50 protein-coding genes (1 of these 50 only partly in view) are annotated in these 56,837 nt (G+C 68.5%); 18 read left to right on the forward strand and 32 right to left on the reverse strand.

What is annotated here, in order from left to right; all coding sequences use genetic code 11:
* The 7 genes from ACW18A_RS02235 to ACW18A_RS02265 all read right to left on the reverse strand — a co-directional run.
* On the reverse strand, nt 1-643 hold the 5' portion of the coding sequence (locus ACW18A_RS02235) for a DUF979 domain-containing protein (protein ID WP_492023193.1). Its footprint begins 323 nt before the window's first position; only the first 643 of its 966 coding nucleotides appear in the window; its start codon is at nt 641-643; its stop codon lies off the left edge, out of view.
* Complete coding sequence (locus tag ACW18A_RS02240) at nt 640-1,365, reverse strand: DUF969 domain-containing protein (RefSeq protein WP_492023194.1); 726 nt, start codon at nt 1,363-1,365, stop codon at nt 640-642. The genes ACW18A_RS02235 and ACW18A_RS02240 overlap by 4 nt, the downstream gene beginning before the upstream one ends.
* A gap of 216 nt (nt 1,366-1,581) precedes the next feature.
* Nucleotides 1,582-5,256: a hydantoinase B/oxoprolinase family protein gene (locus ACW18A_RS02245; protein ID WP_492023195.1), complete on the reverse strand. Its 3,675-nt coding sequence runs from the start codon at nt 5,254-5,256 to the stop codon at nt 1,582-1,584.
* Nucleotides 5,253-6,212, reverse strand: coding sequence for a DUF6999 family protein (locus tag ACW18A_RS02250; protein ID WP_492023196.1), 960 nt, complete (start codon nt 6,210-6,212; stop codon nt 5,253-5,255). The genes ACW18A_RS02245 and ACW18A_RS02250 overlap by 4 nt, the downstream gene beginning before the upstream one ends.
* Nucleotides 6,209-6,904: an iron-containing redox enzyme family protein gene (locus tag ACW18A_RS02255; RefSeq protein ID WP_492023197.1), complete on the reverse strand. Its 696-nt coding sequence runs from the start codon at nt 6,902-6,904 to the stop codon at nt 6,209-6,211. The genes ACW18A_RS02250 and ACW18A_RS02255 overlap by 4 nt, the downstream gene beginning before the upstream one ends.
* Nucleotides 6,904-8,046 (reverse strand): beta-ketoacyl-ACP synthase III, encoded by a 1,143-nt coding sequence (locus tag ACW18A_RS02260; RefSeq protein WP_492023198.1) that lies wholly within the window; start codon nt 8,044-8,046, stop codon nt 6,904-6,906. The genes ACW18A_RS02255 and ACW18A_RS02260 overlap by 1 nt, the downstream gene beginning before the upstream one ends.
* Nucleotides 8,047-8,106: 60 nt before the next feature.
* A complete protein-coding gene (locus ACW18A_RS02265) occupies nt 8,107-9,258 on the reverse strand; it encodes an acyltransferase family protein (RefSeq protein WP_492023199.1) in 1,152 nt (383 codons plus the stop codon).
* A gap of 91 nt (nt 9,259-9,349) precedes the next feature.
* Between ACW18A_RS02265 and ACW18A_RS02270 the strand changes: the two genes are divergently transcribed.
* The 7 genes from ACW18A_RS02270 to ACW18A_RS02300 all read left to right on the forward strand — a co-directional run bounded on the left by ACW18A_RS02270 (nt 9,350) and on the right by ACW18A_RS02300 (nt 19,733).
* On the forward strand, nt 9,350-11,158 hold the full coding sequence (locus ACW18A_RS02270; RefSeq protein WP_492023200.1) for a hypothetical protein: 1,809 nt from the start codon (nt 9,350-9,352) through the stop codon (nt 11,156-11,158).
* Between the two features lie 218 nt (nt 11,159-11,376).
* The gene (fliQ, locus tag ACW18A_RS02275; RefSeq protein ID WP_492023201.1) at nt 11,377-11,640 is read left to right on the forward strand and encodes a flagellar biosynthesis protein FliQ; all 264 of its coding nucleotides are present in this window, start codon (nt 11,377-11,379) and stop codon (nt 11,638-11,640) included.
* A gap of 9 nt (nt 11,641-11,649) precedes the next feature.
* Nucleotides 11,650-12,423 carry a flagellar biosynthetic protein FliR gene (gene fliR, locus ACW18A_RS02280; RefSeq protein ID WP_492023202.1) on the forward strand — a complete coding sequence of 258 codons (774 nt, stop codon included), beginning with the start codon at nt 11,650-11,652 and terminating at the stop codon, nt 12,421-12,423.
* Nucleotides 12,416-13,486 (forward strand): flagellar biosynthesis protein FlhB, encoded by a 1,071-nt coding sequence (gene flhB, locus ACW18A_RS02285; RefSeq protein WP_492023203.1) that lies wholly within the window; start codon nt 12,416-12,418, stop codon nt 13,484-13,486. The genes fliR and flhB overlap by 8 nt, the downstream gene beginning before the upstream one ends.
* A gap of 41 nt (nt 13,487-13,527) precedes the next feature.
* Complete coding sequence (cckA, locus tag ACW18A_RS02290; RefSeq protein ID WP_492023204.1) at nt 13,528-15,588, forward strand: cell cycle histidine kinase CckA; 2,061 nt, start codon at nt 13,528-13,530, stop codon at nt 15,586-15,588.
* A 276-nt stretch (nt 15,589-15,864) separates the two neighbouring features.
* Nucleotides 15,865-17,694: a M61 family metallopeptidase gene (locus ACW18A_RS02295; RefSeq protein WP_492023205.1), complete on the forward strand. Its 1,830-nt coding sequence runs from the start codon at nt 15,865-15,867 to the stop codon at nt 17,692-17,694.
* 257 nt (nt 17,695-17,951) lie between these two features.
* Nucleotides 17,952-19,733 (forward strand): DUF885 domain-containing protein, encoded by a 1,782-nt coding sequence (locus tag ACW18A_RS02300; RefSeq protein ID WP_492023206.1) that lies wholly within the window; start codon nt 17,952-17,954, stop codon nt 19,731-19,733.
* A gap of 114 nt (nt 19,734-19,847) precedes the next feature.
* On the opposite strand, the gene ACW18A_RS02305 is transcribed toward ACW18A_RS02300, so the two are convergent.
* Nucleotides 19,848-20,798: a LysR substrate-binding domain-containing protein gene (locus ACW18A_RS02305; RefSeq protein WP_492023207.1), complete on the reverse strand. Its 951-nt coding sequence runs from the start codon at nt 20,796-20,798 to the stop codon at nt 19,848-19,850.
* A gap of 351 nt (nt 20,799-21,149) precedes the next feature.
* On the opposite strand from ACW18A_RS02305, the gene ACW18A_RS02310 reads away from it, so the two are divergent.
* Nucleotides 21,150-22,976 carry a DUF885 domain-containing protein gene (locus tag ACW18A_RS02310; RefSeq protein ID WP_492023208.1) on the forward strand — a complete coding sequence of 609 codons (1,827 nt, stop codon included), beginning with the start codon at nt 21,150-21,152 and terminating at the stop codon, nt 22,974-22,976.
* 22 nt (nt 22,977-22,998) lie between these two features.
* On the forward strand, nt 22,999-24,795 hold the full coding sequence (locus tag ACW18A_RS02315) for a DUF885 domain-containing protein (protein WP_492023209.1): 1,797 nt from the start codon (nt 22,999-23,001) through the stop codon (nt 24,793-24,795).
* Between the two features lie 41 nt (nt 24,796-24,836).
* Here ACW18A_RS02315 and ACW18A_RS02320 read toward each other — a convergent pair whose 3' ends face one another.
* Both ACW18A_RS02320 and ACW18A_RS02325 read right to left on the reverse strand, forming a co-directional pair.
* A complete protein-coding gene (locus ACW18A_RS02320) occupies nt 24,837-25,937 on the reverse strand; it encodes a DUF1176 domain-containing protein (RefSeq protein ID WP_492023210.1) in 1,101 nt (366 codons plus the stop codon).
* 24 nt (nt 25,938-25,961) lie between these two features.
* Nucleotides 25,962-26,114: a hypervirulence associated TUDOR domain-containing protein gene (locus ACW18A_RS02325; protein ID WP_492023211.1), complete on the reverse strand. Its 153-nt coding sequence runs from the start codon at nt 26,112-26,114 to the stop codon at nt 25,962-25,964.
* 262 nt (nt 26,115-26,376) lie between these two features.
* Here ACW18A_RS02325 and ACW18A_RS02330 point away from each other — a divergent pair, with 262 nt between their 5' ends.
* From ACW18A_RS02330 to ACW18A_RS02340, 3 genes are all read left to right on the forward strand, one after another.
* Complete coding sequence (locus tag ACW18A_RS02330; protein ID WP_492023212.1) at nt 26,377-27,597, forward strand: NADP-dependent isocitrate dehydrogenase; 1,221 nt, start codon at nt 26,377-26,379, stop codon at nt 27,595-27,597.
* 116 nt (nt 27,598-27,713) lie between these two features.
* The gene (locus ACW18A_RS02335) at nt 27,714-28,310 is read left to right on the forward strand and encodes a DUF2939 domain-containing protein (RefSeq protein WP_492023213.1); all 597 of its coding nucleotides are present in this window, start codon (nt 27,714-27,716) and stop codon (nt 28,308-28,310) included.
* The gene (locus ACW18A_RS02340) at nt 28,307-28,888 is read left to right on the forward strand and encodes a DUF2939 domain-containing protein (protein WP_492023214.1); all 582 of its coding nucleotides are present in this window, start codon (nt 28,307-28,309) and stop codon (nt 28,886-28,888) included. Before ACW18A_RS02335 ends, ACW18A_RS02340 begins: the two co-directional genes overlap by 4 nt.
* Nucleotides 28,889-28,996: 108 nt before the next feature.
* On the opposite strand, the gene ACW18A_RS02345 is transcribed toward ACW18A_RS02340, so the two are convergent.
* From ACW18A_RS02345 to ACW18A_RS02355, 3 genes are all read right to left on the reverse strand, one after another.
* Nucleotides 28,997-30,781 carry a DUF885 domain-containing protein gene (locus ACW18A_RS02345; RefSeq protein WP_492023215.1) on the reverse strand — a complete coding sequence of 595 codons (1,785 nt, stop codon included), beginning with the start codon at nt 30,779-30,781 and terminating at the stop codon, nt 28,997-28,999.
* A 249-nt stretch (nt 30,782-31,030) separates the two neighbouring features.
* Nucleotides 31,031-33,700, reverse strand: a complete 2,670-nt coding sequence (alaS, locus tag ACW18A_RS02350; protein ID WP_492023216.1) for an alanine--tRNA ligase — start codon at nt 33,698-33,700, stop codon at nt 31,031-31,033.
* A gap of 91 nt (nt 33,701-33,791) precedes the next feature.
* Nucleotides 33,792-33,992 carry a hypothetical protein gene (locus ACW18A_RS02355; protein ID WP_492023217.1) on the reverse strand — a complete coding sequence of 67 codons (201 nt, stop codon included), beginning with the start codon at nt 33,990-33,992 and terminating at the stop codon, nt 33,792-33,794.
* Nucleotides 33,993-34,095: 103 nt separating this feature from the next.
* Between ACW18A_RS02355 and ACW18A_RS02360 the strand changes: the two genes are divergently transcribed.
* Nucleotides 34,096-34,449 carry a thiol-disulfide oxidoreductase DCC family protein gene (locus tag ACW18A_RS02360; RefSeq protein ID WP_492023218.1) on the forward strand — a complete coding sequence of 118 codons (354 nt, stop codon included), beginning with the start codon at nt 34,096-34,098 and terminating at the stop codon, nt 34,447-34,449.
* A 313-nt stretch (nt 34,450-34,762) separates the two neighbouring features.
* On the opposite strand, the gene recA is transcribed toward ACW18A_RS02360, so the two are convergent.
* The 8 genes from recA to chpT form a co-directional block, all read right to left on the reverse strand.
* A complete protein-coding gene (gene recA / locus ACW18A_RS02365) occupies nt 34,763-35,845 on the reverse strand; it encodes a recombinase RecA (protein WP_492023219.1) in 1,083 nt (360 codons plus the stop codon).
* A 176-nt stretch (nt 35,846-36,021) separates the two neighbouring features.
* On the reverse strand, nt 36,022-36,837 hold the full coding sequence (locus ACW18A_RS02370; protein ID WP_492023220.1) for a DUF4344 domain-containing metallopeptidase: 816 nt from the start codon (nt 36,835-36,837) through the stop codon (nt 36,022-36,024).
* A gap of 84 nt (nt 36,838-36,921) precedes the next feature.
* Entirely contained in the window at nt 36,922-37,698 is a 777-nt protein-coding gene (locus ACW18A_RS02375; protein ID WP_492023221.1) for a DUF1223 domain-containing protein, read from the reverse strand.
* Nucleotides 37,699-37,766: 68 nt separating this feature from the next.
* Entirely contained in the window at nt 37,767-38,459 is a 693-nt protein-coding gene (locus tag ACW18A_RS02380) for a methyltransferase domain-containing protein (protein WP_492023222.1), read from the reverse strand.
* 59 nt (nt 38,460-38,518) lie between these two features.
* Nucleotides 38,519-40,402: a M28 family peptidase gene (locus ACW18A_RS02385; RefSeq protein WP_492023223.1), complete on the reverse strand. Its 1,884-nt coding sequence runs from the start codon at nt 40,400-40,402 to the stop codon at nt 38,519-38,521.
* A gap of 62 nt (nt 40,403-40,464) precedes the next feature.
* Nucleotides 40,465-41,280 carry a CheR family methyltransferase gene (locus tag ACW18A_RS02390; protein ID WP_492023224.1) on the reverse strand — a complete coding sequence of 272 codons (816 nt, stop codon included), beginning with the start codon at nt 41,278-41,280 and terminating at the stop codon, nt 40,465-40,467.
* A 31-nt stretch (nt 41,281-41,311) separates the two neighbouring features.
* The gene (locus ACW18A_RS02395) at nt 41,312-41,677 is read right to left on the reverse strand and encodes a response regulator (RefSeq protein WP_492024316.1); all 366 of its coding nucleotides are present in this window, start codon (nt 41,675-41,677) and stop codon (nt 41,312-41,314) included.
* A gap of 94 nt (nt 41,678-41,771) precedes the next feature.
* Complete coding sequence (gene chpT / locus ACW18A_RS02400) at nt 41,772-42,452, reverse strand: histidine phosphotransferase ChpT (protein ID WP_492023225.1); 681 nt, start codon at nt 42,450-42,452, stop codon at nt 41,772-41,774.
* 96 nt (nt 42,453-42,548) lie between these two features.
* Between chpT and cysQ the strand changes: the two genes are divergently transcribed.
* A complete protein-coding gene (gene cysQ / locus ACW18A_RS02405; protein ID WP_492023226.1) occupies nt 42,549-43,331 on the forward strand; it encodes a 3'(2'),5'-bisphosphate nucleotidase CysQ in 783 nt (260 codons plus the stop codon).
* A gap of 7 nt (nt 43,332-43,338) precedes the next feature.
* On the opposite strand, the gene ACW18A_RS02410 is transcribed toward cysQ, so the two are convergent.
* The 3 genes from ACW18A_RS02410 to ACW18A_RS02420 form a co-directional block, all read right to left on the reverse strand.
* Nucleotides 43,339-43,707 carry a DUF6768 family protein gene (locus ACW18A_RS02410; RefSeq protein ID WP_492023227.1) on the reverse strand — a complete coding sequence of 123 codons (369 nt, stop codon included), beginning with the start codon at nt 43,705-43,707 and terminating at the stop codon, nt 43,339-43,341.
* Nucleotides 43,694-44,278, reverse strand: coding sequence for an RNA polymerase sigma factor (locus ACW18A_RS02415; protein ID WP_492023228.1), 585 nt, complete (start codon nt 44,276-44,278; stop codon nt 43,694-43,696). The genes ACW18A_RS02410 and ACW18A_RS02415 overlap by 14 nt, the downstream gene beginning before the upstream one ends.
* A gap of 71 nt (nt 44,279-44,349) precedes the next feature.
* Nucleotides 44,350-45,600 (reverse strand): hypothetical protein, encoded by a 1,251-nt coding sequence (locus tag ACW18A_RS02420; protein WP_492024317.1) that lies wholly within the window; start codon nt 45,598-45,600, stop codon nt 44,350-44,352.
* 160 nt (nt 45,601-45,760) lie between these two features.
* Between ACW18A_RS02420 and ACW18A_RS02425 the strand changes: the two genes are divergently transcribed.
* Nucleotides 45,761-46,858: an alkene reductase gene (locus tag ACW18A_RS02425; protein ID WP_492023229.1), complete on the forward strand. Its 1,098-nt coding sequence runs from the start codon at nt 45,761-45,763 to the stop codon at nt 46,856-46,858.
* Nucleotides 46,859-46,862: 4 nt separating this feature from the next.
* Here ACW18A_RS02425 and yczR read toward each other — a convergent pair whose 3' ends face one another.
* Entirely contained in the window at nt 46,863-48,299 is a 1,437-nt protein-coding gene (yczR, locus tag ACW18A_RS02430) for a MocR-like transcription factor YczR (protein ID WP_492023230.1), read from the reverse strand.
* 59 nt (nt 48,300-48,358) lie between these two features.
* Between yczR and yczE the strand changes: the two genes are divergently transcribed.
* Nucleotides 48,359-48,970, forward strand: a complete 612-nt coding sequence (gene yczE / locus ACW18A_RS02435; RefSeq protein WP_492023231.1) for a membrane protein YczE — start codon at nt 48,359-48,361, stop codon at nt 48,968-48,970.
* Here yczE and ACW18A_RS02440 read toward each other — a convergent pair.
* The 4 genes from ACW18A_RS02440 to ACW18A_RS02455 all read right to left on the reverse strand — a co-directional run bounded on the left by ACW18A_RS02440 (nt 48,967) and on the right by ACW18A_RS02455 (nt 52,324).
* Nucleotides 48,967-49,641: a hypothetical protein gene (locus ACW18A_RS02440; RefSeq protein WP_492023232.1), complete on the reverse strand. Its 675-nt coding sequence runs from the start codon at nt 49,639-49,641 to the stop codon at nt 48,967-48,969. The genes yczE and ACW18A_RS02440 overlap by 4 nt on opposite strands.
* Nucleotides 49,642-49,752: 111 nt before the next feature.
* Nucleotides 49,753-51,384 (reverse strand): peptide chain release factor 3, encoded by a 1,632-nt coding sequence (locus tag ACW18A_RS02445; RefSeq protein WP_492023233.1) that lies wholly within the window; start codon nt 51,382-51,384, stop codon nt 49,753-49,755.
* Between the two features lie 121 nt (nt 51,385-51,505).
* Nucleotides 51,506-51,886, reverse strand: coding sequence for a hypothetical protein (locus tag ACW18A_RS02450; RefSeq protein WP_492023234.1), 381 nt, complete (start codon nt 51,884-51,886; stop codon nt 51,506-51,508).
* Nucleotides 51,887-51,997: 111 nt separating this feature from the next.
* Nucleotides 51,998-52,324, reverse strand: coding sequence for a DUF1491 family protein (locus ACW18A_RS02455; protein WP_492023235.1), 327 nt, complete (start codon nt 52,322-52,324; stop codon nt 51,998-52,000).
* A gap of 55 nt (nt 52,325-52,379) precedes the next feature.
* On the opposite strand from ACW18A_RS02455, the gene ACW18A_RS02460 reads away from it, so the two are divergent.
* The gene (locus ACW18A_RS02460) at nt 52,380-53,270 is read left to right on the forward strand and encodes a hypothetical protein (protein ID WP_492023236.1); all 891 of its coding nucleotides are present in this window, start codon (nt 52,380-52,382) and stop codon (nt 53,268-53,270) included.
* Between the two features lie 37 nt (nt 53,271-53,307).
* Here ACW18A_RS02460 and ACW18A_RS02465 read toward each other — a convergent pair whose 3' ends face one another.
* Nucleotides 53,308-54,957, reverse strand: coding sequence for a sensor histidine kinase (locus ACW18A_RS02465; protein ID WP_492024318.1), 1,650 nt, complete (start codon nt 54,955-54,957; stop codon nt 53,308-53,310).
* Between the two features lie 242 nt (nt 54,958-55,199).
* Here ACW18A_RS02465 and ACW18A_RS02470 point away from each other — a divergent pair, with 242 nt between their 5' ends.
* On the forward strand, nt 55,200-55,628 hold the full coding sequence (locus ACW18A_RS02470) for a SufE family protein (protein WP_492023237.1): 429 nt from the start codon (nt 55,200-55,202) through the stop codon (nt 55,626-55,628).
* On the opposite strand, the gene ACW18A_RS02475 is transcribed toward ACW18A_RS02470, so the two are convergent.
* Nucleotides 55,629-56,345, reverse strand: a complete 717-nt coding sequence (locus ACW18A_RS02475; protein ID WP_492023238.1) for a DUF6456 domain-containing protein — start codon at nt 56,343-56,345, stop codon at nt 55,629-55,631.
* Nucleotides 56,342-56,707: a chromosomal replication initiator DnaA gene (locus tag ACW18A_RS02480; protein WP_492023239.1), complete on the reverse strand. Its 366-nt coding sequence runs from the start codon at nt 56,705-56,707 to the stop codon at nt 56,342-56,344. Before ACW18A_RS02480 ends, ACW18A_RS02475 begins: the two co-directional genes overlap by 4 nt.
* Nucleotides 56,708-56,837: the final 130 nt, after the last annotated feature.

Below are 56,837 nucleotides of genomic sequence, written 5' to 3' on the forward strand. Positions count from 1 at the left end.
GGCAGTAGGCGATCACGGCGACCAGGGACGAAGTCATCGGCACGGCCTGGGTCACGACCTCGCCGACCACGCCGCCGACATTGGATGCGAGGAAGATGGCGCCGAGAGCGGCCAGCATCTGGGGCAGGAGGACGGCCCAGCCGATGGAATCGATCAACCGCCGCCCTTCGTGAAGTGGCGCGGTCGCCGGCGGCCGGAGCCAGGCCATGGCGGCGGCGAATGCGATCAGACAGCCCAGGGCCAGGGCGATCAGTGTGGTCTGGGTCGAGGAGAAGAGGGTCTCGCCCCAGCCGGTGTGTTTGGCGGCGAGGGTTCCGCCGACGGCGACGACCGGCACGATCAGGGCGGGCAGGAACAGTCCGTCGCCGCGCCGGGCCGCGCCCTCGCGACGCTCCTCTGTGGTGGTCGTCTCCGGCTTGCCGACGCCGAGCTTCGCCAGGCCGGCGATCGCGACGAGGGCTACGACCAGCAGGCCGTTGCCCAGTCCGCCGAGGTATGAGCCGAACAGCATGGACCCGGCGAGCAGACCCCAGAACAGGGCGCTGCGGATCCGCGTCGGATGGGCGGTGTCGCGCAGGGTCAGGATGGCGAAGGCGAGGAACATCAGCCCGACGAGGATATAGACCTGATCCAGGGTGATCATTGGCCGGCCTCCGGGGCGGCGTCAGAGATCGCCTTGCGGACCTCGCGGTCGAACATCAGCAGGCGCGCGCCGTGGATGAGGAAGGCGGCGATGGCGGTCGGAATGGCCCAGACCGACAGCTGCAGCGGCTCGACGATGATGCCCGCCTGCTCGAGGAAGCCCACCATCAGGATGATCGAACCGATGGCGATGAAGATGTCCTCGCCGAAGAAGAGGCCGATGTTGTCGGTCGCGGCCGACATACCCCGGATCCGGTAGCGGACGGCGTCGGGCAGGGTCCCGCCGGCCTCGATCTCGGCCGCGCCTTCGGCCATGGGCGCGACGAGCGGCCGGACCATCTGGGGGTGGCCGCCGAGCGAGGTCAGGCCGAGCGCGGAGGTGGCCTGGCGGATGAGGAGATAGACGAGGAGGAGGCGTCCGGCCGAGGCGGCCTTGACCCTGGCGACCAACATGCGGGCGCGCTCCTGAAGCCCGGCGCGTTCGAGCAGGCCGATGACGGGCAGGATCAGCCAGACGACGTGGAAATAGCGGTTGTCGTTGAAAGCGTCCCCGAAGGCGGTCAGGGTCGCGACTGCGGCCTGGAACAGGGCGGCGGGGCTGACGCCGGGCGCGATGGCCGCGCAGACGCCGGTGACGATGGCGGCGGCCAGGATGACCAGCAGCGGATTGATCCGGGCCACGAAGCCCGCGACCACGACCAGTATTCCTATCAGCACGAGCATTGGCAGTTCCCCCGAGAGTCGAAAGGACGATGCACCATTGTGCTTCCCTCTCCCAGAGGGAGAGGGCTTGAGGCTCGCAGAGCGTAGCGATGCGTCTTCAGCCGAAAGGGTGAGGGGCGTACCCTCACCGGCTAGCGACGAACCCCTCACCCTTTCGCGCAAGAACGACGGCAAGCCGTCGTGCGCTCAAGCCCTCTCCCGCCGGGAGAGGGAGCGTTATCCGAACCCGCCGCCTCCCGGCGTCTGGATGATGAAGACGTCGCCGGGGGCCATCGACGTTTCGGCGGTTGAGCCGAGTACTTCCACCGACCCGTCTGCGCGCTCGATCGAATTCGCCCCGACCTCGCCCGGGTCGCCGCCCGCCGCCCCGAACGGCGCGATGCGGCGGTGACCGGACAGAATGGCGGCGGTCATGGGTTCGAGGAACCGCACGCGTCGCGTCGCGCCGTCGCCGCCCCTGGCCGCCCCCGCACCGCCGGAGCCGCGACGGATGGAGAACTCTTCCAGCAGGACGGGGAAGCGGGTTTCCAGCACCTCGGGATCGGTCAGGCGACTGTTGGTCATATGGCTCTGGACCGCGTCCGCGCCCGGGGCGTCCGGCCCGGCGCCTGCGCCGCCGGCGATGGTCTCGTAGTACTGGCGGGTCGCGTCGCCGAAGGTGAAATTGTTCATCGTGCCCTGGCTGGCGGCCAGGATGCCGAGGGCGCCGTACAGGGTGTCGACGACGGCCTGGCTGGTCTCGACATTGCCGGCCACGACCGCCGCCGGATAGCGGGGGTTCAGCATCGACCCCTCCGGTACGATGAGGGTGATGGGCTTCATACAGCCCTCGTTCAGCGGGATGGCGTCGTCCACCAGGGTACGGAACACATAGAGGGTCGCCGCCCGGGTGATCGACAGGGGGGCGTTGAAATTGGTCGGTCGCTGGTCGCTGGTTCCGGTGAAGTCGACGACGGCCGTGCGGGCGTCTGGATCCACGTCGATGCGGACCTTGATCACGGCACCGTCGTCCATCTCGTAAGCGAACGCGCCGGGCTTCAGGGCGGCGATGGCGCGGCGGACGGCTTCTTCGGCGTTGGCCTGGACGTGGGCCATATAGGCCTCGACGACCGGTCGGCCGAACTCGGCGACCATGCGATTGAGTTCGTCGGCGCCGCGCTGGCAGGAGGCGACCTGGGCCTTCAGGTCGGCCATGTTCTGGTCGACGTTGCGGGAGGGCCAGGGGCCCGAGGCGAACAGGGCGCGGGTCTCGGAGTCGCGCAGACGGCCACCCTCGACCAGCAGGAAGTCGTCGATCAACACCCCCTCCTGCTCGACCGTCGTCGATGAGGCGGGCATGGAGCCCGGCGTGATTCCGCCGACGTCCGCATGGTGGCCGCGCGCCGCGACGAAGAAGGCGGGTGTCGTCTCCTGGCCGAGGAAGACCGGCATGATGACGGTGATGTCGGGCAGGTGGGTGCCGCCGTTATAGGGGGCGTTCAGCATGATCGCGTCGCCGGGTTTCATACTGGCGCCCCGCGAGGCGATGACGACGCGGATGCTCTCGCCCATCGAGCCGAGGTGAACCGGGATATGCGGGGCGTTGGCAATCAGGGCCCCGGAGCCGTCGAAGATGGCGCAGGAGAAGTCGAGCCGCTCCTTGATGTTCACCGAGTAGGCGGTGGCGCGCAGGGCTTCTCCCATCTGTTCGGCGCAGGCCATGAAGCGGCTGTTGAACACCTCGAGCAGAATGGGGTCGGCGTGGGTGCCGATCGGGGCGCGGCCGGCGAGCGGGGTCGTGCGCTCGAGGATCAGGTTGGCCGAGACATCGACGCGGGCGGACCAGCCGGGCTCGACGATGGTCGTGCCGGTGGATTCGAGGATGACGGCCGGGCCGGAGATGCGGGCGGCGGGGGCGAGGTGGTCGCGGTGGTGGACCGGGGTGGCGTGGTCAGCGCCGGCGAGGCGGACGGGGACCCTCTCTCCCTCCCCTTCATGGGGAGGGACGGCGGAGCGGAGCGGAGCCCGGGTGGGGCCGTGAGGTCGGTGCCCGCCCTCGATTCGGACCCCACCCTGACCGACTTCGTCGGTCGTCCCTCCCCATGAAGGGGAGGGAGAAGACACGGCCTCCACTTCCAGCGTTTCGACGACCAGGGCCTTGTCCCCGGCGAAGAAGCCGAAGCGCTGGCGGTGCAGGGTCTCGAAGGCGGCGGCCATGGCGGCGGCGGGGCCGAAGGGGACGGTCAGGGGGGTGTCGCTGCCGGCGAACTTGATCTCGGCACGAGCCTCGGTCGTGATGGATGCTGCGGGCAGGTCCTGGGCCAGGAGGTCGGCGCGGGCCCCGGCGTCGAGGGCGGCGACCCGGTCTGCGAAGGCGGCGTCGGCGGCCGGGACGAGGGGAGCGGCGACCGTGGTCTGACGGATGGTCCGCACCGAGGCGAGACCCATTCCGTAGGCGGACAGGACTCCCGCGAACGGGTGCAGCATCACCGTGGTCATGCCGAGCGCGTCGGCGACCAGACAGGCGTGCTGGCCTCCCGCGCCGCCGAAACAGTTGAGGACATAGCCGGTCAGGTCGTGGCCGCGCTGGATCGAGATCGACTTGATCGCCTCGGCCATGTTCTGGACGGCGATGGCGACGAAGCCTTCGGCGAGGTCGAGCGGATCGGTCGGACGGCCGGTGGCGGCGGCGACTTCGCGGGCGAGGGCGTCGAACTTTTCGGTGACGGCGGCATGATCCAGCGGCTGGTCGCCGTCCGGGCCGAAGACGGCGGGGAAGAACTCGGGCCTTAGCTTGCCGAGCAGGACGTTGCAGTCGGTGACCGTCAGGGGGCCGCCGCGCCGATAGGCGGCGGGGCCGGGCACGGCGCCGGCGGACTCCGGCCCGACCCGCAGGCGTGATCCGTCGAAGCGGCAGATGGAGCCGCCGCCGGCCGCCACCGTGTGGATCGACAACATCGGGGCGCGCAGGCGCACGCCCGCAACGACGGCGTCCGAGGTGCGCTCGAACGAACCGGAATAGTGGGAGACGTCGGTCGAGGTGCCGCCCATGTCGAAACCGATGACGCGGTCGAAGCCGGCGGCCTCGGCCGTCGCCGCCATCCCGACCACGCCCCCGGCCGGGCCGGACAGGATGGCGTCCTTGCCCCGGAAGGCCGAGGGGCTGGCGAGGCCGCCCGAGGACTGCATGAACATCAGGGGGACGTCGGGGCCCAGGGCCTTGCCGACCCGGGCGACATAGGCGTCGAGTACCGGCGACAGATAGGCATCGGCCACAGTCGTATCGCCGCGCCCGATCAGCTTGATCAGGGCACCGACCTCATGGCTGACCGAGATCTGGGTGAAGCCGATCTCGCGGGCGATCCCGGCGAGGCGGCTTTCGTGGTCGGTGAAGCGCCAGCCGTGGACGAGGACGATGGCGAGCGCCCGGTAGCCGTCGGCGAAGGCGGCGGTCAGGTCGGCGCGGGCGGCGGCTTCGTCCAGCGGACGATCGACGGCGCCGTCGGCCATGACGCGTTCGTCGATCTCGATGACCCGGTCGTGGAGGGGCTCGGGCAGGACGACGTGGCGGGCGAAGATGTCGGGACGGGCCTGCCAGCCGATGCGCAGCGCATCGCCGAAGCCGCGTGTAATGGCCAGGACCGTCGGCTCGCCCTTGCGTTCGAGCAGGGCGTTGGTCGCCACCGTCGTGCCCATGCGGATGTCGCTGACGACACCGGCGGGCAGGGGGCCGGGTCCGATCCCGAGGATGCGGCGCACCCCCTCGACGGCGGCGTCCTCGTACTGGTCCGGGTTGTCGGACAGGAGTTTGGCGGTGGTCAGGGCCCCGTCGGGCGCGCGGGCGACGATGTCGGTGAAGGTGCCGCCCCGGTCGATCCAGAACCGCCAGCCATCGGGTGCCGTCGCCGTCATGCGAGCTCCGGCCCGCCGGTCGGGTCGCGCGGATCGAGCGGCAGGCCCGCCTCCTGCCTTGCCTTGAGCACCCGCAGCCAGCCGTGCATGGCCTCGCAGTCCAGCCCGTGCATCATCAGCCGGAACCCTGCCTGCAGCGTCGACAGGGTCACCAGCGGGTGGCCGTTCTTGACGAAATGCATATGGTAGTCGGTGCCGAGGATCCGCCCGATATAGATGCCGACGATCTCGTCCAGCTGCAGCGAATGGCTGGCCCGCATGAAGTCGGCGCGGGGCAGCATCAGGGCGTAGAGGGGGGTGTAGAACTCCACCGCCGTCTGGATGTCGATGCGGTTCAGGAAGCCGGTCGGAAACGTTTCGAAGTCCGGTTCGATGTCCGAGAGCATGGAGAAGTCGACCCGCTCGGGCGGGGTGATTTCCTTGCCCGCCGCCCGCAGCGCCATGTTCAGCTCGATGATGAAGTTGAAGATGTTCAGGTCGTGCTGGAGGAAGACATTGTCCTCCAGATCCTTCAGCGTCAGAGGCTTCAGCGGGATGGTCTTGATCAGAGCCGGATCGATCCCGGCGTTGGCCTTCATGAAGGCCAGCAGCTCCGTCCCGACGTGGAAATGCCGCAGGATCAGGGTGTTGCACTCCGGCGACCCGAAGATCCGCAGGCCCCAGTGGATGGACTTGTGCAGCAGGCCGTTCAGGTTCGGATAGCGGGGAGAGATCGCCCGCAGCACCTTCACCAGTCCGAAGAACAGGAAGACCAGCGGCCGGCTGACCGGGAACAGCCACCGCCGCGACCACGACCGCGCGCCCAGCAGAAGCGCCCGCTTGGCCTGCGGATCGATCGGCAGGGAGTGGTCGAGATACAGCGCCAGCCAAGGGTCGGGATCGTTCGCATCATAGCGGCGCGCGTCGAACGGATCGGCCTTCCACTTCGCCGTTTCGCCGCCGTCGGCCGGGCTCATGCCGCGATCTCCTCGATCTGCAGGGCATAGAGGCGGGCGGTGACTTTCGCGGTCATCACGATCCGCTCGGCGACGGCGGCATCGGGCAGGACCATGCGCAGCATCTCCTCGAACTCCTGCATGTGTTCGGCGTCGTTCTCGCCGTGATAGAGCAGGAACCGAACCGCCTCGTCGGGCAGGCTCAGCCGCTCCTTGACCAGCCGGCCCCAGGGCGCGGCCTTGATCGAGCCCAGCCCCTCGATGATGAACATGGCGCCCAGCAGGCCGAAGGGATCGGGCTTCGACGCCTCATGGAACATCCAGGCCGAAATGGCCTCGGAGCCGACGTTCTTGGGGGCAGACCGGATGACTTCGACCTCGCCGCCGGAACAGACGAAGTCCGCCTCCAGCAGGCGGAAGTCGCGGTGCTCGGTCACCGCATGGCGCATCAGGGTCGAGCGCAGTTCCAGGTGGCTTTCGCCGACGTTGGAGGCTGCCCGGCTCATCCACAGCGCCCCGTCCTTCACCTGCTGGCGCAGGTTGATCAGGAACAGCTGATAGTCGGCCAGTTCGAACCGTCCGCGCGTCAGCTTGCGGATCAGAGGCGTCGCCTCCAGCCGCTGTTCGAAATCGGCGAAGACTACCGCAAGTTTTCGCAGGGTGTCCGCGACCTGATCGTCCCCCCGTCGCTCAATGCGTGAACCGTCCGCCATCACACCACCTCGCACATCATGAACCCGACCATGGCCCGTCCGCTCTCGGGCACGATCAGCAGGACCTTCTCGCCCTTTTTCGCCCGTCCCGACTTCATGAACGCATCCAGCATGACCCAGATCGAGGCCGCGCCGATGTTGCCGACTGTCGGCAGGTTCGAGAACCACTTTTCCTCGGGGATCATGGCGGCGGTGCTTTTCAGGACGGAGACGATCTCCTCCCGCAGCGACCGGGCCGAATAGTGACACAGCAGGTGGTCGACCTCGTCCGGGACGATCCGGCCCTGATCGACCTTCTCCAGCCAGACCCCGATCCAGGCCCGGATGACAATCTTCAACAGCTCGAAATCCTGCACCAGGGCGACGGACCCCGAGGCATGGGCCGCGACCGGTCCGGCGTGGCTCCAGGCCGACTTCATGTCCGCCCGGTCGGCGAAGGTGGAGCCTGCCCACATACAGGGATCGAACCGGCCGGCCAGCGAGGTCAGGTCGATCCATTCGACTTTCAGCGACAGGCCGTCCGGTCGCGGTCTCGGCTCCATGATTACCGCGCCCGCGCCGTCCGACAGGGTGAAACGCAGGAAGTCCGCCTCGACCCGTGCCCGACCCTTGGCGTCCAGCAGCGAGGTGCCCTCATAGAACTCTGGTCGGAACCAGCGGGACGAGAACTCCCCCGCCGCCGCCGCCGCCACCTCGGCCTCTCCCGCCCGGATCTGAAGCCAGGCACCTTTGGCTGCCATGAGGGCGGAGGCGCAGACGGACTGATAGCTGGCGATCTCGATCGGTCCGGCGCCCAGTTCGGCATGCACGGCGCTGGCGTGGCCGGGGACGATGTAGTCGCCCTGGGTCGTGGCCGTGGCCAGATGCCTGAGGTCGCCGACCGACAGGCCTGCACTCTCCAGTGCCGCCTTTGTCGCGGCAGCGGTCATCGAGGCGTTGGAGTGCAACGGCCGCCCCTCCGGCGTCAGGGCGTAGTGGCGCGTCTCGACCCCGTTCCACCGCAGGGCGCGGCGGCCCACCGCCGAACTCCGCCCGCCGATCCGGCCGATGAAGTCCTCCATCGTCTCAACGCCCACCGGCGGACCGGGCAGGAAGGCGCCGGTCCCGGTGATGTAGACGTCGCGGAGCAGGGCCGGGGACATGACCGCTCAATGCGCACGATTGCCCGAGAGGGCAAGCGGACGAAGTCTGACGCGGTCTGACTAACCCTCGATGGAGACCACCGCGCCCTGTTCGACGGGACGGCGCTGGACACGACCGCGCGCCAGCCGGCGCTTGATCCAGGTCTGCACGGGATCGTCGATCACGGCGTGGAAGGCGAAGGCGAAGCCGACCGCGGCCAGGACACCCGCGCCCCAGATGGCCCACTGGACTTCCGTGGACAGGGCGTATCGGGCGATCAGGACGTTGGCGATGCCGAACCAGGCGATCCGCACCACCTCGTTGCTGATGAACATCGAGAAGGAGACGACACTGGCCCGCTCGATCAGCTTCGACGGCCGCAGCACGGGGATCGCGCCTGCGGCCAGGATGATCAGGGAGATGAAGGTCAGGCTGATGAGCGCGTTCTTGTCATGGAACTGGACGATCGCCAGGCCCACGGCGGCCGAGACCCCGACGATCCGGGCCAGACGCGGCGCGACGAAGACCTTTTCCGAAAACACAGCCAGCCCCATGCCCAGGACGAACAGCGGCAGGGCCCGCAGGAAGCCGAACTTCAGGGGCATCTGGTAGACGGGGTAGCCGAGGAAGGCCTGGCAGGCCTCGTTGGCGACGAGATACAGCAGGATCACCCCCGCCATCACGCCCCACGGCCCCAGCGTCTTCAGCGCCCGCAGAATATAGGGGAACAGAACGTAGCAGCCGATCAGGGCCGAGACCGACCAGCTCGGCGCGTTCCAGCCGAGGCCGCCGTGGATGCCAAAGGCCTGGGTCAGGGTCAGCTGCGCCGGAAGCTGGTCCCAGGCGAACCATTCGGGATTGCGAGGCGCGACCCCGAACGCTGCGCTGAGCAGCACCAGCGCCACCAGTGCCAGCCCCATGATCAGGTGCGCCGGATAGACACGCAGGAACCGCTTGATGAAGAAGTCGCCGGGCGACAGCGCGCCGCGTCCGATCGCCCCGCCATAGACCCGCATCAGGACGTAGCCCGAGTCGATCAGGAAGAAGTTGGTCAGCAGGAAGCCGCCGCGCTCGAACACCGGATGCAGGCTGTCCGCCAGCGGAACCGGGCCCGCCGCCTGGAAATGATGCAGGATGATCATCGAGGCCACAATGAAACGCAGGGCGTCCAGCCACCCGCCGCGCGCGATGGGCGGTGTCTCGTTTCGGGTCGAAATCGCAGTCCAGGCCATGGGAAATCTCTCTTCCGAGGCGAAATCCGCAAGGACCGGGCCGCTTTCCGCCCGGAGAACATCGGGCTAACCTGCGTCTTCAGGGGGATGGATGACCGACGAAGATCCGCGCGAGGGACGCATCCGGCTGGGCCGGCGCCGCGACAAGGCGACCGAGGCGCTCGACGCGCTCGAGATGGCCGGGAACGCCATGGAGGCCTCGGAAGAGACGATGGGTCCGCCCGACCCGGCTGTGCTGCTGGTCGAGGAACAGCGTCGGCTGATCAAGGCCCAGGTCTCCAACGAGCGGATGGGCTTTGTCCTGCGCGTCATGACCGCCCTGGTCGGCGTGGCCTTCGTCGCCGGGCTGGCCATGATGGTCTGGACCGCCGCGCATTCGCGCGCGGTGGTCGTCGACCCGTTCGACAGCCCCTACGGCCTGACCCGGCGCGGCCACACGGGCCAGGTCATCGCTCGAAATGTGTCCGACACGATCCAGACCATCGGCGCGGATGCCCGAAATTCGTCCCAAAACCGCGATGTCGCGCTTAACTGGACACGCGACGTGCCTGTGGTGGTTCCCTCTACCGGGGTCTCGATCGGCGAGATCGACAAGCTGCTGCGCGGCTGGTTCGGCAAGGAGACCCATATCGGCGGCGCCGTGACGGTCAGCGTCGACGGCGAGGTCTCCCTGACCATCCGCGCGGACGGCGTGCGCGGCCGGACCTTCACCGGTCCCGAGACCGAGATGCCGCGCCTGATCACCGAGGCGGCGGAATACATCTACGGCCGGTTCGAGCCCCGGCTGTTCGCAAGCTACCTGCTGGAAACCCAGCGCTACGAGGATGCCGAGCGGTTCATCCCCGACGCCTATGCCGGCCATCCCGGGTCGCGCGGCGAGCTCGCCTATGACTGGGCGCTTCTTCTGACCAGTACAGGCCGTCAGGCCGAGGCGGTCGAGAAGCTGCGGCTGGCGTTGCGCGATCTGCCGAAGGATCAGGACGTCTGGGACATGCTTATTGCGAACCTGTTCGAGGCAGAAGGCGAGGAGGCCGCAGCGCGCGCAGGTCGGCAACTTGTGCGGTTGAAGGATGAGAACGACCGGCCGATGCAAAGCGCGGCCTATCTGATCCTGCTTCAGGACTGGACGCAGACGATCGAGGACGCGCAGGCGGACATCGATGAAACGGGCGGCGAAGGCGTGCTGGGAGGTCAGGAAATCAGTCTGGCCGATTCCGAGGGGCGGCGGCACGATTTCGCCGGCGCGCTTCGCCATCTCGCCGCTGCGTCTCCGGATGCGGTCATGACGACGGCGACGCGGCACATGGTGGAGGCCTATCGCGCGCTCGGGAACGAAGATCGCGAGGGCGCCGTAGTGGCGGCCGAGGCTCTGGACGCCCTCTGGCAGGCCGACGACGACGTTGCCTTCACCTTCTACGAGGCCCCCTGTTTTCTGGGTCTGGCCGAGGGGCTGTCCGGTCGGTACGCCCAGGCCGACGCCGCCTTCCAACGTGGCGACCGCTTCGTCGCCTGCGCCGCCTTCCGCGCCGATGTGCTGGAGGCGCGGGGGATGCACGCCGAGGCGGACCGCCAGTACGGCGTCGCCATCCGCCTCGCCCCGTCGCTGCCGTTCGCCTACCAGCGCCGGGGCCTGGCCCTGCTGGAGCGCGGAGATAGTGCGCGGGCCCTCACCCGTTTCCGGGATGCGGCCGCGCGGGGCCCCCGCTGGGCCGACCCGCTGAAGGGCTGGGGCGACGCCCTGGCCGCCCAGGGGCGCTGGGCCGAGGCGGCGGCGAAATACGCCGAGGCCGAGCCCTTCGCCCCGCGCTGGGCCGAACTGCATCTCGCCCATGCCAAGGCGCTGGAGCGGCTGGGCCGCCGCAAGGAGGCGGAAGCGCAGATCGAGAAGGCGGCGGGCTGAACCTTTCTCCCTTCCCTGCATGGGTAGGGACCACGAGGCTTCGGCCGAGCGCGGGTGGGGTTCGAACAGAGGGCGCTCACGGACGGATGATCCCCACCCGTCTCCGCTCCGCCCAGCCACCCTCCCCACAAAGGGGAGGGAGAAGGTTCACCCCGCTAACCCCCCGTTAACCACGCTCCCGGCATTTTCTGCCGAGTATTCCCCGGAGTGTGTGAACGATGAGCGGCGCGGAAGTTCTGGATGTGGGCCGTGACGCCCTGTGGCTGACGATCCAGCTGTGCGCGCCCGTGCTCATCGTCGGCCTCATCGTCGGCGTCGGCATCGGCCTGTTCCAGGCCCTGACCCAGATCCAGGAACAGACCCTGGTCTATGCGCCCAAGATCATCGCCATCTTCATCTCGCTGCTGCTGTTCCTGCCGCTGATGGGAGGGATGCTCGGCGCCTTCATGCGGACCATCGCGGCGCGCATCTCGGGCATGTAGCGGGGCCGAATGGAGCCCTACGCCACCGCCGATCAGGTCTGGGCCGGCGGGCTGATTTTCGCCCGCATCGGCGCCATGATCCTGACCCTGCCTGGCATCGGCGAGACCTATGTCCCGCCGCGCATCCGGCTGTCGCTGGCCCTGGTCATCTCGCTGTGCCTGTGGCCTGTGATCGGCGGGACTCTGCCGGCGCTGCCCGACAGTCTCGGTGCCACGGTCGGCTGGGTCATCCGGGAGGTGGTCACCGGCCTGATGATCGGCGCCATCCTGCGGATCTTCACCGGCGCTCTGTCCACGGCCGGGGAGATCGTGTCCCTGCAGACCACCCTCAGCTTCGCCCAGACCGCCAACCCGCTTATGGGCGGCCAGAACACCACCATCGCCGCCTTCCTGATGCTGTTCGGCACGGTGCTGGTCTTCGCGACCAACACCCATCACCTGTTCATTGCCGGGCTGGTGGGGTCCTACGAACTGATCGCCCCGGCGCGCCCCCTGATCGCCGCGGACTTCGCGGAACTGGCCATCCGTACGGTGGGCGACAGCTTCATGCTGGGCATCCAGCTGTCGGCCCCGGTCATCGTCTTCGCCCTGGTCTTCAACCTCGCGGCGGGGCTGGTCGGGCGGGTGATGCCGGCCTTCCAGATCTTCTTCGCCTCCGCTCCGCTCAGCATCATCCTGGGCCTGTCGATCTTCGCCCTGTCGCTCGGCGTCCTGGGAACGGTCTTCATCGACCGCTACCGCAACCTCGCCAACCTGTTCGTCTCGGGAGGGCCCGGTGTCTGACGACAAGGATCCCGATTCCAAGACAGAAGAGGCGACACCCCAGAAACTTGAGGAAGCGCGAAAAAAGGGCGACGTCGCGAAATCCGCCGACGTCGCCCCGGCCCTCAGCCTGCTCGGCGCCACCGCCGTCATCGTCATGGGCGGCGGCTATTTCGCCACCTCGATCGGCGAGGCCCTGCTGCCCTTCATTGAATCGCCGCATCTGATGACCGGCGGGCTGGACGCGGGGGCCGGGGTCGAGATCGGCATGAAAGCCCTCTGGGCCATCACGCCCTTTATGGTGACCTTCATGCTGGCGACCATCATCGGCGGAGTCGGGGGCAACGTCTTCCAGCACGGACTGTTGTTTTCCGCCGAGAAGATGAAGCCCAAATGGGAGAAGGTCAGCCCGATGGGGGGCCTCAAACGCATCTTCGGCCCCGACGGCCTGATGCAGTTCGCCCAGACCTTCGCCAAGCTGATCGCCGTCTCGATCATCTGCTGGATGGTTTTGAAGCCGCACATGCGCGAGTTCGAGAACATGGCGGCCATGTCGCCGCTGACGATCCTGCCGCTGGCGCGGGACATGATGATTGCCCTGATGGCCTCGACCCTGGTCTTCCTGGTTCTGGGCGCTGGAGCCGACTTCATCTGGCAAAGGATGCGCTTCGCCAAACGTCAGCGGATGACCCTGGAAGAGGTCAAGGAGGAGTACAAGAACTCGGAGGGCGATCCGCACGTCAAGGCCAAGCTCAAGCAGATCCGCATGCAGCGCAGCCGCCAGCGGATGATGCAGAACGTCCCGAAGGCCACGGTCATCGTCACCAACCCGACCCACTATTCCGTGGCCCTGCGCTACGAGGCCGGCGACGCCGCCCCCGTCTGCGTCGCCAAGGGCGTCGACGCGCTCGCCCTGCGTATCCGGGAGGTCGCGCGCGAGCACGATGTGCCGATCGTGGAGAACATACCCCTGGCCCGCGCCCTCTACGCCGCCGTCGACATCGATGAGACCATCCCGCGCGAACATTTCGAAGCGGCCGCCAGGATCATCGGCTTCGTCATGCAGAAGCGGAAGCGGCGATAGCGCTGTATGATCAGCCCACTGATTCGCGGGGCTGACTTGCCATGACCGTCTCCAGCGCGCCTTCGGCGCCGAAGTTCGATTTCACCGTGGTCCTGATGGCGGTCGGTTTCGCCGTGGCCATCGCCGCCCTGGCCTGGCCCGCCTTCCAGACCGGCCCGCTGACGACGCCGCACATGATCCTGCTGGTGACCGTGGCCGCCGTCGCCCTGATGGGCCTGTTCGCCTTCAACCGCATCGACGTCCGCAGCAGCGACCGACCCGCCGGCGACGTGGCGGTGGAGATGCTGGACGCCATGGCCGAGCCCGCTGCCCTGGTCTGGGCCTCCGGCGCTGTGCTGGCCTATAACGGTGCCTGGGCCTCGCAGAACGGGGCGACCGTCAACCTGCCGAAGGGCAGGTCCGCCCAGGCCCTCTACATGGCCTTCGCCCAGGCGCGTCAGGGGCATCAGGGTCGCGCCATCGTCCTGATCGGCGAACGCGAGATCGAGGTTCTGATCGGTCAGGCCGGGGAGGGACGTTTCCTGGTCCGCGAGGCGCCCGAGGCGACCCTCAGCAGCACCCCGGCCGCCGTCGTTGCGCCGGCCTATGCCGCCTCGGCCGCAGACGGTCGCGCCATGGCCGCCGGCGCCCCGTTCGGCTCTGCGGTCATTGCCGGCGACGACATCTTCTCCTGCCGCGCCGAGGAGGCGAACCCCGCGCTCGCCACCCTGACCGGTCCCGCCTCGGCCCGGGACGCCGCCTTCGGCCATCTGTTCGATCCTGCCGGAGTGACCGAGGCGCGCACCCGGATCGCCGCCGGGTCGACCGGCCCGATCGAGCTGGTCGCCCGCGCCCACCCCGACCGGATGCTGCACCTCTACGTCGCGCCCGAAGATGACAGGCGCCGTGTCTGGCTGTTCGACGTCTCGGCCCAGAAGTCGATGGAGCTGCAGCTGTCGCAGGCCCAGAAGATGCAGGCCGTGGGTCAGCTGGCCGGCGGCGTCGCCCACGATTTCAACAATCTTTTGACCGCCATCCAGCTGCAGCTCTCCGAACTGCTGGAGCGTCATTCGGTCGGCGATCCCTCCTACGACGGCCTGAACCAGATCCGCCAGACCGGCATCCGCGCCGCCGACCTGGTGCGGAAACTGCTGGCCTTCTCGAGGAAGTCCACCGTCCGCCGCGAACGCCTCGACCTCGGCGAACTGGTCGGGGAGTTCGCCGTCCTGTTGCGCCGCCTGCTGCGCGAGGATGTGCGGCTGGAGACCGACTATGGCCGCGACCTGCCGGTGGTCCTGGCCGACAAGTCCCAGCTGGAGACGGCGGTCATGAACCTGGCCGTGAACGCCCGCGACGCCATGCGGGGGGTGGTCGAGCCCGGTGCCGGAGTCGTCACCATCAAGACCCTGCGCCTGACCCAGGCGGCCGCCCGCGCCCTGGGCTGGATGGAGGCACCTGAGGGCGACAGCGCCCTGATCGAGGTCTCCGACACCGGTCCCGGCGTGCCGCCCGAACTGCTGGACAAGATCTTCGAACCCTTCTTCACCACCAAGGCGGTCAACGAAGGCACGGGCATGGGCCTGGCCACCGTCTACGGCATCGTCCAGCAGGCCGGCGGCCACATCGGCGTGACCAATCTGGACGGGGCGGGTGCAGCCTTCCGCATCTTCCTGCCCGCCGCCTCGGAACAGGAGCTGGTCGAGGCCGGTCCCGTCGAGGCGAAGGTCAAGGCCGCCCCGCGCGACCTGTCCGGCAACGGCCGCATCCTGTTCGTCGAGGACGAGGCCGCCGTGCGCGGCATCGCCGCCCGCCTGCTGCGCCAGCGCGGCTACGAGGTTATCGAGGCCGCCGACGGCGAGGAGGCCCTGGCCCTGGCCGAGGAATGGGCGGGCCAGATCGATATGATGATCTCTGACGTCATCATGCCCGGCCTGGACGGACCCAGCCTGCTGAAGAAGGCGCGCCAGTATCTCGGCGACGCCCCGGTCATGTTCATCTCCGGCTATGCCGAGAGCGACTTTTCAGACCTGCTCCAGGACGAAACCGGCGTCTCCTTCCTGCCCAAGCCCCTGGACATCAAGACCCTCGCGGAGCGGGTGAAGCAGGAACTCCGGCCGGGTTGAATTGCTGCCCTCTCCCCTTGCGGGAGAGGGAGATCGCGCACGGCGGCGTTAGCCGCTGTTCTGGCGCGGTCGGGTGAGGGGTCGCACAGACTTGAAGCGTCATCGCGCGATCCGCTCATCTGGACCATCGGTGTGACCCCTCATCCGTCAGCCCCCCGATCAAGTCGGAGGGCTGCCACCTTCTCCCGCAAGGGGAGAAGGGCCGTTGCGGTCGCCCCCCTTGCCTCGCGGCCCGGCTTGCGCCCCTATGCGGCCCGTCCCTGTACCGGAGTTCCCATGTCCGCTCGTCGCCTGCTGAACGCGTCCGCCGCCTTCGCCGCCCTGCTGGCCGGCGCTTCCGCTGCCCAGGCCCAGGACTACGACATCAGCTTCGACAACGCCGTCCACCACGAGGCCCGGATCACCGTCACCTATCGCGACGTCGGCACGGCCCCGGTCCGGTTCCAGATGTCGCGCTCGTCGCCCGGTCGCTATGCGATCCATGAGTTCGCCAAGAACGTCTATTCCGTCTCCGCCGTCGACGGCCGCGGCCGCGCCCTGACCATCGAGCGCACCGACCCCTACGGCTGGACGGTGCCCGGTCACGATGGGACGGTCAGCCTCAGCTACACGCTGTTCGGTGACCGTTCGGACGGCACCTATTCCCAGATCGACGCGACCCACGCCCACCTGAACATGCCGGCGACCCTGGCCTGGGCGACGGGCTTCGACGACCGGCCGGTGACCGTGCGTTTCAAGCCCTTCTCGCCCGACTGGACCATCGCGACCCAGCTCCAGCCGCAGGCCGCCCCCAACACGTTTGCCGCGCCCAACCTCCAGTATCTGATGGACAGTCCGACCGAGCTCAGCGCCCACATGCGCCGTCAGTGGACAGTCGATGACCACGGCGTCACCCGAACCATCGCCATCGCCGCCCACCATGCCGGCACTGAGGAGGAGATGGACATCTTCGCCGAGCGCGCCCGCCGCATTGTGGACGCTCAGATCGCCGTCTTCGGCGACGTGCCCGACTACGATTTCGGAACCTATACCTTCATCGCCGACTACCTGCCGTGGGTGAGCGGGGACGGGATGGAGCATCGCAACTCCACCATCATCAACGACACGCGTTCGTTCAGGGAAGCGGACTTCGACCAGCTGGGCACGCTCAGCCACGAGTTCTTCCATTCCTGGAACGTGGAGCGGATTCGGCCTGACGAGCTGGAGCCGTTCGATTTCACCCGCGCCAATCCGACCCCGTCGCTGTGGTTCGCGGAGGGCTTCACCAGCTATTACGGGCCGCTGGCGATGCGCAGGGCGGGGGTGTCGAAGGTCGATGACTTCCTCGGCGAAATGGGCGGGCAGCTGAACTTCGTCCAGAACGCCCCGGGTCGTCGCTACGGCTCGCCCGAGGAGATGAGCCTGCGTGCGCCGTTCGTGGATGCCGCGACCGCCATCGACCCGACCAATGCGAACATCTTCGTCTCCTACTATCCCTATGGCGCGGTCATCGCCTTCGGCCTGGACCTGACCCTGCGCCAGCGGTTCCCGGGCAAGACGCTGGACGACCTGATGCGTGAGATGTGGCGCGTCCACGGTGTGACCGAGCGGCCCTATGCGCCCGCCGACATCGAGGCCGCCCTGGCCCGCGTCACCGGCGACCCCGCCTTCGCCCGCGACTGGTTCGCCAGCATCATCGAGGGCAGCGACCTGCCGGACTTCGCGCCGCTGCTGGCCCAGGCGGGGATCGTCATCCGCCCCGCCAATCCGACGGCCGCCTGGGCCGGTGCCGTCCGCCTCCCGGCGACCGGCGCACCGGTCATCGCCGCCGCACTGGCGCCCGACACGCCGCTCTATGCAGCCGGGCTGAATCGCGGCGACCAGATCGTTGCGGTGGGTGACAGGGTCATCGCCGGTCAGGCCGACTGGACCGCCGCCCTCGCCGCCGCAAGGCCGGGCGACGAAGTCCCGATCCGCTTCCTTCAGCGCGGGGTGGAGCGATCCGCCACCTTGCGCTTCGCCACCGATCCTTCCTTCAATCTGATCCGCGCCGAGGCTGGCGGCGGATCGGTTCCGCCGGAACATCTGGCCTTCCGTGAGGCCTGGCTCGGCGCTGCGACGGAATGATTGTTCAGGATTTTATTCCGTCTCTGCACTTGCGCCGAATGGGGTCGACAGCCATCTGAAGGCGAGCGATCTTCGAACCCCGCCAAGATTTTCGGACTGTCCGTTTGGCCCGAAAATTTCCGATAAACCCGCCGCCGGACTCTCCGACCTCAGACAAGTGTCTGATTTTACTGAGGTGACTAGCCGGTTCGTCCGTTTGGTCACCCTGTCTTTGGTCCGGACGAAGCCGCCCGCCCCGCGTCCTGGAAAGTCTCCCGATGCTCGATCGCCGCAGTCTCATGTTCTCCGCCGCCGGCGCCGGTCTGCTCGCCACCTTGCCGGTTACGGTGTTCGCCCGGCCGGAACAGGACGCCGAGCTCGACGCCCTTCTGACCGAATGGTTCTACGACAACGTCGAGCGCAACCCGACCTTCGCCACCAGTCTCGGCATCGACAAGGACGATCGGGCGCATCTCGCAGGCCGTCTGGGTGACCTGAGTCTTGAGGCAGAGGCCAGGGACAAGGCGCGCGAAATCGCCCGGTGGGAGCGGCTCAAGGACTGGCCGACCGGGACCCTGTCCGACAGCATGAAGGTCACCCTGGCGGTGTCACAGTTCCAGGCCGAGACGGCCGCGATGCGCGCCGAACTGCCCTTCGCCGGCTCCCCCTATATCGTGGCCCAGAACGGCGGCGCCTATTTCAGCGTCCCCGACTTCATGACCAACCAGCATCGGGTCGAGACGACGTCGGACGCCGAGGCCTTCCTGTCACGGCTGAAGGCCTTCGCGGTCCAGCTGGATCAGGAGAGCGCGCGGCTGGAGGTGGACGCCGAGGCGGGCATCACCCTGCCGGCCGTGATCATGGACAAGACCCTGACGCAGTTGAAGACGCTGCGCGACACGCCCGCCGCCGAGATGGCCATGGTCCAGGCCCTGGTCCGCAAGGCGGACGAGAAGGCGATCACCGGCGACTGGGGCGCCCGCGCCGTCGTCATCGTCGATCAGGAGATCAAACCCGCCCTGACCCGCCAGATCGCGGTGTTCGAGGCCCAGCGCCCGGACGCCTCGACCGACGTCGGCGTGTGGCGTCTGCCTCAGGGCGAACGGCTCTACAACCTCGGCATCCGGGGTTACACGACCACCACCTACACCGGGGCCGAAATCCACGAGATCGGCCTGCAGCAGGTCGCCTCGATCCAGGCCGAGATCGACACCATCCTCAAGAGCCTCGGCATGACCGAGGGCACGGTCGGCGAACGGGTCAATGCGCTCGGCCAGGACCCGCAGCACCTGTGGCCCAACACCGACGAGGGCAAGCTGGCCCTGATCGCGTCGCTGAACGAGATGGTTGCGGCCATCACGCCGCGCCTGCCGGAGGTCTTCTCGACCCTGCCCCAGGCGCCGGTCGAGATCCGGCGCGTGCCGGTGTCGATCCAGATCGGGGCTCCGGGCGGCTACTACGTGGCGGCGTCGCTGGATGGGTCTCGACCCGGCGCCTACTACATCAACCTGCGCGATACGGCGAACCGGCCGAAATGGTCCCTGCCGACCCTGACCTACCACGAGGCGTCGCCGGGCCATCATTTCCAGATCTCGATCGCCCGGGAAGCGGGAACCCTGCCGATCTATCGTCGGGCCAGCGGTTTCTCGGCCTACAACGAAGGCTGGGCCCTGTATTCGGAACGCGTCGCCGCCGACGACCTCAACATGTACGAGGGTCATCCGCTGGGCCGGATCGGCTATCTCCAGGCCTATCTGTTCCGCGCGGTGCGTCTCGTCGTCGATACCGGCCTGCACGACAAGCGCTGGAGCCGCGAACGGGCCATCGCCTATATGATCGCCGAGGCCGCGACCCCCGCCAATGCGGCCCAGTCGGAGGTCGATCGCTACATCGTCTGGCCAGGTCAGGCCTGCTCCTACAAGCTGGGTCAGACCGTGATCGAGGGCCTGCGTCAGGAGGCGGAAGCGAAGCCCGGCTTCGACATCAAGGCCTTCCATGACCGGATGTTGCTCAACGGCTCGGTGCCGCTGGCGGTGCTTCAGGGCATCATGCGGAGCTAATTCTCCCCCATCGGGGGGAGGGGGACCACGAAGTGGTGGAGGGGGCGGGCCTCAAACTCCGGCGTCTGGGGCGAGCCCCCTCCCGTTGTCGGATCGCATACGATCCTTCCTCCACTACGCTTCGCTTCGAGCCCCCTCCCCCAAGGGGGGAGGATTGGAGGCGACCTCGGCGGCGATGTCCGGATCGGCCGCCGCCTCCGCCAGCAGCCAGTCGCGGAAGCGGGCGATCTTGGGCGACCGCCGGCGGTCTTCCGGCCAGGCGATGAAATAGCCATCGGACAGTCTCACCGTCTGGCGGAACGGCCGGACCAGCAGGCCCGCCCTGATCTCGCGGGCGAACAGGATGGGCGACCCCAGGGCGACGCCCTGACCGCCCATGGCCGCGGCGACCTCCAGGCCCTGGATGTCGGCGCGCAGCCGGGACGCGGGCGTCGCCCCCGTCGCGACCCCGGCGCAGGCGAACCAGGCCGCCCATTCCTTCTCGTCGCCCACCCGGGGCGCGTCGACCAGATCGGCTGGATCCCTCAGTTCCAGTCGCTCGCACAGGGCCGGGCTGCACAGGGGCGTGAACACACTGGGCATCAGGAGGGCGCACTCCACGCCGGGCCAGTCGCCGTCCCCGGACCGCAGGGCGATGTCCATGTTCTCGCGCGCCAGGTCGATGATGGTCGGACTGGTGTCGAGCCGCACCGCCAGCCCCGGATTGGCGACCTGAAAGGCACCGAGGCGGGGTGCCAGCCACTGGGTCGCCAGGGTCGTCAGGGTGGTGATCGACAGTACCCCCTGGTCCGCCTCGGTCACCTCGGCGAAGGCCCGCCGCAGCAGGGTCAGGGCCTCGGTCGCCGCCCGCGACAGCCGCTCGCCCTGTTCGGTCGGCTGCACCTCACGCGGCAGTCGCCGGAACAGGCTGAACCCCAGCCGCGTCTCCAGCGCCTTGATCTGCCAGCTGACCGCTGCCTGGGTCATGCCGAGTTCCTCCGCCGCGCGGGTGAAACTGTTGAGACGCGCCGCCGCTTCGAACACGCGGATCGACGAAAGCGGCAGGCCGGAGAGGGGATCACGCATAAGTTCACCTAGGGCTGACCCGTCATACTACTGGTTTGCGAGCGGGCGATGTCAAGCCGATATGTCCGTCATCAAAGGCAATCGGCACAGGAGGCCGCTATGGAAGAGGTTCATCGTACGCATAAGGACGCCGCATGGGGATGGCTCGCCGTGGTCCTCGCGGTTCTGGACGGTTTCCCCAGGCGCCGCGCCCGGGCCCGGACGGCGCGTCCCCGGGCTTCGGAGGTGGTGACGCCGTGGAGCCACAATTCGCCGAGCGGCTGGTCGGCCTGACGGATTTGTAACGACAGAGCGCTTGTCCAGAGGGCGCGGTTGGTGACCAATGCAGCCCGACGTTTTCGGGAGCCCTCCATGATCGACCGCCGCCGCCTCATGTTTACCGCCGCCGCCGGTGCCAGCCTGATGGCGGCCGGTCAGGTTATCGCCCAACCCCAGGCCGGAGCGGCATCGGCGGCCTTCACGGCCGTGATGAACTCGATCGTTCAGGAGACGCTGATGACGTCTCCGGAACTGCTGACCTCGCTGGGCTTCGACAAGGGGCCGAACGCAGCGAAGAAGGCGCAGCTCGACGACCGGTCCCAGGCCAAGATCGATGCGGACAAGGCGACCTTCCGGCGCCAGATGACCGAGCTGAAAGCCGTCGACCGCGCGGCCCTGAGCACTGACGAGAAGGTCTGGTACGACTCGCTCGAGTATTTCGGCGACACCGCCATGATCGGCTACGACTTCCCCTACGGCGGCGGCTTCAGCGCCTCGCCCTACAGCGTTAGCCAGCTGACCGGGTCGTATCAGGGCATTCCCGATTTCCTCGACAGCCAGCATTCAATTGAGACCGCGGACGACGCCGAGGCCTATCTGAGCCGCGTCTCCGCCTTCGCTACGGCTCTGGATCAGGAGACGGCGCGGATCGAGGCGGAGTTCGAGGCCGGGGCCGTTCCGCCCGACTTCGTCATCGCCCGCACCCTGAGCCAGATGGACGCCCTGATGTCGCCGGGCGCGGCAGGGACCACCCTGGTTCAGTCGGTCGTCCGCCGGACGGGTGAGAAGTCGATCGCCGGCGATTGGGGCTCGCGCGCCGAGACCCTCGTCAACGACGCTGTCTTCCCGGCCCTGAACCGTCAGGCCGATGCCCTGCGTGCGCGTCAGGCCGGGGCGACCCATGACGCCGGCGTCTGGCGCCTGCCCAACGGCGAGGACTTCTACCGCTTCGGCATCCGCAGCTACACGACGACCAACCTGTCCGGCGACGAGATCCACGAGATCGGTCTGGCGCAACTGGCCGAACTGTCCGCCCGCGCCGACGGCCTGTTGAAGGCGCAGGGGTTCACACAGGGGTCGGTCGGCGCGCGGATCAAGGCGCTCGGCGAAGACCCGACCCAGCGCTACCCGAACACGGACGAGGCCAAGGAACAACTCCTGCGGGACCTCAACACCCAGACGGAAGAAGTGCGGCGTCGCATGCCCCAGTATTTCGGCCGCCTGCCGCAGGCCGCGGTCGAGATCAGGCGCGTGCCCAAGGCGATCGAGGCCGGGGCGCCGGGCGGCTACTACAACTCGCCGGCGCTGGATGGGTCGCGGCCGGGCATCTACTACATCAACCTGCGGGACACGGCCGAGTGGCCGAAGCTGCAGTTGCCCACCCTGACCTATCACGAGGCGGTGCCGGGCCATCACCACCAGATCGCCCTGGCGCAGGAGCGGGCCGACACGCCGCTGCTGATGAAGGTGCTGGGCTTCTCGGCCTATTCGGAGGGCTGGGCCCTCTATGCCGAACAGCTGGCCGATGAGATCGGCATGTATGAGAACGACCCCTACGGGAAGATCGGCTACCTCCAGTCCCTGATGTTCCGGGCCACCCGGCTGGTGGTCGACTCGGGCCTGCACGCCAAGCGCTGGAGCCGGGAACAGGCGATCCGGTTCATGGTCGACGCCCTGGGTGACGCCGAGAGCGCGGTGACCACCGAGATCGAACGCTACTGCGTCTGGCCGGGGCAGGCCTGCTCCTACAAGCTGGGTCACACCAAATGGGTCGAGCTGCGCGAAATGGCGAAGGCGACTCTGGGCGACCGGTTCGACATCAAGGCCTTCCACGACGCGGGGATGAACACCGGCGGGGTTCCGCTGACGGTGCTCGAGCGGGTCATCACCGAATGGACCGCGGCCCGGGCCGCCGCCTGATTCTCGAAGCCAGGACACAGACATGATCGACCGCCGCCGCCTGCTCGCCTCCGCCGCCGCGGGGGCGGGGCTGGCCGCCCTGCCGTCTCTGGCCTTCGCCCGCGCGGACGAGGACGCGCGCCTCGACGCCATCCTGTCCCGCCAGTTCAACGAGGACATGGACGGCTCGCCGCAGGGCGCGACCGGGCTGGGGCTTGATGTCGGCGACCGGGCAGGGCTGCGGAGCCGGCTGGACGACCGGTCGCTGGCCGCCGCAGAGCGGGAGGCGTTCCGGGCGCACGAACGGCTGCAGGACCTTCAGACGATCGACCCGGTCGCTCTCTCGGCCGAGGGGCGGGCCAGCTACGATGTTCTGTCGTTCCAGAGGGAGATCGCCGCCGAGTCGGCCGGCTTCGCCTGGCACACGGCCGACAGCTGGCGGCGGACACCCTATGTCGTCAGCCAGATCAACGGCGCCTATGTCGACGTCCCGAGCTTCCTTGACACCACCCATCCGGTGAAGACCCGCGAGGACGCCGACGCCTTCATCGAGCGGCTGAGCGCCTTCCCGGCGGCTCTCGACGGCGACACCGAACGCACCCGGGTCCATGCCGGTCTGGGGATGGTCGCGCCCGACTTCATCCTCGACAAGGCGATCCAGCAGCTGACGGCGCTGCGCGACCAGCCCGGCACCGACCAGGCGATGGTCCGCAGCCTCGCCCGCAAGATGGCCGAGGCAGGGATCCAGGGCGACCACGTGAGCCGGGCCGGGACCCTGCTGGACGGGCCGGTGAAGCAGGCGCTGGAGCGGCAGATCGTCGAGTTGCAGCGTCAGCGAGTTGATGCGGTCCATGACGCCGGGATCGGCGGCCGTGTGGACGGCCAGTCCTACTACGCCCTGAACCTGAGGGCCTATACGACCACCGGAACGCCGTCGTCGGAGATCCACGACCTGGGTCTGGAACAGGTTGCCGACCTACAGGCCCAGGCTGACGAACTGCTGAAGGGCGAGGGCTATACGCAGGGGACCGTCGCCGAGCGGATGGCGGCGCTGCGGACCGAGGCGCGGTTCGTGTGGCCCAATACGGACGCCGGTCGTGCGGACCTTCTGACCTTTGTCAACGCCGAGATGGAGCGGGTTCGGGCACGGATGCCAGAGGTCTTCGCCCGTGTTCCGACGAGCGAGTTCCTGGTTCAGCGGGTGCCGCCGGCGATCGAAGCGGGGGCTCCGGGCGGTTACGCTCAAGGGGGCAGCCTCGATGGGACCCGGCCGGGCATCTATTTCATCAACCTGAAGGACACGGCGGACTGGCCGCGCTGGACGCTGAAGACCCTGACCTATCACGAGGCGGCGCCCGGCCATCTGTTCGAGGGGGCGCTGGCCCTGCAGTCGGCGAACCTGCCGCTGTATCGCAAGACGGTGGGCTTCTCGGCCTATGGCGAGGGTTGGGGTCTCTATGCGGAGCGGCTGGCCGATGAACTGGGTCTCTACGAGGGCGATCCGTTCGGCCGCATCGGCTATCTGGAGAGCTTCCTGTTCCGAGCCTGCAGACTGGTGGTCGACACCGGCCTCCACGCCAAGGGGTGGAGCCGCGAAGAGGCCATTCGCTACATGGCCGAGAACGTCGGCGATCCGAACGAGACCGAGATCGACCGCTATTGCTCGGCGCCCGGTCAGGCCTGTTCCTACAAGATGGGCGAGATCGCCATCACCGGTCTGCGGGAAGAGCTGAAGGCGGGGCCGAACTTCGACCTGAAGCGGTTCCACTCGGCGGTGCTGGACGGGGGGAGGATGCCGTTGACGGTGCTGGAGCATCGGGTGAGGACGGCCTTCGCCTGATCACCCCGCGACCAGGGCCTCGATGTCGGCCTTTGCGCCCATCACTGGCTGACCCAGAACGCAGGCCAGTAGTCGCTGGGGACGCCCCAGCATTCCGACATCCCCGACGACGACTTCAGGACGAAGCCTTGCGCCGTCCAGACCCAGCTGTCGGCCATGCCGCAGTCGCCGAGACCCCGCCCCTTGTTGAAGGCGTCCAGCACCCGGGTCGCCGGGTCGTAGGCCGAGTTGACGAGAAACTCCTCGGGCTCGCCGGCCATGGTGGGGAAGGTCAGCCGACGCGGATTGGTCCCCTCGGGCGTCGTGGTGAAATAGCCGTTGATCAGGTTGTAGGCACCCGCGCCGCAGGGGACGCCCCACAGGACGGTGCTCGCATCCAGCCGGGCGGAAGAGATCACCGTCTGCAGGGCAGGGTTGAACTCCGTGTCCGCCCGGCACTGGACCAAGGCGGGCAGGGCCTCAAGTGCGGCCGGGAGGGTCTGGCCTTCCTGATCGCCGTATCCGGCCTGGGACACGGCCCGTGCCGGAACCAGGCGGGGCAGGGCGGCGGCGGCGGGCACCACCGAGGCCGGGCGCGCGCCCTTGCGGATCAGGGCGGTGGTCGTGCCGAGCCGCCCCTGACGCTCGTCGATCCACAGCAGGGAGGCGGCGACGCCGCTGAGCGAGATCGGCACGGTCTCCGATCCGGCGTTCAGGGACATGGTCGGGCTTTGGGCCATCGCGTCGATCAGGCTTCGCACGCTTTGCGGATCCGCCGTCGCGACAGGGAGAGCATCCTCGCCGGTTGCCGCCGTCAGGCCGTTGAAGGTGGTGTTGTCGATGTTCGCGGTCACCGGGCCGTCAAACGATCCGCTCTCGGGCCAGAAGCCGACGAAGACCTGGGGCCGGGCATCCGGTCCGGCCGCCATGGTGATGCGGACCCATCCCGAGCCCTCGGTCGCATGGCCGAAGGCGTGGCAGGTTCCGATATTGTCGCAGACGGCGAGCCAGTCGCGGAAGGTCCGTTCGGTCGGATTTCCATCTTCCGCGCCGGCGCTTCCGGCCAGTCCGCGTGCGGCGGCCCCGACATCGGCCCTGGCCGACCGGTCATCGCCGCACGAGGCCAGAAGGGCCGCCACGGCCATCAGTGTGATCACACGCATTTCCCGTCCCCCGTCGCAGACCGGTCAGACCTTGCGCAGTGCCGGCGGCCTGTGCGCGGCGCGGGCACCGGTCTTGCCGCTCTCGACCAGATAGTCGGTCTTCTCGGGGGACGCCGCAACCTGGTGCGTCTTGATTGGTGTGGGCCTGGCCTCGACATCAGTGAAAGGGGCTCGCATCGGTTTCACGTCAACCAGGATCGGCACTTCGCCAACGGCGGTGATTCAGCGTTCGCTCTCATCGTTCATGGGGCGTATCCCATCGGACCAAGGCGCGTCCTTCCGCCGGAAGGAACCAGTCCGATCGTCCGGGGCTCAGCGTGACCGCAGGCGGCTGTTCGGGAGCGGGGTTGATCGGCGACGCCTCGCCCTTTGCCTCGCGCGCCCGTCGTCGCTATACCGCCGCCACCCCCAGAAAACTGCAGAACAGGACGTAAGCCGCATGGCCAAGATCAAGGTCGCCAATCCCATCGTGGACATCGACGGCGACGAAATGACCCGCATCATCTGGCAGTGGATCAAGGACAAGCTGGTCTTCCCGTTCGTCGACGTCGAACTGGACTACTACGACCTGGGCATGGAGCACCGCGACGCCACCGACGACCAGGTGACGATCGATGCCGCCCACGCCATCCAGAAGCACGGCGTCGGCGTTAAATGCGCCACCATCACCCCTGACGAGGCGCGGGTGAAGGAATTCGGCCTGAAGAAGATGTGGAAGTCGCCGAACGGCACCATCCGCAACATCCTGGGCGGCGTGGTCTTCCGCGAGCCGATCATCTGCCAGAACGTGCCCCGGCTTGTCCCGGGCTGGACCCAGCCGATCGTCGTCGGTCGTCACGCTTTCGGCGACCAGTACAAGGCCACCGACTTCCTGGTCCCCGGGCCCGGCAAGCTGATGATGACCTTCACCGGCGACGACGGAAAGGTCATCGAGCACGAGGTGTTCCAGTTCCCGTCGGCCGGCGTCGCCATGGGCATGTACAACCTCGACGACTCGATCCGCGACTTTGCCCATGCCTCGTTCAGCTATGGTCTGAACCGCAACTTCCCGGTCTATCTGTCGACCAAGAACACGATCCTCAAAGCCTATGACGGTCGCTTCAAGGACATCTTCCAGGAGGTGTTCGACGCCGACTACGCCGACAGCTTCAAGGCCGCCGGACTGACCTATGAGCACCGTCTGATCGACGACATGGTCGCCGCCGCGATCAAGTGGTCGGGTGGCTTCGTCTGGGCGTGCAAGAACTACGACGGCGATGTGCAGTCCGACGTGGTGGCCCAGGGCTTCGGCTCGCTGGGCCTGATGACCTCGGTGCTGCTGACGCCGGACGGCAGGGTGATGGAGACCGAGGCCGCCCACGGCACCGTGACCCGCCACTTCCGCCAGCACCAGAAGGGCGAGGCCACCTCGACCAACTCCATCGCCTCGATCTTCGCCTGGACGGCCGGCTTCAAGCACCGGGCCAAGCTGGACGACAACTCCGAACTGCTGCAGTTCGCCGAGACGATGGAAAAGATCGTGGTCGACACCGTCGAGGCCGGCTTCATGACCAAGGACCTGGCGCTGCTGGTCGGCGATCAGCAGGGCTGGCTGACCACCGAGGGCTTCCTCGACAAGGTCGCCGAGAACCTGAAAAAGGCCCTGCCGAACGTCGGCTGAGCCAACCCGGTTCGAATCTTTCCACCCCGCCGGAGCTTCTCCGGCGGGGTTTCGTTTGAGCGACGGGCTGCGACGTGCATTGATGGCGTCTGCGTCGGAGGAGGGGAGACCACCGCGTGAAAAACGTATTCGGCAATCTGGTGCTGGCTGCTATCGCGCTCGCGGTGGTCAGCTTCTTCGCGGCCCCGGCCGTAGCCTTCTTCGGCATCCGCTCGGCCGCCCAGTCGGACGATGTAGCCGGGCTGCAGCGGCTGATGGATTTTGACGCCGTGCGCGCCTCGCTGCGGCCGCAGCTGTCGGGCCGGCCCGAGGCCCTCGCCCCGCCACCCTCCTTCATGAACGACCCGATCGGCGCCGTCCGCCGTCAGTTCGAGGAGACGGTCGCACCACAGGGGCCGAACCCGGACGCCTATCTGACCCCGGACGCCATCGACGGCCTGACCCGCGCCGAGGGGCGCTACGCCGCCGTGCGCGCGGCCCGGCCGGGGACCGACGAGACCTCCGCGCCCTGGCCGCAGCCGGTCTACTGGGGCGTGAACCGCGCCAGGATGGCCGTCACCGACCAGGGCGGGTCGGACACGGTCTTCACCTTTGAGCGGAAGGGTGCCTTCGAGTGGAAACTGGTTCACATCGGCCTGCCCGACGGTTCGACGCCGCAACCTGCCGCGGCGGCCGCCCCGCCCGTAACCCCCGCTCCGGAGACGAAACCATGAAGGGCCTGATCAAGGGTGTTGTGGTCCTGGGGGTCGTCGCCTTTCTCGTCGCATGGTTCGGCTCACCCATCCTGACGGTGAACGCCCTGGTCACGGCGGCCAGGGCCGGGGACGAGGCCGCGCTGGAGCGACTGGTCGACTTCCCCGCCTTCCGCGACAGCCTCAAGGATGAACTGACCGCCCGGCTGATGGCGGAGGCGCAGGCCGATCCGGATGTGCGCAACAGCGGTCTGGGCGGGTTGGGCATGATGTTGGCGCCGATGCTGGTCGGCGGGGCGGTGGATGCCCTGGTCAACGCTCCGACCATCGCCGCCATGGTGCGGACGGCCGACACGCCCGATCCGACCGACGCCGCCGCTCGCACGTCCGGGCCGGGGGAGGAGGATCGGGACATCCGCCAGAGCTACGCCTATCGCGATCTGAATACCTTCGTGCTGGGCCTGACCGATCCCGACCGGCCGGATGAGACGCTGAAGCTGCTGCTGAAGCGGCAGGGGCTGTTCGGGTGGAAGCTGGCGGGCGTGGATTTGCCTGATCCTCCCCCGTCGGGGGAGGTGGCGCGGAGCGAAGCGAAGTGACGGAGGGGGCTCACCGCAGGCCCGGTGTCTGAGGCCGGCCCCTCCACCGCTTCGCGGTCCCCTCGTCGGCTCGCATGCGAGCCTTCCTCGACCCCCGATGGGGGAGGATTACTGCTGCTGGGCCGCGATCCAGGCGTCCATGCGACGGTCGAGCAGGTCCAGCGGCAGGGGGCCGTCGACCAGCAGGGCGTCGTGGAAGTCGCGGACGTTGAACCGTTCGCCCAGCGCCGTCTCCGCCCGGGTGCGGATGGCCCTCAGCCGGATCTCGCCGATCTTGTAGGCCAGGGCCTGGCCCGGCCAGCCGATATAGCGTTGCAGTTCGGTCTCGATGTTGTGCGGCGACAGGGCGGAGTTGTCGGTGAAACAGGCGCGGGCCTGTTCGATGGTCCAGCCCATCCAGTGCATGCCGGTGTCGGCCACCAGACGACAGGCGCGCCACATCTCGTAGGACAGGCGGCCGAACCGCTCCTCTGGCGTGCGGTAGAAACCCATCTCCTCGCCGAGGAACTCCGAATACAGGCCCCAGCCCTCGGTGAAGGCGGTGACGCCGGCGTTGCGTCGGAAGGCAGGGCCGGCGGCGGCCTCCTCTTGCAGGGCGATCTGAAGGTGGTGGCCGGGCACCGCCTCATGCAGGGTCAGCGCGGGCAGTTCGTAGAGCGGCCGCTGGTCCAGCTTGCCGGTGTTGACGATGTAGCCGCCGGGCGTGCCCTCGGCGAGAGAGCCGCCGTTGTAGCGTCCGGTCGTATAGTTGTCCTCGATGTCCAGGGGCACGGGCCGGACGTTGTAGGTCAGGCGCGGCAGGGTGCGGAACAGGGTCGGCAGGCCGCCGTCGGCCCGTTTGGCCATCTCCGACGCCTTCTCCAGCATGTCCTCGCGCGAGGTGGCGTAGAACTGCGGAGCGGTCCGCAGGTGGACGAGGAAGCCGGCGAAGTCACCGGTCCAGCCCGAGGCGTTCATCTCGGTGTCCATGCGGGCGCGGATGCGGGCGACTTCATCCAGGCCGATCTGGTGGATCTGGTCGGGCGTCAGGTCGGTGGTCGTATAGCGGCGCGCCTCGAAGGCATAGAAGTCACGCCCGCCCGGACGGGAGCCGATGCCGACCTCGGCCGGGACGGCCGGCAGGTATTCGTTCCGGGTGAAGTCGACCCAGGCCTGACGGCGGGGCGCGATCTCGGCCGCGACGATGGCCGCGGCCCGCGCGCGTAGTTCGGCCTGGTCCGCTGCCGGGATGGTCGCGGGCAGGGTGGCGAAGGGGCGCAGCAGGGGATCGGTCGCGGGCGTGAACGCGGCCTCGTTGCGGAAGATGGCGAGGGCGCTTTCGACCACGGATTTCGGCTGGACGAAGCCGGTGTCCAGCCCGCGTCGCGCGTCGGCCAGGCCTTCGTCGTACCAGGCGGACAGACCTTCGAGGCGGCTCAGCCAGGCGTCGGCATCGGCTCGGCTGGTGATCCGGGTGCCGGCGGCCAGGAAGCCGGCGCTCTGTCCCGGCCCGCCCTCGGAGTTGAAGGCCAGACGGCCGCCGTCGAGGCCGATCGACTCGATCGACCGGTCGACAATGATGGCCAGGAAGTCGCGGTTCAGGGCGTCGTTGGACGACAGGGTCGAGGCGTCGATGGCGGCGAGGCGGCGCTTGAAGGCGTTCAGCGGTTCAAGGCGGGCCAGCTCGGCGGTTCGCGAGACGTCGGACAGTCGGGCCTTGGCCGACTGGTCGCCCTCACGCGCCGCCTGCTCGGGGCTGAGGCTCAGCTGCCAGGCGTCGTAGTCGGCGATCATCGAGGCGAGGGCGGCGTTCTCGGCCATGGCGGTCGGGGGGACGGCAGTCTGGGCGGCGGCGGTCATCGCCGGGGTGGACAGAAGCAGGCCCGCGACTGCGGCGACGACGAAGCGATTCATAGGCAACCCCCGAATGAGGGCGTCATGGGGACGGAGGCAGAGGCGTTCGTCAATGGGGTGTCGTCCCTTCTCCCCATGCGGGAGAAGGTGGCGGCCGAAGGCTGACGGATAAGGGGTCACGCGGTCAGTCGGGGCGAGCTTTCCGAGGTCTGCGGTCAGGCCTGTGTGACCCCCCACCCGACCGCGCCAGGACGACGGATTCGCCGCTGTGCGCGGGCCCCCTCTCCCGCGAGGGGAGAGGGGACTGACTTAACCCGCCAGCGCAGCCCTGACCGCCGCCAGACCCTCTTCGGCCTTGGACCCGTCCGGTGCGCCGCCCTGGGCGAAGTCGGCCTTGCCGCCGGCGCCCTGGCCGCCCATCGCGATGACGGCGGCGCGGGCGAGGTCGGCGGCGTTGACGCGGTCGGTGACGTCAGAGGTTGCGGCGACGGTGACCGCCGCCTTGCCGTCCGTGACGCCGATCAGGGCGACAACGCCGGAGCCGACCTGGGTGCGGAACTCCTCGGCCACGCCGCGCAGGCCCTTGCCGTCGACGCCGTCGAGGATGCGGGCGATCAGTTTGATGCCGTTGATCTCTTCCGGGGCGGCCGGTGCCGATCCGCCGCCGCCCAGGGCCAGCTGTTTCTTCAGATCGGCGACCTGTTTCTCCAGCGACTTGCGTTCGGCCGACAGGGCCTCGACCCGGGCAGGAACGTCCAGGGGCTGAACCTTGAACGACTGGGCCAGGGATTTCGCGACCCCGGCCTGGGCCAGCAGGTACTGGCGGGCGGCCTCGCCGGTCACGCCCTCGACGCGGCGGATGCCGGCGGCGATGCCGGTCTCGCCGGTGATCTTGAACAGGGCGATGTCGCCGGTGCGGGCGACGTGGGTGCCGCCGCAAAGCTCGACGGAGTAGGGGCCGTTGTTGTCGCCCGTCAGGGCGCGGCCGAGGGTGACCACGCGGACCTCGTCGCCGTATTTCTCGCCGAACAGGGCGACGGCGCCGGCCTCAATGGCGTCCTCGGGCGTCATCAGCTGCGTTGTGACCGGGACGTTCTGGCGGATGACCGCGTTCACCTCGGTCTCGATGGCGGCCACCTGGTCCTCGGTCACCGGGGCGTTGTGGCTGAAGTCGAAACGCATACGTTCGGCATCGACCAGCTGACCCTTCTGGGCCACGTGCGGACCGAGCACATTCTTCAGCGCCGCGTGCACAAGGTGGGCGGCGGAGTGGTTGGCGCGGGTGGTCAGGCGCTGTTCGGCGTGGGCGCGCAGCTGGGCGCGGGCGCCGATGGTCAGGGTCCCGGACTCGATCTCGATCTTGTGGGCGTAGAGGTCGCCGCCGGCATGCTTCTGGACGTCAAGCACGACGCCGAAGCCCTGCTGGCCCGAGGCGTCGGTCCATCCGACCTCGCCGCGATCGCCGGTCTGGCCACCGCCCTCGCCGTAGAAGGGGGTCTGGTCGAACAGGACCTCGGCCGTCTGGCCGGGCTCCAGGGTGTCGATGGACTCGCCGTCACGCACGAGGGCCAGGACCTCGCCTGAGCCTTCGATGGCGTCGTAGCCGGTGAAGACGGTCGGGCCGAGCCGGTCGCGCAGGGACAGCCATTCACCGGCCGAGGCCGTCTGGCCCGAGCCCTTCCAGTTGGCCTTGCCGCGCTCGCGCTGCTGGGCCATCGCGGCCTCGAAGGCGTCGTTGTCGACGGTCAGGCCACGCCGACGCGCCTCGTCCTGGGTCAGGTCGAGGGGGAAGCCGTAGGTGTCATAGAGGGTGAAGGCGGTCTGGCCCGAGATCACGCCGCCGTCCGACAGGCCCGAGGTCGCCTCGTCCAGCAGGCCCATGCCTCTGCCCAGGGTGGTGCGGAAGCGGATCTCCTCCTGCTTCATCGTGTCCTCGATGGAGGCCCGGGCGCGGGTCAATTCGGGGAAGGCCTCGCCCATCTGGTCGACCAGGGTCGGGACCAGACGATGCATCATGGGATCGGCGGCGCCGAGCAGGTGGGCGTGGCGCATGGCGCGGCGCATGATGCGACGCAGGACGTAGCCGCGACCTTCATTGGACGGAGTGACGCCGTCGGCGATCAGGAAGGACGACGAGCGCAGGTGGTCGGCGATGACGCGGTGGCTGGCGGCCTGCGCGCCTTCAGCCTTCGTCGATGTGGCGTCTTCGGAGGCCGCGATCAGGGTCTGGAACAGGTCAGTGTCGAAGACCGAGTTCTTGCCCTGAAGCACGCTGGTCATCCGCTCCAGGCCCATGCCGGTGTCGACCGAGGGCTTGGGAAGGCTGCGAACGATCTCGTCGTTCTCCTTCTCGAACTGCATGAAGACGTTGTTCCAGATCTCTACATAGCGGTCGCCGTCCTCGTCGGGCGAGCCGGGAGGGCCGCCCGCGATATGGTCGCCGTAGTCCCAGAAAATCTCGGTACACGGACCGCAGGGGCCATTGTCGCCCATGGCCCAGAAATTGTCGGAGCCGGCGATGCGGATGATCTTGTCGTCCCCGAAGCCTGTGACCTTTTTCCAGATCGCGGCGGCCTCCTCGTCGTCGATATAGACGGTGACGAGCAGGCGCTTCGGGTCGAGGCCGTAGTCTTTGGTGACCAGGTTCCACGCGCGGTCGATCGCGTGTTCCTTGAAATAGTCGCCGAAGGAGAAATTCCCCAGCATCTCGAAGAAGGTCAGATGGCGGGCGGTGTAGCCGACATTGTCCAGGTCGTTGTGCTTGCCACCGGCCCGGACGCATTTCTGCGAGGACGTCGCGCGCGGGTAGGGTGGAACGGCGGCACCGGTGAAATAGTCCTTGAACGGCACCATGCCCGCGTTGACGAACATCAGGGTCGGGTCGTTCTGCGGCACCAGCGGGGCCGAGTGGACCTTCGTGTGACCGTCGGCCGCGAAGTAGTCCAGGAAGGTCGAGCGGATCTGTTTCAGGCTGGACATGGGCGGTTCAGTCGTTCGTGCGTCGGGGAATCGGGAACGGGCATATAGAGACCGGCGCGGCCGTGAGCCAAGGTTTTCCGGCCAGGCCTTGTCAGTCGGCGTCGTCGACTGCGTCCGGGGCGTCATCCTCGTCCGAGATGAGGGCGTCGAGGGCCTCGATGATGGCGTCGATCTGTTCGGCGCTGGCGGCGACACGCAGGACCGCACCGTCGCTGCCGCCGATCTCCAGCAGATAGCCGTCGTCGCTTTCGGCCAGGTTGAACTGGGTCAGGGTCGGGATGTCTTCGGCCATGGGGAGCCTCCTCGGCGGATCAATCGGCGGCGGGTGGAAGGCTCATGTTGTAGGGCGTCGGCATGACGCGGGGCAATGAGGAGCCGCGGTGCTATGATGTGGAATGTCCGCGCTTGAAGTCTGGTTCGACGGTGACTGCCCGCTTTGCCGGCGGGAGATCGCCTTGCTGCGGCGCCTCGATCGAAAAGGCGCGATTGTCTTCACCGATGTGGCGATAGCCACAGGACATTGTCCGATCGACCGCGCAGAACTGCTCAGCCGGTTTCATGCGCGGGAAGACGGGCGTCTGGTTTCCGGTGCCGAGGCCTTTGCGGCGATGTGGCGGGCGATTCCCTTGCTGGCGCCTTTCGGACGTCTGGCGAGAAACCGGCGGGTGCTGGCTGGTCTCGAACGGCTCTATCTGGTGTTTCTGAGGCTGCGGCCGGGCTTGCAGAAGGCCCTGGGTCGACGAGGCTGAGGGCGCCGTCTGCAGGGGCAGAGGATCGGCTGATTTGAAAAGAAAAGAGCCCGCCCGGACGAACCGGGCGGGCGGCTCCGCCCGACCCGAGCCCTGCGGGGGTCGGCGGCGGGTCGCGGGGACCGGCCGGGCGGAGTGTCTCTGGTCCTCCCCGAGTAGCGCAGCGAAACGGGGGAGGGGGACCGCGACGCGCTTGCGTCGTGGTGGAGGGGGCCAAAAGCACGCACCGGGTCCGGGGTCGCCCCCTCCACCCCCGCGCAAGAGGCGCGGCGGTCCCCCTCCCCCGCCAAGAGGCGGGGGAGGATTGTCTCGTTCAGCCCTCGAGGTCCTGCCCCTCGTCGGGCTCGGGCGAACCCAGCAGTTCCTCGGCGATCTTGGAGGTGGACTTGCGGACCTTGTCCTCGATGGCTGCGGCCATGTCGGGGTTGGCCTTCAGGAATGCGCGCACATTCTCGCGGCCCTGACCGATGCGGGTGGAGTCATAGCTGAACCAGGAGCCGGACTTTTCGATGATCCCGGCCTTGACGCCCAGGTCGATGATCTCGCCCAGCTTGGAGATCCCCTCGCCGTACATGATGTCAAAGATGACCTCGCGGAACGGCGGGGCGACCTTGTTCTTGACGACCTTCACGCGGGTCGTGTTGCCGACGACCTCGTCGCGATCCTTGATCGCGCCTGTGCGGCGGATGTCCAGACGGACCGAGGCGTAGAACTTCAGCGCATTGCCGCCGGTCGTCGTTTCCGGCGAGCCGTACATAACGCCGATCTTGTGGCGGATCTGGTTGATGAACAGGACGATGCAGTTCGACTTGGAGATCGAGGCGGTCAGTTTGCGCAGCGCCTGGGACATCAGACGCGCCTGAAGGCCCGGCAGGCTGTCGCCCATCTCGCCCTCGATCTCGGCCCGGGGCGTGAGCGCCGCGACCGAATCGATCACGACGATGTCGACGGCGCCCGAGCGCACCAGGGTGTCGACAATCTCGAGCGCCTGCTCGCCCGTGTCGGGCTGGGAGACCAGCAGATCGTCCAGGTTCACACCCAGCTTCTGGGCATAGCCGGGGTCGAGCGCGTGTTCGGCGTCGACGAAGGCGGCCGTGCCGCCTGACTTCTGGATCTCGGCCACGGTGTGCAGGGCCAAGGTCGTCTTGCCCGAGGATTCAGGACCGAAGACCTCGATCACCCGCCCGCGCGGCAGGCCGCCGATGCCCAGCGCCATGTCCAGACCCAGCGAGCCGGTCGACACCGAGGGGATGACGTCAGCGATTCCGCCCTTGCCCAGCTTCATGACCGAGCCCTTGCCGAAGGCGCGGTCGATCTGAGCGATCGCCGCCTCCAGGGCGCGCTGCTTGTCGCTGTCGTCCTTGCCCACCAATTTCAGATTCGCCTGAGCTGCCACCTTGCCACTCTCCTTTGCCATGATTCCTGTGAAACCCTGGGGAGAGGCCCGCCTTCGGTCCTATGACCGTGACCCGCTCCCTGTGAGCAGGACTATGTGCATGGTTTGTTCTGGTTGCCAATATGTTCTTTTCGGAACGACGGACGCAGCCGTCAGGCTACGTCCGTTTCTGACGCCTACTCCTTCAGATGCGGGTCCAGCAGGGCGTACCAGCTGGTGCTCAACCGTTCGAACTCGGCCGGGCACTGCTCTGCCCGTTCCGGCGTCAGCCATTCGTCTTCCAGCAGGTTGGCGTACTTCTCGGTGTCGGAGCCGTAAACCAGGCAGGTCAGGGTGTAGTAACGCTGCTGGCTCAGGCTGTGCTCGCCGGCGAATTCGCTCTCGTCGACCTCGGCGGCCTCTTCCGGGTCGGTGTAGAAGCTCAGGGCGCCGGCGATGGTGGACTGTTCGCCCTCGTCGCCGTCGATCAGCCACCAGGCGGCCAGACTGTCGACGGTGTCCTCCTCGCGGCCGGTGAAGGGGATCTCCAGCACGTCCACCAGGGCGTGACCGACCTCGTGGAAGACCGTGAACAGGAACGAGCCCGCGACGGCGTCCTCGATCTCTTCCTCGGTCTCGTAATAGGCGGCGAAGTTCTCGCGCTCCCCTTCGAACATCTCGATGCAGATCTGGATCTCGCGATCGTCGGGGACGTAGTAGGCGTTGTTCTCGCCGCACTCGGCGAAGCGCATGCCGATGTCGACCGGCAGGATCAGGCTCTCGTTCAGAACGTCGGCGACGTCCTCCAGCCAGCGCTCCTCGCTGAGCTGGGCGGCCAGCTCGGTGTAGTCATCGCTTTCCAGCACGGCCGGCCGGACGACGAAGTCGCCACGATCCTGAGCGGGGCGCGCGGCGGAGGCTTCGGCCGTAACGTCCTGGCAGGCGGAGATGGCCAGGGCCGCGAAGGTGAAGAGTGTGAAGCGACGCGCTTGCGCCCCGATCGAGATGGACATGCTGTTCCCCCTGAACGCGCTTTCTCTAGCGGTAACGATGGAGGGACGCCAATGGCCGGGCGCAGGTCGTCAGGCGATGTCAGGTCAGCCCCTGGCCGCCGCCAGGATCGGTCCGCCGTTGGGCACCTGGACGAGGACGGCGGTCAGCAGGCCGTCGCGGCCGGGGGCCGGCAGGGCGAACCCTCGCGCGGGCCCGCCCGACCATGAACCCAGACGAACCAGATCGCGCACGACCGAGGCGTGGGGGAGGGTGCGGCCGCCGTTCTCTCCGCGCGCCACCGGGACGGCGATCGGTCGGGGTTCGTAGCGGACCAGCCAGACGTCGGCGGGGGCGGCGAGCGGCGAACCGCCGGCCAGTCCCACGCCGCCGCCGCGGAAGATTACGGTCGGACCGGTGAAGGGGCGATGGGCGGCGATCAGGCGCTCAATGTCCGACATCCGCTGGCCGACGACATGGGAGCGGCCGTCGACGACCACCTGGGGCGTCCAGACGTTGTCGGTTCCGAGGCCCTGTTCATAGTCTCGCTGGCGTTGGGTGTAGGCGGGTTTGGCGAAGATGTCGGGCCAGCCCAGGTCGTCCCAGTAGGTGACGTTGAAGCTCAGCGTCAGGAGGTCGGGCCGGGTCGACAGCCGGACCAGATTGTCATTGGCGGGCGGGCAGGAACTACAGCCCTGGCTGGTGAAGAGTTCCACCACCGTGAGGTCGCCCGCAGGCGGTGGTGCGGGCACGGCGGCCTCGGCCGAACGGGTAGTGATGTGACCGGCGATCAGGGCGGCCGCGACCACGCCGACGGCGGCGAACAGGGTCAACCGGCGGCGCAGGTCGACGGCAAGGGCGAGGGCTTGGGGACGGCGCGACATGGGATCCTCTCCACGGGTTCGGGACCGTCTTCGGCCGCCGCCGCGTGAAGGTTACGCCGCGACCGGCGTCAGTGGGACGTGAGGTCCCGGACCGCGATCAGGGACTTGGTCAGGCCGGCGACAACCTCGTCGTGATGGGCGGCGTCCGGATAGAGAAAGCGGAACTGGGCCTTGTCCAGCAGGCGGGCGTGCTGGACGTCGCGCATGGCCGCGCCCATGTCGGGCGCCTTCTGCGAGAAGCCGTGGCGACGCTTGAGCAGCGAGCGGGCGCGGCTCTGTTCCGAGCGCCAGTGGAAGAAGGGGGCCGAGAAGTGGGGCTCCACCGGGAACCAGAAATAGGGTGTCTGGACGTAATAATGCGGGGCCAGCCGGCGGCATTCGGCGGCGAAAGCCTCCATGCGGGTCCAGTCGCCGACGTGCTCGATGACGCTGTTGGAGTGGACCAGGTCGAAGGCGTGGTCGGCATATTGCGGCAGGGCGCAGGCGTCGCCGTCGACGACCGTGAAAAGGCGAGGGTCGGCGACCTCGTCGATGCCGCCCGGATTGACCAGGGTGATCCGCACCTTCGACGCCTGCAGAAATCGGGAATCGAACAGGCTCCAGTAGTTCGCCTCGCCGCCCAGATCGATGATGTTCACCTCGCCCTTCGCGGCATGGATCCGGGTGATCAGATCGACGATTCGTTTGGCGCGGGCGCGGCGGAAGCGCGACACCAGCGAGTTGGGATCGGTGTTGTCCTGGAGGGCGTGAATCAGGTTCATGGCGACCCTGTTACCGCAGCGGCTTTGCGTTCCGCTTAAACGGCAGGGTTAGCGGGGTCCTAAGTGGGGCCGTCGGCGGCGGCAGGCGGCGCGGGCTCGGCGAAGCGGGCGGTCAGGGACAGGCCGCAGGCAAGGATCAGGCAGGCGGCAGCCGCTGCGGCCAGGGTGCCCTTTTCGCGCGGGGCGAGGGGGGCGAGGAACAGCAGGACCAGCACCGTCATCAGCGCCAGGACGCCGGGCAGGTCCATGCCGACGCCGAGGAAGACCTGGTGCGACAGGTTCAGGATCCAGGCCCCGCCGATCACTGTGGCGACGACCGCCGGGATCAGTGAGCGGGGGCTCTCGAGACGGGCGCCGACGACGGCGCAGGCCGCCGCCGCGGCCGCCGCCAGCAGGCCCGGCCAAATCAGGATCAGAGCGGCCTCGGGGGCTGCGGCCTGGGCCACGCAGCCGAGGACGAAGATCAGGGCGATCAGGCCGAGCCAGCCGCCCCAGACGGTTTTCGGAGCGCTCTGCGGCCAGGCGGTGAGGGCGATGGCGACGCCGCCGACGCCCAGGACGACTGGATCGAATCCGCCCAGCGCGAGGCTGGCGACCACGGCCGCAAGGACGACGCCGGCCAGCAGTTTCGGCCCGAGGGCCTGACGTCCGGCCAGCAGGGCAAGGGCGATCGAGGCCATCGCCAGACCGGTCCCGGCCTCCATCCACGGCAGACGACGCAGCAGGGTATAGTAGACATCGGCGGACTCGGCCCGGGACGAGAGTGGTCCGGCCAGCACGCGGACGCCGCCGGCGATCACGATCCCCATGGCGAGAACCCAGAGGCCCGACAGCATGCCACGTCCGACGTCGGCCGCGGTCAGCCGGGTTGCATGACGTGCGCCCCAGGCTGCGAAGGCGCCGAGCCCGGCGGTGATCGCCAGAAGGCTCCAGCCTAGACCCAGCGAGTGGACGATGGTGAACAGGCCCAGATAGTCGCCATAGACGACGTTGCGGCCCGCGACCGGAAGGGCGTCGGCGCGGATAAGGGCGTCGGTCGCCTCGAGCGCCTGGGACCCGATGTGCTGGACCGCGCCCTGATCGAGGTTGTCCGGGGTGGATGTGGGGGAATGGTACTGGGACGGGCGGCCGATGAAGGCGAAATTGACCCCGCCGATGCCCCGGTTCCTGGGGATGGTGAAGTCGGTGCCGTTCGGCATGTTCTCGTAGACGAAGATGGACAGGGAGCTGGAAGAGGCGCCGCCGTCGGCCCGGCGCGCGGCCCGGCTGAACAGGTCGATGGTCTCCTCGTTGCCTCGCCCTGTCTCGAACATGAAGGCGCGTCCGCCGCCGCCCCGGGCCTCGAGATTGACCACCGCTCCGATGCGGTCGCGCAGGGGATGTTCGGAGAAGAAGATGCGGGCGCCGTCGAGGTTCAGCTCTTCGGCGTCGGTGAGCAGGACGACGAGACTGCGGTCGGCCGGGCCGCGCACCCTGATCGCCCGGACGGCTTCAAGAACAGCGGCGACGCCGGCGCCGTCGTCGGCCGCGCCTGGAGAGTCCCAGGCGCTGTCGTAGTGGGCCATCATCAGGACGGCGGCGGCGGTCGGGTTTCGGCCGGGCAGGACGCCGACGATATTGACTGCCTGATTGCCCGCCGCCGCCGGGTCGCCGCCCCACTGGATCAGCCGATTGATGGTCTCGGGGGACAGGGCTCCCGCTTGCAGCGCCGGGGCAAGGCCGAGGGCCGTCATCCGGCCGAACAGATACGACTGCACCCGTGCATGGTCGGCCGATCCGACGGGGTGGGGGCGGGCTGCGATGGCGCGCACGTCGGTCATGGCCCGCGCGGCGGAAAAGTCGACTGCGGGGGTTTCGGTTCCGCGCGGGGCGGGGACCTGGAGGGCCCAGACGCCGATCAGGAGAGCGACCGCCAGCGATCCGAGAAACAGCGCCCACCGCATCGTGAATCCCCCTCGACGTTTCGCTGACCATAGGGCCCCGAGCCGGGCCGTGTCGACCGGGATCAGGCCGCCCGGCTGAGGGCGGAGGGCGCCTTGACGAACAGACCCTGGCGGCCGGTCACGGGCCGGAAGGCGACCGTGTCGCCCTCGATCCGCTCGTCGGCACCCAGGATCAGGACGCCGTCGTCCATCAGCCGTCGCTCCAGACCGTCCACGACCTGGCCGCGTTTGCCAGGGTCCATCTCCGAGAGGATGTTACGGCACAGGATGACGTCGAACCGGGCTCCGTCGGCAGGCGCGTCCAGAAGGTTGTGCCGGGCGAAGCGGACGGCGTCGCGCAGGGCCGGCTTGGCCACCCAAGCGTCGTCCGCCGGGTCGAACCAGTCAAGCATGGTCCGGGCCGAGAGGCCGCGCTGGATCTCGAAGGCGGTGTAGGTGCCCGAGCGTCCGCGCTCGACCGCGCGCTGGGACAGGTCCGTGGCGACGATCTCGACATTGGCGCCGTTGTCCAGCGCGGCCATGGCGAGCGAATAGGGCTCCTGTCCGTGGGAGCAGCCGGCGCACCAGACGCGCACCAGACCCCCGGTCCGGGCGTGGCCGATGGCGGGCAGGAGTTCGCGGGCGAATGTGTCGAACACGGTGCGATCGCGGCGGAACCAGGTCTCGGGGTTCAGCAAGGCCTCGATGACCGCCCAGCCGAGGCTGGCCACAGGCTTGGCCCAGAGGCTGGCCAGCATGTCGTCGACGCTGTCGAAGCCTTCGCGGCGGGCGACCGGTGCCAGCCGGTGCTCCGCCAGATGGATACGGTCGCGCCCCAGCCGGAAGCCGGCGCGCGAGACCATCAGGGCCTGTAGACGGTCGAAGTCGTCCTGGATCATGTGACAACTACTGCGCGGGTCATGACGGGCTTCAGACCGCTCCGACTTCAGAGAATTTGGAGTGCAGGATCTCGCTGTCGAACGGCTTCATGACGTAGTCGTCGGCCCCTGCGGACAGGGCCTCGGCGATACGGTCCGGAGCCGTCTCGATGGTGCAGAACAGGACCTTGGGCTTGTCGCCTCCGGGGGAGGCCCGCAGCCGACGCAGGAAGGTCAGGCCGTCCATCACCGGCATGTTCCAGTCGAGCAGAACGACGTCCGGCATCATGCCCGTGCAGTAGGAGAGCGCCTCGACGCCGTCCGCCGCTTCATCGACCTCGAAGCCGAGACCTTCCACGATGCGGCGCGCGACCTTCCGGATGATCCGGCTGTCGTCGACGATCAGGCAGGTGCGGATGTCCAACGCGGTTGTCTCCCGGCGGTCGGAATCACGCGCCGCTTCAACCGCCAATATCGCTTCCGGGCGGTTAACGAGGTGTTGGGATTCGGGATTAAGTCGGCATCCGTGCCGTGATCGAGACGCGGCCTTCCACAGCTTCGACCGTCAGCGTGCCGCCAGCCTGATCGGCTGTCAGCCAAAGCCAGTAGGGCTGGATCCACTGGCCCGCGAGGCCTTCGGTCAGGCGCAGGCCGGCCAGACCCGTCGCCGCCTCGGCCTTCAGCCGGGCCCGCGCACCCTCGGCGACGCCCTCGATCACCAGTTGCGGGCCCTCGCGCCGCACGGCGACCGTCGCGGCCCCGCCCATCGGCAGGGCGCCGACGGTCAGATAGGCCAGGTTAACGAGAGCACGGGCCTGGGGCTTGCCGAAGTCACCTTCTCCCAGGTTCCAGGCCAGGGTCGCGCGCCCGCCCGCGACGACATTGTCGACCAGGGACGTCAGCTCGGCACCCGTGAATCGCTCGGCGGTCGTCGCAGCCCCGAAGGCGACGCGGCAGAACTGGACCAGGGCGACCATCTTTTTCGCACTGTCGGCGATCAGGCCCATGGCGTCATCGCGCATGTCCTGGGCCGTCGGGTCGTCCAGAAGGTCGAGACCCGACATGATCGCGCCCGACGGCGAGATGAAGTCGTGGCAGAGTTTGGCGGCGATGAGGCTGGCGAGTTCGGGGCCGTCCACGGGCAGATCGGCCAACTGCGAACCAGACTGGGCGGGGAAGGCGGCGTCGGTCATGCGGGTCTCGGGCTCATCGTGGACTTCTGGATCAGTCGTCACCCTCGCGTGATTTGGCCCGTCGCGAAACCGTCCGCGATCCGCTATCCCCAGCCCATGACCGACAGACTTTCTTCCGACCTCGCCTCCGGCACCCTGCACGACACCCTTGCCGACATCGCTGAAGAAGCCGCCGCGGTCATCCTGCCCTTCTGGCGTGCGGGCGGAGAGGTCTTCTCCAAGGCCGACGACAGCCCGGTGACGCTGGCGGACCAGAAGGCGGAGGCCCTGATCCTGTCGCGGCTCGCCGCCCTCTATCCGGAAGTCCAGGCCGTGGCCGAGGAACAGTCGGAGGCGGACGGCAAGCCGGAGAGCGCGGCCGAGCGGTTCTGGCTGATCGACCCGCTGGACGGGACCAAGGGGTTCGTCCAGGGCAAGGAGAGCTTCACCGTCAACATCGCCCTGGTCGAGGGAAACCGTCCGACAGTCGGCGTCGTCTCGGCACCGGCGACCTCGCTGACCTGGCGCACCGCACCCGGCGGCGGGGCCCAGATGCGCCGCTACGGCGACGCCTGGCGCGCGATCCGGGTACGCAACCGGCCGGACGAGGGGTTCGCACTGTTGAGCCACAGCGTCACCGACGAGGAGGCGGCCCGCCTCGCCGCCCGCCACGGCTGCAGCCAATGGCAGGGTACGGATTCGTCGCTGAAATTCTGTCTGATCGCCGAGGGTCGTTTCGACGCCTATCCGCGCACCGGCCCGACGATGGAGTGGGATACGGCGGCGGGGCAGGCCGTGCTGGAAGCGGCCGGGGGGCGGGTGCTCGGGGTCGATGGCCAGCCGCTGACCTATGCCAAGCCGGGCTTCCTGAACGGGGCCTTCGTGGCGATGGGTGGGTAGGAGCGCTTCAGACCGCGCCCCTCTGAACGGTCATCAGTTCCAGACGCTTGAGCGCAAGCAGGATGCGATTGGCCTGCATGGTCGGCCACAGGGCCAGCTTCAGCATCAACGCCATGATGAGCAGCACGGCGGCCGGCAGTCCCCAGTGCAAGGCCGAGAGAGCATCGTCCGCCTGGAAAAACCGCCAGCCCGTCAGAAGCCCGGCGACGAACATCACCGCCTGGGCGGCCAGAATCACCACGCTGACCCAGCCGGACCGTCCTGCGAACAGGGACAGGGCCTGATCGACATGGCTGGTGTCGTCGCCGATCCGGCGTAGCAGTTCGCGTTCCTCCAGGGTGATTGCATTGTCGAGAATGTCGTCAGTCCGGGTCATTTTTATCTCCTTCCAGCACGGCGCGCAGGGCGCGACGGGCATGCATGAGGCGGGTTTTGATCGTGCCCGCAGGTACGTCGAGGGCCACGGCGATCTCGGCGATGCCGAGGTCCTCGAAATGGAACAGGGCGACTGCGGCGCGTTGGGCCGGCGGCAGCGTCGTTATGGCGGCGTGCAAACGGCGGGCATCGTCGCGGGCCTCGAAGTCGAGATCGTCGTGCACGGGTTCCGGCTCGGCGGCGGCGGCGCGCGAGATGTCCCGGCGTTGTCGGCTGGAAGCGATATCCCTGGCGCAGCGGCGCGAGACGATCCTGTAAGCCCAGGCAGGAAAGGAGCGCTCGTCCTGAAGGCCGGTCAGCCCGCGGGCGATCTCCAGCCACGCCGCCTGAACGCAGTCGCGGGCCGCTTCGCCGTCACCCAGGAGCCGCCAGGCGTGGGCGACCAGTCGCGGCTGCCAGCGTCGGACCAGATCGGAGAAGGCGCGTCGATCCCCGCCCTGAGCCGCCACGACGAGATACTCGTCCAACAGCCGCCGGGTGGTGGTGGTTCGTCCTGTGTCCGATCTCGTCATCGGCACATAGGTGACGCTTCCAGGGAGAACGGTTCAATCCGCGTCGATGAAATCGTCCGAAAACCACGCTTCTACGCTCTGACGGGTAGCCCCATCATCAGCCCCTGGGCGCGGTCGGCGATGACCGCAACGCCGTGGTCGCGGGCGGCCTCGGCGGCTTCGGCGAGGACGAAGGCGGCCTGATCCGGGTCGGAGCCCATCAGGTCGCTACGGGCGATCATGAGGCGAGCCATGGCCATCTGGTCCACGGCCCAGTCGATGGCCGAGGGTGCGCCGGTGCGGTCGGCGAGGCGGCGGCGGACGCGGGTCTCGATCCGGGTGAGTTCTGGCAAGTCGCCGGCGGCGGCCGCCGCGTCGATTTCGCGTGCCACCAGCAGGTCCAGCGCCAGTGCGCCGAGGATCGTGCCCCGGCCGGTGGTCAGGGCGACGGACTGGCGGATCGGCTCGATCGGCGCGGCCGGATCGATGGAACGGGCGATCTGGATGGCGACCCAGTCCAGCGGACTGTGATCGACAAAGAACTGGTCGGCGGCGGCTTCGAACATCTCGTGCCCGGTCTCCATCGCCGCGTCGTCGTTCGCCATGGCTGCCAGCGCCGAGAGGCCGGCGGCACACAGGGCCAGCGCGCGGGCGCGGGTCAGGGGGCGGGTGTCCGGCGAGGAAGCCTCCACCAGGGCGGTAAGGTCGCGGCCGGCCCGGTCCAGCAGGCGGGCGTCGCGCTGGATGATTCCGCCTTCCAGCGCCAGGGCGGCGGCGTCCAGCCGCAGATCGTCGGCCTCGAGCGGATTGTGTTTCGTCAGGGCGTGCAGGGCCGCGTCCATCAGTGCGGCGGCGTCCTGACGGTCGTTGGACTTCTCGCTGAGACGGGCCTGACGGGCGCGGATACGGGCATGGACGCCGGCGCAAGAGGCCAGGGTCGGCAGGCGCTTCGACGTCGCGTCGCGCACCATCTCGGCGGCCTGGACCACGGCGTCGCGGTCGCCGAACAGGTCGAACTTTATAATCAGGGCCTGGGCGCCGGCCAGCATGGCACGGGCGCGCTCGTCCTCCGTGCGCGCGGCCTTCAAGGCGTCTTCGGCGGTGGCGAGAGCGCGGGCGATGCTGTCGGGAGCGCCGGTGCGGCGGGCGTGTTCGCGCCACAGGATGGAGGCGCGATTCCAAGTCCGGGACGGACGCGAGCAGGAGACGCGGCCGCCGTCAGTGGTGAGGGACCTGGCCTCCCGCGCCAGCAGGTTGACGCCGATCAGCTCCAGCCAGCCGAGGTCATCGCTTTCGCGCGCCTGCACGAAGAGCCGTTTCATATCCTTGCCGAACTCGAACATGGCCACGTCGTTAGTCTCCGCACGTCCCGTATCGGGACCGTCTCAGGCGTTCACCTCCTTGTCTAGCAAACCCGACGCCGCAACCCGGTTCCATAGTCGGGTGTTGCGCCTTCGAATGGCGGTGCCTACCTGACCGTGACCGCAACACCAGGTGTTTCATATGACGATCCTCTTCGACTCCATCGACCTCGGCGCGATCCATCTCAAGAACAGGATCGCGATGGCGCCCCTGACCCGAAGCCGGGCGATCGCAGGCGAGGTCCCGAACCCTCTGGCGGTCGAATACTACGCCCAGCGCGCCTCGACCGGCCTGATCATCTCCGAGGCCACCCAGATCAGCCAGTCGGGTCAGGGATATCCCAACACGCCCGGCATCTTCACCGACGCCCAGGTCGCCGGCTGGAAGGCCATCACCGACGCGGTCCACGCCAGGGGTGGCAAGATGGTCGCCCAGCTGTGGCATGTGGGTCGGGTGTCGATCCCGGACTACCAGCCCGACGGCGGCCAGGCCGTTGCGCCCTCGGCGATCGCCGCGGTCGGCAATGCGATGAAGCGTGACTTCTCCCTGACGCCGTTCGAGACGCCTCGCGCCCTTTCGGTCGAGGAGATCAAGGCCATCGTCGGCGATTACGTCCACGCCGCCAGGATGGCCCAACAGGCCGGCTTCGACGGGGTCGAGGTCCATGCCGCAAACGGCTATCTGATCGACCAATTCCTGAAGGACGGTTCGAACCAGCGCGACGACAGCTATGGCGGCTCGGTGGAGAACCGGTCGCGCTTCCTGCTCGAAGTGGTGGCCGCCGTGGTCGCGGTGTGGGGCGCGGACCGTGTCGGAGTGCGGCTGTCGCCGTCCAACGGATCGAACGGAACGCGGGATTCCAGCCCGGAGACGATCTTCGTCCATGCGGCCGGTGCCCTGAAGCCCTTCGGTCTCGCCTATCTGCACATCATCGAGGGGGAGCCCGGGACGGCCATGGCCGGCTGGGAAGGCGCGCCGAAGCTGGCGGCGAAGATGCGCGAAGCCTTCGGCGGTCCGGTCATGCTGAACGGCGGCCTGACCCGCGAACTGGCCGAAAAGGCCATCGCTGAGGGTCGCGCCGACCTGATCAGCTCGGGCGTGCCGGTCCTGTCCAATCCCGACCTGGTCGAACGCTGGAAGCGGAACGCGCCTCTCAACGCTCCCGACAAGGCCACATTCTACGGCGGCGGCGCCAAGGGCTACACTGACTATCCGTTCCTGGAGACGGCGGAGGCGTAAGCCTTCAAAACACGTCCGGCTCAGGCGTCCTCGCGCGCCGGGCCGGGCGGTCACCGATCCGGCTCCAGGCCTCCGCCAAGGCGTCGACCGCCGCCTCGAGCTCTCGCTCTGGCAGGCAGTAGGGCAGGCGGACGAACCGGTCGAAGGCGCCGTCGACACCGAAGCGGGTGCCCGGCGCGATGATGACTCCGGACTTCTGGGCCTCCGTGACCAGGGTGCCGACGACCGGGCGGGGCAGGGCGACCCACAGCGACAGGCCGCCTGTCGGGCGGGTCGTCTTCCAGTCCGGCAGAACCTGAGCCAGCCGCGCGTGAAGCACGGCCTCCCGCGCGGCCAGTGCAGCGCGTCGCTCGACCACGGGTGTCTGGTCTCCAGCCAGCAGGTGGGCGGCGGCCAGTTGTTCGATCACCGCCGCGCCGAGGTCCAGCGAGGCCCGTGCCCGCACGGCGGCATCGGCCACTTCGATCTCGGCCCGGATCCAGCCGATCCGCAGGCCGCCCCACCAGGTCTTGCTCATCGAGCCGATGCGGACGACGTGCGGGCCCGGTGCCGCGGGTGGAGGGGGCGGCCGGTCGAACCACAGCTCGCGCTGGGTGTCGTCCATGACCATCAAACCGCCGATCTGTGCGACCGCTCGCGCGACCTTCGCCTCGTCCCCGGCCCCCATGACGTGGCCGGTCGGGTTCTGGTGGGCGCCCAGCAGATAGACCAGTCGGGGCCGGACCCGCTCGATCGTGGCGACCAGTCCGTCGATGTCCCAGCCGGCGGATGTCATCGCCACGGGCACAGGCCGCATCCCGGCCCGGACGATGGCCTCAATGGCGTGGGGATAGGTCGGGTGGTCGATCACCACCGCGTCGCCCGGCCGCCCGAAAGCTCTGAGAAGTATGGCGAGGCCATTCTGGGCACCCGCCGTGACCACGATCTGATCGGGGGTCGTCGGCAGGTCGGCACGGTCATAGGTGTCTGCGGCTGCGCGCCTGAGCGGCAGAAGGCCGACGGGATCGTATCCGTGGCCCGGCAGGTGGGGCGGCAGGGATTCCAGCGCCCGTGCGTAGGCGGCGTGAACGTGCGCCCCGGCAGGCAGGACCGCCGTCGCCATGTTGACGACCTCCGGCCCAGGCGCGACGTGGAACAGGCCTTCCAGCCGTTCGGCGCGGCGGAAGGGCAGGGCGGTATAGGTTCCCGCGCCGACGCGGCTGGTCAGGAAGCCGTCGCCGCGCAGCCGGTCCATGGCCGCGCTGACCGTGATGCGGCTGACGCCCAGCGCCTCGGCGAGGCGGCGTTCGCCTGGAAGGCGGACGTCGAGCGGCAGGCGACCGTCGAGCACCAGACCCTTCAGCGCGTCGGCCAGGCTGCGATAGGCGACGTCCTCCGCGCCGGACGCACGCCAGTCGCCGAGATGGCGGGACAGGCTATTGAGATTGACGACGCCGGACATAGGGCCACCGTCGCCAAAGTGGCTATGGATTGCAAGGCCGGTTGATCTAGCGTAGCCGCATGTTCATCCGTCGCTTCATCCAGCTCCAGATCGGCCTGCTCCTGTACGGGATGTCGCTGGCCCTCATGGTCCGCGCCGACCTCGGGCTGAATCCGTGGAGCGTCTTCCATCAGGGTCTGTCGGAGATGACGGGGTTCAGCCTGGGCCTGATCGTCAACATCGTCGGCGCCTTGGTGCTGTTGATCTGGATTCCGTTGAGGCAGAAGCCGGGCGTGGGGACGATCTGCAACGTGCTGGTGATCGGCACGGCGGCGGACGTGAGCCTGCATGTCCTGCCGGAGATCCACGGGCTGGGGCTGCAGATCGGGTTCCTGATCGCGGCCATCCTGCTGAATGGCGTGGCGGCCGGGGCCTATATCGGTGCGGGCCTGGGGCCGGGACCGCGTGACGGGCTGACGACCGGCGGCGTGCGTGTGACCGGCTGGGAGGTTCGCTGGGTGCGGATGGCGATCGAGGGGCTGGTCCTGATCTTGGGCTGGATTCTGGGCGGCACGATCGGTGTCGGCACGGTGGCCTACGCCCTGTCAAACGGGCCGCTGCTGCAGATCTTCCTGCCGATGTTCGAGATCCGGCCCCAGACAGCGACCGTTCCGGCACCGTCGCCCAGCTAGGAACCGAAGCGGGCGTTCTCGGGCACGTCCTCGAGGCGGCAGAAGTTCCACAGGTCGTCCTCGGCAGTGTCGACGTCATCGCCCAGACGGGCCTGCCGTTTGATGACGTCCGTGCCCAGCACCTCGTAGGTCACATTGTAGGCCCCCGCATCGCCGCCGCGCTCGGTCCGGCAACGCTGTTCCTCGCCCCAGCTGTTGGGGCCGGTCTGGAGGAACCGGCCGGGCTCGCAGCCGCCGTAGTCGATGGTGAAGGACGTCGGCGTCAGGAAGGCCAGGTCGCCCTCGCCGGGCCAGACCTGTTCGCAGTCCTTGTCGCCCCGGACATAGTAGCCGAGCGTCATCGGGATGGGATCCGGCTCGGTCTGGCCGGGGGCCAGGGTGACGCCGGTCGAGCCCTCCGGGCTTTCCGCGACATTCTCGCTGGTGGCTCCCAGCAAGTCTTCGAGGGTGCGGTCGCCGGATTGCACCGGACGCGTCGCCCGGGGGCGTCGGACGGCCACAGGCGGCTGGGCGTTCGGCCGGGTCGACAGCGTCGACTGCGCCGGGGCGGCGTTCAGCGATCGGGTCGTGGCCGAGCTCTGGCTCTGCTGAGCCCATGCACCGCTGCCCAGCAGCAGGACGCCGCTCGCCAGGATCAGTGCCGTTCCGCAAGTCTTCGTTCGAACGATCATGACTTCCTGTCGACCACGTCCGGGCGACAAAACGAAGGCGGAAGGCCGAGGTTCAGGGTTGAATTCGGCTGACGAAACATGACAGCCCCAGGGGGTTCGCCCGATGCGGCCCTACCCCCGCTCCTTCGTCTTCGTAAAGGCCACCTTCGGGAACCGTTCCATCACATACCCCGTCTCCCAGCTGGACTTGGCCAGGAAGACCGGGGCCTGGTCGATGTCGCGGGCCATCTGGCCGCGGTATTTGCCCATGAAGTCCTCGATGTCGGCTTTATCCCCGTCAATCCAGCGCGCCTCGGCATAGGGGCTGTGCTCGAAGATGACCTCCAGCCCGTATTCCTCGCCCAGACGGTCGGCCATGACCTCGAACTGCAGCTGACCGACGGCGCCGACTATGAAGTCTGCGCCGATCTCGGGACGGAACAGTTGGGTGACGCCTTCCTCGGCCAGGCCGTCGAGCGCCTTCTTCAGGTGCTTGGCCTTGAGCGGATCCTTGACCCGGACGCGCTGGAGGATTTCGGGCGCGAAGTTGGGCAGGCCGGCGAAGCGGATCAGGCCGCTTTCGGACAGGCTGTCGCCGACCCGCAGCACGCCGTGGTTCGGGATGCCGATCACGTCGCCGGCGAAGGCGTCGTCGGCCAGTTCGCGATCCGAGGCGAAGAACATGATGGGAGCGTTCACCGACAGCTGTTTGCCGGTGTTCTGGACCTTCAGCTTCATGCCGCGCTTGAAGCTGCCCGAGGCCATGCGGAACATGGCGATCCGGTCGCGGTGGTTGGGGTCCATATTGGCCTGGACCTTGAAGACGAAGCCGGTGACCTCGGCATTGCCCGGCTCGACCGTCAGTTCGACGGGGGCGGGGGCGTTGCGGGTCTCGGGCGGGGCTTCCTTGCGGGCCGGCATCGTCTTGGGCGGCGGAGCCCAGTCGCCGATGGCGGCCAACAGTTCGTCGATGCCGAAGTGGCGCAGGGCCGAACCCCACAGCACAGGGGTCATATGTCCTTCGAGGAAGGACTGGCGGTCGAATGCGGGATAGCCGCCCTCGACCAGTTCCTGAGCGTCCATCAGGGCCTGGTGTTCGCCGGCCTCGAAATATTCGCCGGCCTCGGCGAGCGGCAGGGCCAGCGGGTGGGGCACGTCTTCTTTCGAACCGGCGGGCTTCTTCGCATAGGGCTGGAACCTGCCGGTGCCCATCTCGACCATGCCGCGCAGGCGGTTGCCGCTCTCGGCCGGCCACCAGATGGGGGAAGGATCGAGCTGCAAGCGTGAGGCGATCTCGTCCAGCAGGGCCATGGGGTCCTGGGCCTCGCGGTCCAGCTTGTTGATGAAGGTGATGATCGGGATGTCGCGCAGGCGGCAGACCTCGAACAGTTTCAGGGTCTGCGGCTCGATGCCCTTGGCGGCGTCGAGCACCATGATGGCGCAGTCGGCGGCGGTCAGGGTGCGATAGGTGTCCTCGGAGAAGTCCTCGTGGCCCGGCGTGTCGAGCAGGTTGAACATCTTGCCGTCGTGCTCGAACGTCATGACCGAGGCGCTGACCGAGATGCCGCGCTCCTTCTCGATCTTCATCCAGTCCGACTGGGTGCGCCGGTTCTCGCCGCGCGCCCGCACCGCGCCCGCGGCCCGGATGGCCCCGCCGGACAGCAGGATATGCTCCGTCAGCGTGGTCTTGCCGGCGTCGGGGTGGGCGATGATGGCGAAGGTCCGCCGGCGGGCGGCCTCGTCTTTCAGGGTCAGCTTGGACATTGGGCGCGGGAGGTAGCGCGCGACGCCGCCAAAGTCACGTCAGTCCGCCTGCGGCCCCGCGCCGTCGGCAGTGGGCGGGGCTCGACTCTTCAAGCGTGGGTGGGACGGACGGTGCGGGTCGTCAGGCGGCCATTCGGCCCCAGACAGCGCGGTCGGCGGCGACGGCGTCCAGCTTGCCCTTGCGGCCGCGCGACAACAACTGGTCGAGCACGGCGGCGGGCAGGGCGCAGAACAGAGGTTCGACGAGGGCGGGATCGCAGTCGGTCTCGGGCGCCGCGAACAGGGCGGCGTTCACCTCAGGCGAACGGTCGTGGATCAGCCAGGCCAGACGACGGGCGCGCTCCGGATCGTTCCGGTGCAGAAGCGGGTCCTCGGCGAACAGCTCGCAGCCGAGTTCCATCAGATAGTCGAAGCCCAGCTTCTCGAACCGACGCGCATCGGCCGACGTGACCGGAGAGGCCTCGTCCAGGTCGAACACCACGTCGTTCATGAGAAACAGCATATTGGGCACCCGCCTGTCGCCGACGTTTCTCGCCGACGTCGTGACCCTAGGCCCGAGTGGTTTTCGATCCGGTTCCCGAACGTCGTTAAGGATTTGCGACCGGCATCGGGCTCAGTCCTGAACCTTCTCGACGATGAAATGCCGGCCCTGGCGGTCTTCCACCTCGACCACCCAGATGTCCGGGTCATAGGTGCGCTGGCGATCGACGTAGGCGTCCAGTTCGCTTTCGGTCCCGCTGACCGGCTGGATCCAGAGACGCTCTCCATCCTGTCCGAAGGCTTCGGAATACAGCCGCGCCGTCCGGTCGGAGGTGTTGTAGGCTTTCACGATGACCGTCCCGGCGCGCGGGTCGCCCCGGCGCACGACAGTCGCATTGGCCCCCTCGATCCCGGCACGGCGGATCAGGGCACCGACCCACAGGTCTGAGTTCAGAAGCAAATCGGTAACCCTGCTCGGAAACGGGACCGGAACGACGCGGCGCTACGGTGGGCTCATGAGGATAGGCCTTTCGACCCGCACCGCCAGAGCCATGACCGCCGCCATTCTGATGGCGACGACGCCCGTGGCCGCCTTCGCCGACGGCACGGGGACCTTCTACGACCGGACCTTCGTCCTGGCCGCACACGAGAAATGCCGGCTGTTCCGCGGACCGGTCGCGGGAGCCCTGTCGGCCGCGACCCTGCAGTCGCGAGGCGCGGCCCTGCGCGCAGGCACGACCGAGGCGACGCTTCAGGCCACCGCCAACCGGGCCCGGTCGCGGGCGCGTCAGGTCTCTTGCGCCAACCCCGAACTTGCCATGGTGCGCGACCGGGTCGCCGACGCCTTCGACGGCTGGCAGCGGATTCCGCGGATGGATTTCAACGGCGACCACGCTACCTGGACCGCCGATCGTGTCCGCCGCGAGGTCGCGACCTGGCGGCTGGTGCAGACTTCGGTCACCGGCGCCTCTCCGGTGCGGTTTGGTCTCAGCGCCGCCGCGCCGGGCTCAGGCAATGTGTCCGGCGGCGAGACCCTTTCGGCCGTCGTGTCCTTCGTGGGGCGTCCGCGTCCCTATGCGGCGCGGATGGTGATGCGCGATCCGGCCCTGGCCGCCCGTCCCTGGCTGACCGCCGCCGGCCGTGCGGTCCTGCCGCCCGAGAGCGCGCGTCAGGAGGCCTGGTCCGCCGGAACCGCGCCAGCCGCGGCCACCCTGCTGGTGACCGGCCGGACCCAGGGCGAGACCTGGTACTTCCCGTCGACGGCCGGCGACCGGCTGTCGCGACTCGATCCGCGCGAGCCTTTCCTGATCGAATTCCTGTTCCGCGACGGCAGCGTCGCGACTGCGACGTTCGAGGCCGGGGATTTCGCAGCAGCGCGGGCGTTCGTGGCGCTGGGGACGGTCTGAAGCCGTCTCCTGACCCTTTCAGAGGAGGGGGAAGGGCCTAGCCACCCGCATTCAGCGGGATGATCTCCGCCCCGCCTTCGGGTGCGACCGGGCGGACCGCGACCGCGACCGGCATCCGCACCGTGACAGCCGTGCCCTCGCCCAGGGTCGAATCCAGGCTCATCCGGCCGCCGTGCAATTCCGCGAGGGCCCGGACCAGAGACAGGCCGAGGCCGGTGCCCTGGACCTTCTGTTCGACGCCGCCGGCCTGTTCGAACGGGCGACCGAGGCGCTTCAGGTCGCGGGCGGCGATGCCGACGCCGGTGTCGGACACGACCAGCTCCAGATACGGGCCGATGACCTCGAGCGTCAGGGTCACCGATCCGCCCGCGGGGGTGAATTTGATGGCGTTGGACAAGAGGTTCAGCGTGATCTGCTTCAGCGCCCGGCGGTCGGCGTCGACGCTCAAAAGCTCGTCCGGGACAATGCTGTTCAGGCCGACCCCCTTGTCGATCGCCGTGACACGGACCAGGGCGACGGCGGCGGACACCACTTCGCGGGCGTCGAAGGTCTCGCGCGACAGCTCGTAGCGTTCGGCCTCGATCTTGGACACGTCGAGGACGTCATTGATCAGGTCCAGCAGGTGGCCGCCGGCCTCGTGGATACTGTCGGCGTAGTCGGCGTATTTCTGGGGCAGGGGGCCGAACAGGCGCTGGCGCATGATGTCGGAGAAGCCGAGCACGGCATTCAGCGGCGTGCGCAGTTCGTGGGACATGTTGGCCAGGAAACGGGTCTTGCCGCTGTCGCGGGCCTCGGCCTCTGCGCGGGCGGCCTCCAGGCCGATCTCTGTGGCGAACTGGCGGGTGGCGTCGAAGGCCTGGGCGATGAGGCGCGGACCGCCCTCGCCGTCGTCCATCCGGCGAATGATCAGATTGACGCGGCGGTCGAGCGCGATGCGCGGTGCGAACTGGGCCTGGCCTTCGTGGCCTGCCACTGCGCGGTCGATGGCGGCGAGGACGGCGGGACGGTCGGGGGCGTGGACGGCAGCGAACAGGCCGGTCTGGAACAGGGCCTCAGGCACCAGGGCGGGCGGGGCGGAACCGTAGGCGGCCAGGACGCGGCCGGCCGGCTCGAGCACCAGGGTGAGTGCCGGCTGGGCGGCCAGCAGGGTCTCGACCCGCAGGGTCATGGCTTCGGCGGCGTTCAGCCTGTTTTCGCGGAGCCTCCACGCCAGCCTCACGGCCAGAACGGCGAAAGCCATGGCGAGGACGACGGAGATCGCGGCGGGCAGGGGCTGGCTTTGCGGCGGGCCGACGAACAGGGCGGAGAACTGGCCACCGAGGGCCACGACGCCCGATCCGACCGCGCCGGCCTGGGCCAGTCTGACTCCATGGCTGCGACCGCCGAGCGCCAGGGCGGCGACGAAGGGCATGCCCACACAACCGACAAGCGGTCCGGCCAGCCCACCGGACAGCATGGCGGCGCACAGGGCCGCCAGGGTCCAGACCACCAGCAGGAGCGACCGCTCGCCCGTGCCGTCTCGCCACACCAGGGCGAGACCCGCGAGGCCGGGTACGGCCATGGCCGCCGCGCCGTAGATCGCCAAACCGCTGAGCCAGCCCAGGGTCGCGCCGGCCACCAGCGAAAGGATCGCGCCTACGGCCCAGGCCGCATGCCAGGCCGTCAAGGCCGACAGGCCCTCGCCCATCGCGCGCGCGGGCGGCGGAGAGGCGTCCGGATTGGGGCGGGCGACTGAGGTCAAACAGGTGTCCGGGCGGCCGGGGCGAGGGGCCATATGGGGAGGGTGCCGACCGGCGAGACTAGCGTTGCAGCCGAGTCGTCTAAAGCCCGCACCCGCAAGAGGCGACTCGGGCGGGGGGCGGCTTGGCCGATACCCGGGGATGGACGGGCCGGTTGTCGTTAATCCGCGCGCGCCCTATCTGGCTGGTTATGACTGAACCGGCCGACAGCATCGAGGCGACCCTGGACGAACTGGCCGAGGACTTCGAGGTGCTGGAGGACTGGGAACAGCGCATCGCCTACGTCATCGACCTGGGCAAGGATCTGGTGCCCCTGCCGGACGCCGACCGGACCGAGGCCAACAAGGTCCCCGGCTGTGCGGCCCAGGTCTGGCTGGCGTCCGGGCGCGAGGCCGACCGGCTGACCTTCTGTGCCGACAGCGACAGCGCGATCTCCAAGGGCAATGTGGCGCTGCTGCTGAAGCTCTATTCAGGGCGCCCGGCCGACCAGATCCTGGCCTTCGACGCGAAGGCGGCGCTGGACCGGCTCGGCCTGCCACAGGCCCTGACACGGCAGCGGGCAAACGGACTGAACGCCATGGTCGGACGGATCCGGCAGGAAGCGATGGCGGCGGGCTGATCACCCGATGCCGTAGTGCCGGGCCAGGGCCAGAAGCCCCGACTTCAGAACCGTCTTGCCCTCGCGCCGTCGAAAGCCCGCCTCCTGTTCGGCGAGTTGCAGACTGCCCTGGCGGATGCAGACCTGTTCGACGAGGGCCCGCGTTCGGGGATCGATCGATGCGAGCGCGAGGGCTGTGCGACGTCCGGCGGCGAGGGCGCAGTCGCCGGGTTCGACGCGGGCCGACGAGCCGCTCCCGCCCGTGCGGGGCAGGGCGTCCCAGCGCATGGTCATGGATGGACCGGATTGTGCGAGCTCTGCGTCGAGCCTGAGCCGTTCTGCGGCCGCGATCTCGGCAGGGGTCAGCCAGGGGCGGCCCTCGGCGTCCTTGCGGCGGGCCAGCCAGGCGATCGGGCTCTCCCCCAGATTGGCGCGGCGCAGGATCAGGCGGCCGTCGGGCTCCATGATGGCGCGCTCCCCCTCGATCCGGCCGGGCGCGCCGTGCCCTGCGGTGGGCGGCTCTGTCCGGTGGGAGCGTTCAACCCAGCCGCCGCCTTTGCGCGCCTTCAGACCCGGCCTTTCGACAAGCGCGCGGAAGGTCGCCTCGTTCATTGTCATGGCTGCCCGCGCCCGGCGGTCGCCGCCGATCCGCAGGGCGTAGCTTCCGTCCGACGCCGCGATGTCGATCCAGCCGCCCCGCGCCATCAGACCGCGCGCCCGGGTGGCCGGGTCGCTCACGCCACCTCCGGCAGGTCGGTGACCGGCGGGGCCTCGCACAGGCCCAGGATGGTGGCCGCCAGTTCGTCGAGCAGGTCGTTCAGGTGGGGTTCGTCGCGCGCCTCCTCCATCCGGGAGCAGGCCCGCGACACTGTCTGGCGGTTCAGGCCAAAGGCGTGACCCACGCGTTCGAGCGTCCAGCCCAGCGCCACATGGGCGAGATAGAGCGACACGTGCCGGACCCGAAGCGCCGGCAGCGACAAGCGGCCCTTGCGGGTCAGGGTCTCCATCGGCGTTCCCAGCCGCATCGCCACCACATGGACGGTCAGGTCGGCCCGGTCTCGATCCTGCGACGGCACGATGATCCGATAGGGTGTGTACAAGGCGGTCCTCCCCGGCCGATGCGCAACCGCCATGCTAAGGGCGGGCGATGGCCATGCTAGGAATATGGTCCGCTGTGACGTCAGGATCGGTCGCACCTCCAGTTGTGGCGGGACGACAGCGATTTCAATG

This window comes from Brevundimonas sp. AVps5 (assembly GCF_058681515.1).

Coding starts and splice junctions, on each gene's coding strand:
- ACW18A_RS02240 (WP_492023194.1), bottom strand. CDS start 1,365: ATGCTCGTGCTGATAGGAATACTGGTCGTGGTCGCGGGCTTCGTGGCC.
- ACW18A_RS02245 (WP_492023195.1), bottom strand. CDS start 5,256: ATGACGGCGACGGCACCCGATGGCTGGCGGTTCTGGATCGACCGGGGC.
- ACW18A_RS02250 (WP_492023196.1), bottom strand. CDS start 6,212: ATGAGCCCGGCCGACGGCGGCGAAACGGCGAAGTGGAAGGCCGATCCG.
- ACW18A_RS02255 (WP_492023197.1), bottom strand. CDS start 6,904: ATGGCGGACGGTTCACGCATTGAGCGACGGGGGGACGATCAGGTCGCG.
- ACW18A_RS02260 (WP_492023198.1), bottom strand. CDS start 8,046: ATGTCCCCGGCCCTGCTCCGCGACGTCTACATCACCGGGACCGGCGCC.
- ACW18A_RS02265 (WP_492023199.1), bottom strand. CDS start 9,258: ATGGCCTGGACTGCGATTTCGACCCGAAACGAGACACCGCCCATCGCG.
- ACW18A_RS02270 (WP_492023200.1), top strand. CDS start 9,350: ATGACCGACGAAGATCCGCGCGAGGGACGCATCCGGCTGGGCCGGCGC.
- fliQ (WP_492023201.1), top strand. CDS start 11,377: ATGAGCGGCGCGGAAGTTCTGGATGTGGGCCGTGACGCCCTGTGGCTG.
- fliR (WP_492023202.1), top strand. CDS start 11,650: ATGGAGCCCTACGCCACCGCCGATCAGGTCTGGGCCGGCGGGCTGATT.
- cckA (WP_492023204.1), top strand. CDS start 13,528: ATGACCGTCTCCAGCGCGCCTTCGGCGCCGAAGTTCGATTTCACCGTG.
- ACW18A_RS02295 (WP_492023205.1), top strand. CDS start 15,865: ATGTCCGCTCGTCGCCTGCTGAACGCGTCCGCCGCCTTCGCCGCCCTG.
- ACW18A_RS02300 (WP_492023206.1), top strand. CDS start 17,952: ATGCTCGATCGCCGCAGTCTCATGTTCTCCGCCGCCGGCGCCGGTCTG.
- ACW18A_RS02305 (WP_492023207.1), bottom strand. CDS start 20,798: ATGCGTGATCCCCTCTCCGGCCTGCCGCTTTCGTCGATCCGCGTGTTC.
- ACW18A_RS02310 (WP_492023208.1), top strand. CDS start 21,150: ATGATCGACCGCCGCCGCCTCATGTTTACCGCCGCCGCCGGTGCCAGC.
- ACW18A_RS02315 (WP_492023209.1), top strand. CDS start 22,999: ATGATCGACCGCCGCCGCCTGCTCGCCTCCGCCGCCGCGGGGGCGGGG.
- ACW18A_RS02320 (WP_492023210.1), bottom strand. CDS start 25,937: ATGCGTGTGATCACACTGATGGCCGTGGCGGCCCTTCTGGCCTCGTGC.
- ACW18A_RS02325 (WP_492023211.1), bottom strand. CDS start 26,114: ATGCGAGCCCCTTTCACTGATGTCGAGGCCAGGCCCACACCAATCAAG.
- ACW18A_RS02330 (WP_492023212.1), top strand. CDS start 26,377: ATGGCCAAGATCAAGGTCGCCAATCCCATCGTGGACATCGACGGCGAC.
- ACW18A_RS02340 (WP_492023214.1), top strand. CDS start 28,307: ATGAAGGGCCTGATCAAGGGTGTTGTGGTCCTGGGGGTCGTCGCCTTT.
- ACW18A_RS02345 (WP_492023215.1), bottom strand. CDS start 30,781: ATGAATCGCTTCGTCGTCGCCGCAGTCGCGGGCCTGCTTCTGTCCACC.
- alaS (WP_492023216.1), bottom strand. CDS start 33,700: ATGTCCAGCCTGAAACAGATCCGCTCGACCTTCCTGGACTACTTCGCG.
- ACW18A_RS02355 (WP_492023217.1), bottom strand. CDS start 33,992: ATGGCCGAAGACATCCCGACCCTGACCCAGTTCAACCTGGCCGAAAGC.
- ACW18A_RS02360 (WP_492023218.1), top strand. CDS start 34,096: ATGTCCGCGCTTGAAGTCTGGTTCGACGGTGACTGCCCGCTTTGCCGG.
- ACW18A_RS02370 (WP_492023220.1), bottom strand. CDS start 36,837: ATGTCCATCTCGATCGGGGCGCAAGCGCGTCGCTTCACACTCTTCACC.
- ACW18A_RS02375 (WP_492023221.1), bottom strand. CDS start 37,698: ATGTCGCGCCGTCCCCAAGCCCTCGCCCTTGCCGTCGACCTGCGCCGC.
- ACW18A_RS02380 (WP_492023222.1), bottom strand. CDS start 38,459: ATGAACCTGATTCACGCCCTCCAGGACAACACCGATCCCAACTCGCTG.
- ACW18A_RS02385 (WP_492023223.1), bottom strand. CDS start 40,402: ATGCGGTGGGCGCTGTTTCTCGGATCGCTGGCGGTCGCTCTCCTGATC.
- ACW18A_RS02390 (WP_492023224.1), bottom strand. CDS start 41,280: ATGATCCAGGACGACTTCGACCGTCTACAGGCCCTGATGGTCTCGCGC.
- chpT (WP_492023225.1), bottom strand. CDS start 42,452: ATGACCGACGCCGCCTTCCCCGCCCAGTCTGGTTCGCAGTTGGCCGAT.
- cysQ (WP_492023226.1), top strand. CDS start 42,549: ATGACCGACAGACTTTCTTCCGACCTCGCCTCCGGCACCCTGCACGAC.
- ACW18A_RS02410 (WP_492023227.1), bottom strand. CDS start 43,707: ATGACCCGGACTGACGACATTCTCGACAATGCAATCACCCTGGAGGAA.
- ACW18A_RS02415 (WP_492023228.1), bottom strand. CDS start 44,278: ATGACGAGATCGGACACAGGACGAACCACCACCACCCGGCGGCTGTTG.
- ACW18A_RS02420 (WP_492024317.1), bottom strand. CDS start 45,600: ATGTTCGAGTTCGGCAAGGATATGAAACGGCTCTTCGTGCAGGCGCGC.
- ACW18A_RS02425 (WP_492023229.1), top strand. CDS start 45,761: ATGACGATCCTCTTCGACTCCATCGACCTCGGCGCGATCCATCTCAAG.
- yczR (WP_492023230.1), bottom strand. CDS start 48,299: ATGTCCGGCGTCGTCAATCTCAATAGCCTGTCCCGCCATCTCGGCGAC.
- yczE (WP_492023231.1), top strand. CDS start 48,359: ATGTTCATCCGTCGCTTCATCCAGCTCCAGATCGGCCTGCTCCTGTAC.
- ACW18A_RS02440 (WP_492023232.1), bottom strand. CDS start 49,641: ATGATCGTTCGAACGAAGACTTGCGGAACGGCACTGATCCTGGCGAGC.
- ACW18A_RS02445 (WP_492023233.1), bottom strand. CDS start 51,384: ATGTCCAAGCTGACCCTGAAAGACGAGGCCGCCCGCCGGCGGACCTTC.
- ACW18A_RS02450 (WP_492023234.1), bottom strand. CDS start 51,886: ATGCTGTTTCTCATGAACGACGTGGTGTTCGACCTGGACGAGGCCTCT.
- ACW18A_RS02460 (WP_492023236.1), top strand. CDS start 52,380: ATGAGGATAGGCCTTTCGACCCGCACCGCCAGAGCCATGACCGCCGCC.
- ACW18A_RS02465 (WP_492024318.1), bottom strand. CDS start 54,957: ATGGGCGAGGGCCTGTCGGCCTTGACGGCCTGGCATGCGGCCTGGGCC.
- ACW18A_RS02470 (WP_492023237.1), top strand. CDS start 55,200: ATGACTGAACCGGCCGACAGCATCGAGGCGACCCTGGACGAACTGGCC.